This window comes from Rhodobacter sp. P2_H5, assembly GCF_056403335.1.
In genome coordinates this window covers 1-55,227 of record NZ_JBFUFS010000019.1, presented here as the reverse complement: position 1 = coordinate 55,227, position 55,227 = coordinate 1, and the positions used below count along the sequence as shown (strand labels likewise).

52 protein-coding genes and 2 tRNA genes (1 of these 54 only partly in view) are annotated in these 55,227 nt (G+C 65.7%); 30 read left to right on the top strand and 24 right to left on the bottom strand.

Annotation, left to right across the window (positions count from 1 at the left end; all coding sequences use genetic code 11):
• The 3 genes from lon to AC1DVR_RS19665 all read left to right on the top strand — a co-directional run.
• Positions 1-1,310 carry the 3' portion of an endopeptidase La gene (gene lon, locus AC1DVR_RS19675; protein ID WP_478002311.1) on the top strand. The gene continues 1,102 nt to the left of window position 1, outside the view, so only the last 1,310 of its 2,412 coding nucleotides appear in the window; the start codon falls outside the window, past its left edge; the stop codon is at positions 1,308-1,310.
• Between the two features lie 209 nt (positions 1,311-1,519).
• A complete protein-coding gene (locus AC1DVR_RS19670; protein WP_478002310.1) occupies positions 1,520-1,960 on the top strand; it encodes an HU family DNA-binding protein in 441 nt (146 codons plus the stop codon).
• Positions 1,961-1,972: 12 nt separating this feature from the next.
• Positions 1,973-2,047: transfer RNA gene (locus AC1DVR_RS19665), tRNA-Val, on the top strand.
• Positions 2,048-2,142: 95 nt separating this feature from the next.
• Here the strand turns inward: AC1DVR_RS19665 and AC1DVR_RS19660 are convergent.
• Together AC1DVR_RS19660 and AC1DVR_RS19655 are read right to left on the bottom strand one after the other, a co-directional pair.
• On the bottom strand, positions 2,143-3,438 hold the full coding sequence (locus tag AC1DVR_RS19660) for an alpha/beta fold hydrolase (protein ID WP_478002309.1): 1,296 nt from the start codon (positions 3,436-3,438) through the stop codon (positions 2,143-2,145).
• A 47-nt stretch (positions 3,439-3,485) separates the two neighbouring features.
• Entirely contained in the window at positions 3,486-4,298 is an 813-nt protein-coding gene (locus tag AC1DVR_RS19655) for a glutamate racemase (RefSeq protein ID WP_478002308.1), read from the bottom strand.
• Positions 4,299-4,499: 201 nt separating this feature from the next.
• Between AC1DVR_RS19655 and AC1DVR_RS19650 the strand changes: the two genes are divergently transcribed.
• Positions 4,500-5,405, top strand: coding sequence for a LysR family transcriptional regulator (locus AC1DVR_RS19650; protein WP_478002307.1), 906 nt, complete (start codon positions 4,500-4,502; stop codon positions 5,403-5,405).
• A gap of 271 nt (positions 5,406-5,676) precedes the next feature.
• Here the strand turns inward: AC1DVR_RS19650 and AC1DVR_RS19645 are convergent, their stop codons facing one another.
• Both AC1DVR_RS19645 and AC1DVR_RS19640 read right to left on the bottom strand, forming a co-directional pair.
• The gene (locus tag AC1DVR_RS19645; RefSeq protein WP_478002306.1) at positions 5,677-6,924 is read right to left on the bottom strand and encodes an RNA polymerase sigma factor; all 1,248 of its coding nucleotides are present in this window, start codon (positions 6,922-6,924) and stop codon (positions 5,677-5,679) included.
• 30 nt (positions 6,925-6,954) lie between these two features.
• Positions 6,955-7,302 (bottom strand): YciI family protein, encoded by a 348-nt coding sequence (locus AC1DVR_RS19640; RefSeq protein WP_478002305.1) that lies wholly within the window; start codon positions 7,300-7,302, stop codon positions 6,955-6,957.
• A gap of 207 nt (positions 7,303-7,509) precedes the next feature.
• Here AC1DVR_RS19640 and purL point away from each other — a divergent pair, with 207 nt between their 5' ends.
• The 6 genes from purL to grxD all read left to right on the top strand — a co-directional run bounded on the left by purL (position 7,510) and on the right by grxD (position 11,468).
• Positions 7,510-9,669, top strand: coding sequence for a phosphoribosylformylglycinamidine synthase subunit PurL (gene purL / locus AC1DVR_RS19635; RefSeq protein ID WP_478002304.1), 2,160 nt, complete (start codon positions 7,510-7,512; stop codon positions 9,667-9,669).
• Positions 9,669-10,127, top strand: a complete 459-nt coding sequence (locus tag AC1DVR_RS19630; RefSeq protein ID WP_478002303.1) for a cupin domain-containing protein — start codon at positions 9,669-9,671, stop codon at positions 10,125-10,127. Before purL ends, AC1DVR_RS19630 begins: the two co-directional genes overlap by 1 nt.
• Before the next feature lie 84 nt (positions 10,128-10,211).
• Positions 10,212-10,454, top strand: coding sequence for a BolA/IbaG family iron-sulfur metabolism protein (locus AC1DVR_RS19625; protein ID WP_478002302.1), 243 nt, complete (start codon positions 10,212-10,214; stop codon positions 10,452-10,454).
• Entirely contained in the window at positions 10,454-10,738 is a 285-nt protein-coding gene (locus AC1DVR_RS19620; protein ID WP_478002301.1) for a hypothetical protein, read from the top strand. Before AC1DVR_RS19625 ends, AC1DVR_RS19620 begins: the two co-directional genes overlap by 1 nt.
• Before the next feature lie 32 nt (positions 10,739-10,770).
• Positions 10,771-11,106, top strand: a complete 336-nt coding sequence (locus tag AC1DVR_RS19615) for a hypothetical protein (RefSeq protein WP_478002300.1) — start codon at positions 10,771-10,773, stop codon at positions 11,104-11,106.
• A complete protein-coding gene (gene grxD, locus AC1DVR_RS19610; RefSeq protein WP_478002299.1) occupies positions 11,103-11,468 on the top strand; it encodes a Grx4 family monothiol glutaredoxin in 366 nt (121 codons plus the stop codon). Before AC1DVR_RS19615 ends, grxD begins: the two co-directional genes overlap by 4 nt.
• Before the next feature lie 143 nt (positions 11,469-11,611).
• On the opposite strand, the gene AC1DVR_RS19605 is transcribed toward grxD, so the two are convergent.
• Genes AC1DVR_RS19605 through AC1DVR_RS19595 form a run of 3 tightly spaced genes read right to left on the bottom strand, consistent with a single transcriptional unit; the run spans position 11,612 to position 12,907 of the window.
• Positions 11,612-12,013 (bottom strand): hypothetical protein, encoded by a 402-nt coding sequence (locus tag AC1DVR_RS19605; RefSeq protein ID WP_478002298.1) that lies wholly within the window; start codon positions 12,011-12,013, stop codon positions 11,612-11,614.
• Positions 12,010-12,375: a cell division protein ZapA gene (locus AC1DVR_RS19600; protein WP_478002297.1), complete on the bottom strand. Its 366-nt coding sequence runs from the start codon at positions 12,373-12,375 to the stop codon at positions 12,010-12,012. The genes AC1DVR_RS19605 and AC1DVR_RS19600 overlap by 4 nt, the downstream gene beginning before the upstream one ends.
• Positions 12,362-12,907, bottom strand: a complete 546-nt coding sequence (locus tag AC1DVR_RS19595; RefSeq protein WP_478002296.1) for a hypothetical protein — start codon at positions 12,905-12,907, stop codon at positions 12,362-12,364. The genes AC1DVR_RS19600 and AC1DVR_RS19595 overlap by 14 nt, the downstream gene beginning before the upstream one ends.
• Before the next feature lie 155 nt (positions 12,908-13,062).
• On the opposite strand from AC1DVR_RS19595, the gene tkt reads away from it, so the two are divergent.
• Positions 13,063-15,078: a transketolase gene (gene tkt, locus AC1DVR_RS19590; protein ID WP_478002295.1), complete on the top strand. Its 2,016-nt coding sequence runs from the start codon at positions 13,063-13,065 to the stop codon at positions 15,076-15,078.
• A gap of 69 nt (positions 15,079-15,147) precedes the next feature.
• Here the strand turns inward: tkt and AC1DVR_RS19585 are convergent, their stop codons facing one another.
• Positions 15,148-16,119, bottom strand: a complete 972-nt coding sequence (locus tag AC1DVR_RS19585) for a DUF808 domain-containing protein (protein ID WP_478002294.1) — start codon at positions 16,117-16,119, stop codon at positions 15,148-15,150.
• Positions 16,120-16,237: 118 nt separating this feature from the next.
• On the opposite strand from AC1DVR_RS19585, the gene AC1DVR_RS19580 reads away from it, so the two are divergent.
• The 4 genes from AC1DVR_RS19580 to AC1DVR_RS19565 all read left to right on the top strand — a co-directional run bounded on the left by AC1DVR_RS19580 (position 16,238) and on the right by AC1DVR_RS19565 (position 18,376).
• Positions 16,238-16,381: a glyceraldehyde-3-phosphate dehydrogenase gene (locus tag AC1DVR_RS19580; RefSeq protein WP_478002293.1), complete on the top strand. Its 144-nt coding sequence runs from the start codon at positions 16,238-16,240 to the stop codon at positions 16,379-16,381.
• Positions 16,382-16,472: 91 nt separating this feature from the next.
• A complete protein-coding gene (gene gap, locus AC1DVR_RS19575; RefSeq protein ID WP_478002292.1) occupies positions 16,473-17,477 on the top strand; it encodes a type I glyceraldehyde-3-phosphate dehydrogenase in 1,005 nt (334 codons plus the stop codon).
• A 224-nt stretch (positions 17,478-17,701) separates the two neighbouring features.
• Positions 17,702-17,863: a YjiS-like domain-containing protein gene (locus AC1DVR_RS19570; RefSeq protein ID WP_478002291.1), complete on the top strand. Its 162-nt coding sequence runs from the start codon at positions 17,702-17,704 to the stop codon at positions 17,861-17,863.
• 351 nt (positions 17,864-18,214) lie between these two features.
• A complete protein-coding gene (locus tag AC1DVR_RS19565; RefSeq protein WP_478002290.1) occupies positions 18,215-18,376 on the top strand; it encodes a YjiS-like domain-containing protein in 162 nt (53 codons plus the stop codon).
• Positions 18,377-18,469: 93 nt separating this feature from the next.
• Here AC1DVR_RS19565 and AC1DVR_RS19560 read toward each other — a convergent pair whose 3' ends face one another.
• Genes AC1DVR_RS19560 through AC1DVR_RS19550 form a run of 3 tightly spaced genes read right to left on the bottom strand, consistent with a single transcriptional unit; the run spans position 18,470 to position 20,540 of the window.
• Positions 18,470-18,997, bottom strand: a complete 528-nt coding sequence (locus AC1DVR_RS19560) for a gamma carbonic anhydrase family protein (RefSeq protein ID WP_478002289.1) — start codon at positions 18,995-18,997, stop codon at positions 18,470-18,472.
• Positions 18,994-19,638, bottom strand: a complete 645-nt coding sequence (gmk, locus tag AC1DVR_RS19555; protein WP_478002288.1) for a guanylate kinase — start codon at positions 19,636-19,638, stop codon at positions 18,994-18,996. Before gmk ends, AC1DVR_RS19560 begins: the two co-directional genes overlap by 4 nt.
• Positions 19,639-19,640: 2 nt before the next feature.
• Positions 19,641-20,540, bottom strand: a complete 900-nt coding sequence (locus AC1DVR_RS19550) for a YicC/YloC family endoribonuclease (RefSeq protein WP_478002287.1) — start codon at positions 20,538-20,540, stop codon at positions 19,641-19,643.
• 218 nt (positions 20,541-20,758) lie between these two features.
• Here AC1DVR_RS19550 and AC1DVR_RS19545 point away from each other — a divergent pair, with 218 nt between their 5' ends.
• The gene (locus AC1DVR_RS19545; RefSeq protein WP_478002286.1) at positions 20,759-21,505 is read left to right on the top strand and encodes a PAS domain-containing protein; all 747 of its coding nucleotides are present in this window, start codon (positions 20,759-20,761) and stop codon (positions 21,503-21,505) included.
• 108 nt (positions 21,506-21,613) lie between these two features.
• On the opposite strand, the gene AC1DVR_RS19540 is transcribed toward AC1DVR_RS19545, so the two are convergent.
• Positions 21,614-22,984: a class II 3-deoxy-7-phosphoheptulonate synthase gene (locus tag AC1DVR_RS19540; protein WP_478002285.1), complete on the bottom strand. Its 1,371-nt coding sequence runs from the start codon at positions 22,982-22,984 to the stop codon at positions 21,614-21,616.
• Positions 22,985-23,215: 231 nt separating this feature from the next.
• Between AC1DVR_RS19540 and AC1DVR_RS19535 the strand changes: the two genes are divergently transcribed.
• A complete protein-coding gene (locus AC1DVR_RS19535) occupies positions 23,216-24,241 on the top strand; it encodes a GlxA family transcriptional regulator (protein ID WP_478002284.1) in 1,026 nt (341 codons plus the stop codon).
• A gap of 24 nt (positions 24,242-24,265) precedes the next feature.
• Here the strand turns inward: AC1DVR_RS19535 and AC1DVR_RS19530 are convergent, their stop codons facing one another.
• Positions 24,266-24,655 carry a DUF805 domain-containing protein gene (locus AC1DVR_RS19530; protein ID WP_478002283.1) on the bottom strand — a complete coding sequence of 130 codons (390 nt, stop codon included), beginning with the start codon at positions 24,653-24,655 and terminating at the stop codon, positions 24,266-24,268.
• A 147-nt stretch (positions 24,656-24,802) separates the two neighbouring features.
• A complete protein-coding gene (locus tag AC1DVR_RS19525) occupies positions 24,803-25,171 on the bottom strand; it encodes a DUF4189 domain-containing protein (protein WP_478002282.1) in 369 nt (122 codons plus the stop codon).
• A gap of 274 nt (positions 25,172-25,445) precedes the next feature.
• On the opposite strand from AC1DVR_RS19525, the gene AC1DVR_RS19520 reads away from it, so the two are divergent.
• From AC1DVR_RS19520 to AC1DVR_RS19500, 5 genes are all read left to right on the top strand, one after another.
• Entirely contained in the window at positions 25,446-26,642 is a 1,197-nt protein-coding gene (locus AC1DVR_RS19520) for an ABC transporter substrate-binding protein (RefSeq protein WP_478002281.1), read from the top strand.
• 110 nt (positions 26,643-26,752) lie between these two features.
• A complete protein-coding gene (locus AC1DVR_RS19515) occupies positions 26,753-27,535 on the top strand; it encodes an ABC transporter ATP-binding protein (protein WP_478002280.1) in 783 nt (260 codons plus the stop codon).
• 101 nt (positions 27,536-27,636) lie between these two features.
• Positions 27,637-28,347 (top strand): ABC transporter ATP-binding protein, encoded by a 711-nt coding sequence (locus AC1DVR_RS19510; RefSeq protein ID WP_478002279.1) that lies wholly within the window; start codon positions 27,637-27,639, stop codon positions 28,345-28,347.
• A 4-nt stretch (positions 28,348-28,351) separates the two neighbouring features.
• The gene (locus tag AC1DVR_RS19505; protein WP_478002278.1) at positions 28,352-29,359 is read left to right on the top strand and encodes a branched-chain amino acid ABC transporter permease; all 1,008 of its coding nucleotides are present in this window, start codon (positions 28,352-28,354) and stop codon (positions 29,357-29,359) included.
• A gap of 1 nt (position 29,360) precedes the next feature.
• Positions 29,361-30,662 carry a branched-chain amino acid ABC transporter permease gene (locus AC1DVR_RS19500; RefSeq protein ID WP_478002277.1) on the top strand — a complete coding sequence of 434 codons (1,302 nt, stop codon included), beginning with the start codon at positions 29,361-29,363 and terminating at the stop codon, positions 30,660-30,662.
• A 69-nt stretch (positions 30,663-30,731) separates the two neighbouring features.
• Here the strand turns inward: AC1DVR_RS19500 and AC1DVR_RS19495 are convergent, their stop codons facing one another.
• Entirely contained in the window at positions 30,732-31,982 is a 1,251-nt protein-coding gene (locus AC1DVR_RS19495; protein WP_478002276.1) for a calcium-binding protein, read from the bottom strand.
• A 296-nt stretch (positions 31,983-32,278) separates the two neighbouring features.
• On the opposite strand from AC1DVR_RS19495, the gene AC1DVR_RS19490 reads away from it, so the two are divergent.
• A complete protein-coding gene (locus AC1DVR_RS19490; protein WP_478002275.1) occupies positions 32,279-34,699 on the top strand; it encodes a GcvT family protein in 2,421 nt (806 codons plus the stop codon).
• Positions 34,700-34,782: 83 nt separating this feature from the next.
• Positions 34,783-35,385: a nucleotidyltransferase family protein gene (locus tag AC1DVR_RS19485; RefSeq protein ID WP_478002274.1), complete on the top strand. Its 603-nt coding sequence runs from the start codon at positions 34,783-34,785 to the stop codon at positions 35,383-35,385.
• Here AC1DVR_RS19485 and AC1DVR_RS19480 read toward each other — a convergent pair.
• The 8 genes from AC1DVR_RS19480 to ypfJ form a co-directional block, all read right to left on the bottom strand.
• A complete protein-coding gene (locus AC1DVR_RS19480) occupies positions 35,355-39,389 on the bottom strand; it encodes a Hint domain-containing protein (RefSeq protein ID WP_478002273.1) in 4,035 nt (1,344 codons plus the stop codon). The genes AC1DVR_RS19485 and AC1DVR_RS19480 overlap by 31 nt on opposite strands.
• 246 nt (positions 39,390-39,635) lie before the next feature.
• Positions 39,636-41,906 carry a Hint domain-containing protein gene (locus AC1DVR_RS19475; RefSeq protein WP_478002272.1) on the bottom strand — a complete coding sequence of 757 codons (2,271 nt, stop codon included), beginning with the start codon at positions 41,904-41,906 and terminating at the stop codon, positions 39,636-39,638.
• 1,171 nt (positions 41,907-43,077) lie between these two features.
• Positions 43,078-43,668: a TetR/AcrR family transcriptional regulator gene (locus AC1DVR_RS19470; protein WP_478002271.1), complete on the bottom strand. Its 591-nt coding sequence runs from the start codon at positions 43,666-43,668 to the stop codon at positions 43,078-43,080.
• Positions 43,669-43,788: 120 nt separating this feature from the next.
• The gene (locus AC1DVR_RS19465) at positions 43,789-44,778 is read right to left on the bottom strand and encodes an aldo/keto reductase (protein WP_478002270.1); all 990 of its coding nucleotides are present in this window, start codon (positions 44,776-44,778) and stop codon (positions 43,789-43,791) included.
• Positions 44,779-44,832: 54 nt separating this feature from the next.
• Complete coding sequence (locus tag AC1DVR_RS19460; RefSeq protein WP_478002269.1) at positions 44,833-46,224, bottom strand: MATE family efflux transporter; 1,392 nt, start codon at positions 46,222-46,224, stop codon at positions 44,833-44,835.
• Between the two features lie 192 nt (positions 46,225-46,416).
• On the bottom strand, positions 46,417-47,703 hold the full coding sequence (fabF, locus tag AC1DVR_RS19455) for a beta-ketoacyl-ACP synthase II (protein WP_478002268.1): 1,287 nt from the start codon (positions 47,701-47,703) through the stop codon (positions 46,417-46,419).
• Positions 47,704-47,996: 293 nt separating this feature from the next.
• Positions 47,997-48,080, bottom strand: a tRNA-Leu gene (locus tag AC1DVR_RS19450).
• Positions 48,081-48,159: 79 nt separating this feature from the next.
• Positions 48,160-49,011 (bottom strand): KPN_02809 family neutral zinc metallopeptidase, encoded by an 852-nt coding sequence (ypfJ, locus tag AC1DVR_RS19445; RefSeq protein ID WP_478002267.1) that lies wholly within the window; start codon positions 49,009-49,011, stop codon positions 48,160-48,162.
• Between the two features lie 134 nt (positions 49,012-49,145).
• Here ypfJ and AC1DVR_RS19440 point away from each other — a divergent pair, with 134 nt between their 5' ends.
• Both AC1DVR_RS19440 and AC1DVR_RS19435 read left to right on the top strand, forming a co-directional pair.
• Positions 49,146-49,730, top strand: coding sequence for a YqaA family protein (locus tag AC1DVR_RS19440; protein ID WP_478002266.1), 585 nt, complete (start codon positions 49,146-49,148; stop codon positions 49,728-49,730).
• Between the two features lie 7 nt (positions 49,731-49,737).
• Positions 49,738-50,208 (top strand): disulfide bond formation protein B, encoded by a 471-nt coding sequence (locus AC1DVR_RS19435; RefSeq protein ID WP_478002265.1) that lies wholly within the window; start codon positions 49,738-49,740, stop codon positions 50,206-50,208.
• 81 nt (positions 50,209-50,289) lie between these two features.
• On the opposite strand, the gene AC1DVR_RS19430 is transcribed toward AC1DVR_RS19435, so the two are convergent.
• Positions 50,290-51,477 carry a deoxyguanosinetriphosphate triphosphohydrolase gene (locus AC1DVR_RS19430; protein WP_478002264.1) on the bottom strand — a complete coding sequence of 396 codons (1,188 nt, stop codon included), beginning with the start codon at positions 51,475-51,477 and terminating at the stop codon, positions 50,290-50,292.
• 293 nt (positions 51,478-51,770) lie between these two features.
• On the opposite strand from AC1DVR_RS19430, the gene AC1DVR_RS19425 reads away from it, so the two are divergent.
• The 4 genes from AC1DVR_RS19425 (at position 51,771) to AC1DVR_RS19410 (ending at position 54,961) form a co-directional block, all read left to right on the top strand.
• Positions 51,771-52,097, top strand: a complete 327-nt coding sequence (locus AC1DVR_RS19425; protein ID WP_478002331.1) for a HesB/IscA family protein — start codon at positions 51,771-51,773, stop codon at positions 52,095-52,097.
• Positions 52,098-52,165: 68 nt separating this feature from the next.
• Positions 52,166-52,876, top strand: coding sequence for a hypothetical protein (locus AC1DVR_RS19420; protein ID WP_478002263.1), 711 nt, complete (start codon positions 52,166-52,168; stop codon positions 52,874-52,876).
• A 31-nt stretch (positions 52,877-52,907) separates the two neighbouring features.
• A complete protein-coding gene (gene xth / locus AC1DVR_RS19415; RefSeq protein ID WP_478002262.1) occupies positions 52,908-53,687 on the top strand; it encodes an exodeoxyribonuclease III in 780 nt (259 codons plus the stop codon).
• Positions 53,687-54,961: an NAD(P)/FAD-dependent oxidoreductase gene (locus AC1DVR_RS19410; RefSeq protein ID WP_478002261.1), complete on the top strand. Its 1,275-nt coding sequence runs from the start codon at positions 53,687-53,689 to the stop codon at positions 54,959-54,961. The genes xth and AC1DVR_RS19410 overlap by 1 nt, the downstream gene beginning before the upstream one ends.
• The last annotated feature ends 266 nt before the right edge of the window (positions 54,962-55,227 follow it).

Sequence of the window (55,227 nt, the reverse complement as noted above, 5' to 3'; positions counted from 1 at the left end):
CCAAGGCGACGGGGCGTGAGTTCATCCGGATCTCTCTGGGTGGCGTGCGCGACGAATCCGAAATCCGCGGCCACCGTCGGACCTATATCGGCTCGATGCCCGGCAAGATCATCCAGGCGCTGAAGAAGGCGAAGACGACCAACCCGCTGATCCTGCTCGACGAAATCGACAAGATGGGCCAGGATTTCCGTGGCGACCCCGCCTCGGCGATGCTGGAGGTGCTGGACCCGGAACAAAACGCCACCTTCACCGACCACTATCTGGAAGTGGAATACGATCTGTCCAACGTGATGTTCATCACCACGGCCAACTCGTACAACATGCCTGGACCTCTGCTGGACCGGATGGAGATCATCTCTCTGTCGGGCTACACCGAGGATGAAAAGCTGGAAATCGCGAAGGGCCACCTGTTGCCCAAGCAGATCAAGGCCAATGGTCTGAAGAAAACCGAGTTCGACGTCACCGACGCCGCCCTGACCCACGCGATCCGCTACTACACCCGGGAAGCCGGCGTGCGGAACCTGGAACGCGAAATCGCCAAGCTGAGCCGCAAGGCCCTGACCGACATCCTCAAGGGCAAGACCACCTCGGTCCATGTCGATGAGGCCAAGGTCGAGGAATACCTCGGCGTCCAACGCTTCCGTCACGGCCTGGCCGAGAAGGAAGATCAGGTCGGCGTGGTGACGGGTCTGGCCTGGACCTCGGTCGGCGGGGAAATCCTGCAGATCGAAGCGCTGAAACTGCCGGGCAAGGGCCGCATGAAGACGACCGGGAAACTGGGCGACGTCATGAAGGAATCGATCGAAGCGGCGTCGTCTTACGTCCGCTCGGTCAGCCCGCAGCTCGGGGTGAAGCCGCCCAAGTTCGAGACGATGGACATCCACGTCCACGTCCCGGAAGGGGCTACGCCGAAGGATGGTCCCTCGGCCGGTCTGGCCATGGTGACCTCGATCGTCTCGGTAATCACCGGCATCCCGGTCCGCAAGGACGTGGCGATGACGGGCGAGGTGACGCTGCGCGGCAACGCGCTGCCGATCGGCGGGTTGAAAGAGAAGCTGCTGGCGGCCCTCAGGGCTGGCATGACGACCGTGCTGATCCCGGAAGAAAACGCCAAGGATCTGGTGGATATTCCGGAGAATGTGAAGAAGGGGCTGACGATCATCCCCGTGACCCATGTGCGCGAAGTGCTGAAGATCGCCCTCGTGCGCGAGCCGGTTCCGGTGGAATGGGATGAAGCCGCTGAAGAGGCTGCCGCCGCCGCCCGCCAGGCGCTGCGCGATCAGGCGCCCCAGCCGACCACGGCCCACTGAGCAGCAAGGCTTGAAACCAGACGAAGGCGCCCCTCCGGGGGCGCCTTTTTCATGGGAACGCCCTGCACAGGGCAAAGGCCGGGCAAGGCGGCTGCAAACCGGCGCAAGACTGCCCCTCAACGCCGGTTTTCTTTGCATTGGGCAGTTTGCAAGTGCGGAGTTTAGGTCTAGCGTCGCGTCAAATTCACCAGCAGTACCGGACCCAGATCATGGCCACCAAAGCGACCCCTGCCAAGACCCCCAAGCCTGCCGCCAAGCCCGGCGCGAAAGCCGCCGCTGCGGCCAAGCCGAAGCCCGAGAGCGCGACGCAGGCACCCGCCGCGAAAGACCCCGCGAAGGTGACCGTCGGCCTGCGCCTGAAAGGTCTGGTCGACCGGGTGACCGAGGTTTCGGGTGCCAAGCGCAAGGACGTCAAACCGATCATCGACGCCGCCCTGGCCGAGATGGGCGCGGTCCTCGCGCGCGGCGAGCCGCTGAGCCTGCCGGGCCTCGGCCATCTGCGCGTGGCGCGCAAGGCGACCGAGGCGAGCCCGGTCATGACGCTGAAACTGCGCCAGGGCGAACCGGGCGGCAAGGCCAAGGCGGGCGCCGAAGATTCCGATGCGATGGATGAAAAAGACACTCTTGCAGAGGGTTCCGATCAAGGCTAAGTAGCCGCCATCGGGCGATTAGCTCAGCGGTAGAGCGCTTCGTTCACATCGAAGATGTCAGCGGTTCAAATCCGTTATCGCCCACCATTCTTTCCGCCAAAAGCCCGGCGACCTTGCAAGGTCGCCGGACTTTTTGGTTTTCCGGGCGCTGTGCAAGAGGGCGCCTTCCTGGGGCCCTCCCCTCAGGCGCAGTCGCGGGCGACCATGTCCATCAGGCGTTTCAGGACGGCGGCGTCCTTGCGCAGCCCGTCATGTTCATATTCGTTGGTCACCCAGGCGCGCAGGTTCCCGACCTTCTCGGCCGTCTGCAGCGACAGGGCGGCGTCGACGTACATGTCATCGAAATAGACCGCCGCTGCGACCGGAACCTGATTCTGCGCCAGGCGGTCGGGATCGTAGAGCGTGCCTTCAAATGCGCGCTGTGCCAGCGCCTCGGCCGCCTTGGCAAAGGGACGCAGAGCGCGGATGTCCGACAGCATCCAGGGGTACATCATCTCGCCGGTGAACATCAGCGGACGGTGCTCCGGGGCAAAGGCGGGAAACTCCGCCCGCACCCGCTCCGCCGCCCAGGCGGTGGCAGCGCCGTTCTGGCCGTAGATGCTTTCCTGCAGCACCATGAACAAGGGGTTGTCGTCATAGCTGGTGTTTGCCATCACGGCGGCCAGAAAGCCGTCGCTCAGCCGGTCGGGGCCGGCAGCAAAGGCCTCGTCCACCAGCCAGTGCAGGGTCTCGGCCCCGGTGGACATGCCCAGATCGAGCCCGAGGCTCTGGAACCGCTGCAGGGTCAGGCGGTCGCCATCGGGCAGGCGGATGTCCTGACCGGCCAGCAGATCGGCGATGCGGGCGACGACGGCCGCATCGTGGCCGAAGCGCGCGTAATAGGCGCGGGTCTTGGCGGCCACCCTGGGATAGGTGCGCCGGTAGACCTCCTCCGCCGTGGCGGTCAGCCCGGCAAGCCCGCCCGTGACATAGCAGGCCTTCAGACCCTCGGGCGCAAGGGACAGATAGGTCAGGGTCAGAAAACCGCCGTAGCTTTGGCCCAAAGTCTCCCAGGGCGCGGCGGCGTAGAGGGTTTTGCGCAGATGCTCGCAGTCGCGCACGATGCTGTCGGCGCGAAAATGGGCCAGGTAGTCGGCCCCCTCCGCCCCCGAGGCAAAGCGGGCCATCGCCGCCCCCTCGATCCGCGAGGAGCGTCCGGTGCCGCGCTGGTCGATCAGCACGACCCGATGGGTGGCCAGCGCCTGAGCAAGCCAGGCCGGCCCGCCGCCGCTGGGCCGGGGCGACTTGCCGCCCGGCCCGCCCTGCAGAAAGGCCAGAACCGGCAGATCCTCGGCCTTGCGGGCCGGGTCCACCACCTCACGCGCGAAGACCTGGATCACCTCGCCCTCGGGTCTGGACCAGTCGAGCGGCACCGGCAGGCTGTGCTCGCGGATGTGCAGACCGGGGATGGTGTATTCCGAAAGGGGAATTGTGGACATGGGGCCTCGGCGGGGTCTGGAGGGATGGGCCTGGCCTGAGGGCGGTGTCAGGCGGCCTCGAACGTGATCTTGCGGCGCAGGAACTGGGTGGCCTTGCTGGAGACGTTCTTCGGATCACCCGTGGTCAGGAATTTCGACACGCTGCCTGGACCCAGAAATTCAGGCCGGCGTTGCAGATAGTCGGTCAGGCTTTCGGCGACCAGATTGGCCTGGGAATAGACCTTGACCTCGGGCCCCAGCGCCTCCTGAAAGGCGGCCGCCATCAGGGGGTAATGCGTGCAGCCCAGCACGGCGGCCTCGGGCTGCGGCATCCGGCGTTTCAGCGCCTCGACATGGGAGCGGACCAAGGCCTCGGCCAGGATCTCGTCGCCCTGCTCGATCGCATCGACCACGCCGCCACAGGGTTGCGCCTCGACATCGACGCCGATGGCGCGGAAGGCCAGTTCGCGCTGGAAGGCGCGGCTGGCCACGGTGGCGGGGGTGGCGAACAGCGCCACATGCTTGACCGCCACTTCGCGCGGCGGCGAGTTGTCGCCCCATTGCCGTTCGGTCAGCGCCTCGATCAGGGGGACAAAGACCCCAAGCACCCGCTTGTCCGACGGCACCCAGGTCTCCTGCATCCGCTTCAGCGCCGCAGCCGAGGCGGTGTTGCAGGCGAGGATCACGAGGTCGCAGCCCTCGTCCCACAGCCGTTCGGTGGCGGCACAGGTCAGGTTGAAGATGTCGTCATGGGTGCGCACCCCGTAAGGCGCATGGGCGTTGTCGCCGAAGTAGACAAAGGGCACCTCGGGCAGCCTGCGGCTGACCGCATCCAGTACCGTCAACCCGCCCAGACCGGAATCGAATATGCCCACTGCCATCTCTTGCCCCTTTGCCCGGTTCTTGCGCCTTTGCGCCGCCGTTGCGCGAAAGAATAGCCCGTGCCGCGCCCGGAGGGAAGCAGGGGGCGCAAGCCGCACCCGGAAAGCACACATCTGTCGCCCAAAGCGGTTTACAGCCGGAACTTCTTGGGCCACAGAAGTGGCCATGCTAGCCTGCGATTTGAGGGAGAGACCATCGTGATGGATTGGGACAAGCTGCGCATATTTCACGCGGTGGCCGACAAGGGCTCCCTGACCCATGCGGGCGATGTCTTGCACCTCAGCCAATCCGCCGTCAGCCGCCAGATCCGCGCGCTGGAGGAATCGCTTTCCGTCACCCTGTTTCACCGCCATGCCCGCGGCCTGATCCTGACCGAGCAGGGCGAGCTGTTGTTTGACGCCACCAGCCAGATGGTCCGCCGCCTGGACGCCGCCGCCGCCCGGATCCGCGACAGCGAGGATGAGGTCTTCGGCGAGCTGCGCGTCACCACCACCACCGGCTTCGGCACGATGTGGCTGGCGCCGCGTCTGGCCAAGCTTTACGCGAAATACCCGGCGCTGAAGATCGACCTGATGCTGGAAGAGCGCGTGCTGGACCTGCCGATGCGCGAGGCCGATGTCGCGATCCGCATGAAGGAACCGACCCAAGCCGACCTGATCCGCAAGCGCCTGATGCAGATCCGGATGCGGCTCTACGCCTCGCCGGAGTACCTTGAAAAGCATGGCACCCCGACCTCGGTGGACGAGATGACCTCGCACCGCCTGATCAGCCAGCACGCCGGCACCGCACAGGTCGCCGCCGGTGCCCTGCTGGTTGCCGAGCTGATGAGCCATGACATCCCCTCGACCCTGACGGTGAACAATTACTTCGGCGTACTGCAGGGCGTCTTGAACCACCTCGGCATCGGGGTTCTGCCCGATTACATCACCGAGGAATTCCGCCATCTGGTCCGCGTCCTGCCCGATGTGGAAAGCGACGAAGTGCCGGTGTTCCTCGCCTACCCGGAAGAACTGCGCCATTCCAAGCGTGTGGCGGCCTTCCGCGACTTTGTGATCGAAGAGATCATGGCCTATCGACAGCGCCAGCAAGAAGCGCCAGAGGCCTGATCACCGGCGCCTGCGCAGCGCCCAGCCGTCTGTATCAGACGGCGGCCCTTGGCCTATGCTTCATGACAAGGACAGCCATGCAAAAAATGCATGGCGGCATTGCTGCATCAGCAGCATGTTTGACATTGCCGCCCGGCATGTCGCGACCTAAGTAAGTCCACGAGGCGGTAATCGAGTTCGCTCTTATCACCTCATACCTCCCTGTTGGACTTGGCCGAGCGAAAGCTCGGCCTTTTTTTTGCTTTATCGTGATTTTTCCGATATTTGCCCGTCAGAAAGGCAGCGCATCCCGGCGTTTGGCCAAATATGCGGCGTCCGAGGAAGAGGCCGAGAGCGCGATCGCACGGTCAAAAGCCCGGCGGGCGGCGGCGAATGATTCTGTGCGGGCGAGGTATTCCGCCAGCGCCGCATGGTAGGGTTGATAGTCCGGCAAGGCCGGGCCGAGGCTGAAAAGCATCTCCAGCCCCGCCGCAAGGTCGCCGGCTTCGGCCAGAGCCACGGCATGGTTGAGCCGGACCACAGGGGTCGGCTCATGCGCCTCCAGCGCGCCGTACAGGGCTGCGATCTGCGGCCAGTCGGGCGCAGCACCCAGATGGCAGGCGCTGATGGCGGCCTTGATCTGGTAGGGGCCGGGGCTTGCCCGCGCCATCGCCCGCGCCAGCAGCGCCAGCCCTTCGGCCTGGGCCGCCCTGTCCCACAGGTTGCGGTCCTGCGCGGCAAGGGGCACGGTGACGCCCCCTGCCCGGCGCGCCGGGCTGCGGGCGTGGGTCAAGAGCATGAGCGCGAGACAGCCCTCGGCTTCCGCGAGGTCGGGCGCCATGCCCGGCTGCATTTCGGTGATGAGCCGCGCGAGGAAGATCGCCTCCTCGCACAGATCGCGGGTTTCGGCTTCTGGGTCCTCCGCCGGCCCCGCCGTATAGCCCGCGTTGAAGATCAGATAGACCACGGCCAGGACCGAGTCCAACCGCGCCGGCCAATCCTCGGGCCCCGGCACGGCAAAGCGGATCCCGGCCTCGCGCAGCTTGGTCTTGGCCCGGGTCAGCCGCTGCGCCATCGTGGCTTCGCTGTCCAGAAAGGCGCGGGCGATTTCGGCGGTCGATAGCCCTGCAATGGTGCGCAGAGTCAGGGCGACGCGGGATTTCGGCGCCAGCGCCGGGTGGCAGCAGGTGAAGATCAGGCGCAGGCGGTCGTCGGACAGGCCCAGCACGGTGTCACCCTCCTCCTCCGCCTCGTCGCGCGCCAGAAGGGCGAGGGCCGCCGCCTGCTCCGCATCGCGTTTGGCGCGGCGCAGGCGGTCGATCGCCTTGCGGAAGGCGACCCTTATCAGCCAGGCCAGCGGCCTATCCGGCGGCCCGCTGCGCGCCCAATGGACCAGCGCGGCGGCCCCCGCCTCCTGCAGGGCCTCCTCGGCCAGCTGAAAATCGCCCACCCTTGCGATCAGGGCGGCGATAATCCGCCCCCGGTCCAGCCGCAGGGTCTGCGCCAGAAGCGCCGCTATGGCGGGGTCAGGGGCGGTCATCGGTCCGACATTCTGGCTGGGGCCCGCCGGTCAACGTTCGATCAGCGGGCGCACTTCGATGGTGCCGAAGGCCGCGCTCGGGATCTGGGCTGCATAGGCCAGCGCGAGGTCGAGATCGGGCACCTCGATCAGATAATAGCCGCCGAGATGCTCCTTGGTCTCGGCAAAGGGGCCGTCCATGGTCTCGACCTTGCCGCCGCGCAGGCGGACCGAGGTCGCCGTCTCGACCGGTTTCAGCCCGTCGCCGGCGATGAAGACGCCTTCGGCCTTCATCTTGACGGTCAGGGCGGTGTAGTCGGCCAGCATCCGGGCGAACTCGGGCGAGCCATATTGCGGGGACTTGGCGGGGTCGGCGTAGATCAGGGCGAGGTATTTCATCGTCATGTCCTTTGATGAGGGTTTGGGCAGGTGCGGTCCGGCGCAACAGGCCGTTGTCCGGTTCGCCCCTCAAGGACGCTGATCCTGCCCCGGATTCGACATGTCTCGGCAAAAAATCTTTGCCCGTGTCCGGCCTGTCGTCCACCCCCCCTTTTCCTGCCCCCCCGCTTGTTCTAAGAGGCCCCAACCCCGCTTCAGGAGACCGCCATGGCCGAGCCGATGATCACACCGGAACTGATTGCCAGCCACGGGTTGAAGCCCGACGAGTATGAGCGCCTGCTGGGCATCATCGGCCGGGTGCCGAGCTTCACCGAACTTGGGATCTTCTCGGCGATGTGGAACGAGCATTGCTCGTACAAGTCGTCGAAGAAATGGCTGCGCACCCTGCCGGTCACCGGGCCTCAGGTCATCTGCGGCCCGGGCGAGAACGCCGGCGTGGTCGACATCGGCGACGGGCAGGCCGTGATCTTCAAGATGGAAAGTCACAACCACCCTTCCTACATCGAGCCCTATCAGGGCGCTGCCACCGGCGTCGGCGGCATCCTGCGCGATGTGTTCACCATGGGCGCGCGGCCGATTGCGGCGATGAACTCGCTGTCTTTCGGCGTACCCTCGCATCCCAAGACCTCCCACCTCGTCAAGGGCGTGGTTGAAGGCGTCGGCGGCTATGGCAACGCTTTCGGCGTGCCGACGGTCGGCGGTGAAGTGCGCTTCCACAAGTCCTACAACGGCAACTGCCTGGTCAACGCCTTTGCGGCGGGTCTGGCCGATGCCGACAAGATCTTCTACTCGGTCGCTTCGGGTGTGGGGATGCCGGTGGTCTACCTTGGGGCCAAGACCGGACGCGACGGCGTCGGCGGCGCTACCATGGCCTCGGCCGAATTCGACGAGACGATCGAGGAGAAACGCCCGACCGTTCAGGTCGGCGACCCCTTCACCGAAAAGCGCCTGCTGGAAGCCTGCCTTGAGCTGATGGCCTCGGGCGCCGTGATCTCGATCCAGGACATGGGGGCCGCGGGCCTGACCTGTTCGGCCGTGGAGATGGGCGACAAGGGCGGCCTTGGCATCAAGCTGCAACTCGATGACGTGCCGCAGCGCGAAACCAACATGAGTGCCTACGAGATGATGCTCTCGGAATCCCAGGAGCGGATGCTGATGGTCCTCAAGCCCGAGCTTGAGGCCGTGGCGCGGGCGATCTTCGTGAAATGGGACCTAGACTTCGCCATCGTCGGCGAGACGATTGCCGAGGACCGCTTCCTGATCCTGCATGGCAATGAGGTGAAAGCCGACCTGCCCCTGTCGAAACTCTCCTCCTCGGCCCCGGAATATGACCGTCCTTGGGTGGAAACCCCGGCTGCCGGTGCCACCCCCGCCCATCCCGCCATCGGGGCGATTGACGGGCTGAAGGCGCTGATCGGCTCGCCCTCCTATGCCCACAAGGCCTGGGTCTGGGAGCAGTACGACAGCCAGGTTCTGGCCGACACGATCCGCCGCCCCGGCATGGGCGCCGGCGTGGTTCGCGTGCATGGCACCAAGAAGGCCCTCGCCTTCACCTCGGACGTGACCCCGCGCTATGTGAAGGCCAACCCGAAGGAGGGCGGCAAGCAGGCGGTGGCCGAGGCCTACCGCAACCTCTCCGCCGTGGGCGCCCTGCCCTTGGCCACCACCGACAACCTGAACTTCGGCAACCCCGAAAAGCCCGAGATCATGGGCCAGCTGGTCGGCGCGTTGAAGGGGATCGGCGAGGCCTGCATCGCGCTCGACATGCCGATCGTCTCGGGCAACGTGTCGCTTTACAATGAAACCGACGGCAAGGGCATCCTGCCGACGCCGACCATTGGCGCCGTGGGCATCCTGCAGGATGCAGCCGCGCTGATCGGCGGTCTGGCGGAAGAGGGCGACGTCGCCGTGCTGATCGGCACGACGGCGGGGCATCTCGGCCAATCGGCCCTGCTGGCCGAGGCCTTCGGGCTGGAGGAAGGCGATGCGCCGCCGGTGGATCTGACCGCCGAAAAAGCGCATGGCAGCTTCATCCGCGCCAATGGCCGCGCCTTCCACGCCTGCACCGACCTGTCGGACGGCGGTCTGGCCCTGGCCGCCTTCGAGATGGCCGATGCGGCCGGTCTGGGCGTCAGCCTGCAGGCCTGCGACACCGCGACCCTCTTTGGCGAGGATCAGGCGCGCTATCTGGTCGCCCTGCCCGGCGGCAAGGCCTCCAAGCTTCTGGCCCGCGCCGCCGAGGCGGGAATTCCGGCGGCCAAGGTCGGCAGCTTTGGCGGCAGCCTGGTGAAATTCGGCAGCGAAAGCGCGCCCCTCGCCGAGCTCTCCAGCCTCTACCGGGGAGCCTTCGCCAAAGCGGTGGCCTGATGCCCCTGTTCCGCGCCATCCCGCCCGTCGAAGACGGCAACCGGGCCGCCGGCCCGAGCCAGGCGATCTGGCTGTCCGGCGCGGGCGGGCTGACGCAATTCGGCTGCTTCATCCATATCCTGCCGCCCGGTTCGGCCACCTCGCTCAAGCACTGGCATGCCGAGGAGGACGAGCTGGTCTACCTCCTCTCCGGCAGCGTGACGCTGATCGAGGGCGATACCGCGACCACGATGCAGCCCGGCGATTGCGCGACCTTCAAGGCCGGCGTGGCGGTGGGCCACTGCCTGCGCAACGACTCCGCCGCAGAGGCGCGGCTGATGATCGTGGGCACCCGCAAGGGGGCTGACCGCATCACCTATCCCGACCACGACGTGATCCTGACCTATGACGATGCCACGGGGGTCGAGGAGTTCCGCGATTTTTCAGGCAATCCGACGATCTCGGCCTATCGGAAGTAGGGCAAGGGCCGCGCGCCGTCGCCTGTGCTCTTGCACCGCTGGCGTCCGCGCCTTACATCTTCGGTGAACGACAGGAGACCACAGATGCCGATGCAGGCCGAGGATATCGAAGCCCTGATCCGCGCCACCTTCCCGGCGGCGAAGATCACGATCACCGACCTTGCGGGCGACGGCAACCACTGGGCCGCCGAGGTGATTGACGACAGCTTCAAGGGCATGAACCGCGTCCAGCAACAGCGCGCGGTCTATGCCAGCCTGAAGGGCAAGATGGACGGCGCGAGCGGTGAGCTCCACGCGCTGGCCCTGACGACGAAGGCGCCCGAGTGATGGAATGGATGCTGCACGGAACCTTTGCCCTGTTCGGCATCATGGGCCTGTGCTTCGTCGTGGTTCTGCTGACGAACTGGCTGAACCGGGATGTGAACAACATTCGTGATGGCAAAGGCTTGATTGATCGCAACGGCAAACCCTTGTTGGGAACCGAGGCCATCAATTCCCAGAATTTCGCCGCCCGAACAGCTGGCTTGGGTTACCATCGGGGAATTGCGGGCTGGGTCAGCAGGTCGTTGGAACGTGAGAACAAGGCACCTGATCAATCAGGCCAAGAATAGGCAAAGGCGCGCGGCGAAAGGAAGACGGCGTTATGAAAAGCCCGGCCAGGATTGGTGCCTTGGATCTGGCAGTTGCAGGGACGGGGATTGCCTTGTCATTAGCGATTAGAATTGATCTCTCCGGGATGTACGATCTGGCTGGCCTTGCCTCTGGATCACCCCAAGCAGACGTGGCGCACAAAGCCGAAGTGGCGCGCCTTGCAAGGGAAAGTGAGTTGAAACGGGTCGCGCTGGATCGCTATATGGAAAGCCGTGATGCGACAGATGCGGAGACTTCGAAGGAATGGGTCCAGAAAACGGACCCTTTGTCACAAGACCCTGTCGCCCGCGCGCTGTGGGCAAGGTCGCAAGATGGAGACGTAATATGACCGCACTCGACACAATCAAAGACACCGTGGAAAAGAACGACGTCGTTCTGTTCATGAAGGGCACCAAGATGATGCCGCAATGCGGGTTTTCCTCCCGCGTGGCGGGCGTCCTGAACTACATGGGCGTTGAATTCGCCGATGTGAACGTTCTGGCCGATGCCGAGATCCGTCAGGGCATCAAGGACTTTTCCGACTGGCCGACCATCCCGCAGCTTTACGTCAAGGGCGAATTCGTCGGCGGCTGCGACATCGTCACCGAGATGACCCTCTCGGGCGAGCTGGACCAGCTGTTCGAAGCGAACGGCGTGGCCTTCAACAAGGAAGCCGCCGCCAAGATCCGCGAAGCCAACCAGGAAGCCTGATCGAAGGGCGCAGCGCCGGTCCCATTGCCCCCCCGCGCCCCCCTTCATCCAGACGAAAATATCCTCGGTGCGAAGCAGTTTGCTGCAAAGCAGCGAAGAAACTGCGCAGCGGCGGGGGGGCGAGCCCCCCCGCCCTTTCTGTTTCAGGCCTTGGCCTTGCAGCCCGATTTGACCACGGATTCAGCCCCGCCCTTGGTGCCGTCCTTCAAGAGCAGCGTGCCGGTTCCGGCGGCGTCCAGCACCCAGACATGGTGCGTGCCGTCCGAGGGCCAGGAATAGCGCTGACCCGCAGCGCCCTCTTCCAGAAGCAGGTTTTCCGGCCCGGGCAGCATGGCCGTGCCATTGCCATAAGTGACGGTCAGCTTGCCACCCGTGGTGCAGCTGTATTCGACCACCCGGCCGGGCATGTCGGCCGGCGCGGTTGGCGGGGCGGGCGGCGGGGTCACGCAGCCCGCGATCAGGCTCAGCGCGACAAATGCCGCCGCGGTGGCAGTCCAGCGCGCGGCCCGGGGACCGGTCCGGGTGAGATCCAGATGTTGTGTCATGTCATACGTTCCTCGATCGAAGCGGCCAGGCTTTCGGCCCGGGCGGCCAGATTGGCCATGGCATCGGCAATGGCGGGCGGCACCGCCGCCGCCGCCTCGGGGTCAACACGCGGCTGGCGTTCAAGTTCCGCGATCTTCAGCCGGGCCTGACGCAATTCGTCCTCCACGCTGGCGGTGCGGTCGGCCAGCATCAGCCCGGCCATCAGCAGCATCCGCGCCTCGGGCAGGCGGCCCATCTGGGCCTGCAGGGGTGTCGCCTCTTCATCCAGCATCCGGGCGGCGGTGGTCAGGAAATGCTCCTCCCCGGCGCGGCAGGTGACGAAGAACTTGCGCTCGCCGATGGTGATTTCAATGTCCGGCATGGGCCTGCGCCTCCTCTGCGTCGATCAAGGGGCCAAGGGCGGCCAGGATATCGGCCATCTCGGTGGTTTCCGAGGCGCGCACGGCGCGCAGCGCCTCAAGCTCAGCCTGCAGGGCGCGGTTGATCAGCGGCGCGTCGGCGGCGCCGTCCTCGGCGGCCTCGCGCAGACGGCGCAATTCTTCGCGCAGCTGGGCGACCGAGGAGCGCAGGCGTTGGGTGTCCAGCCCCTGCGCATCCAGCTGGCGGGTCAGGCGCGCCACTTCGGCACCCGGGCCTGCGGCGGTCAATGCCGCAGCCTCGGCCTCCGCCCGCGCCGCATCGGCGACCAGCCGCGCCGCGCGTTCGGCATCGAGGGCGGCTTGCAGATGGGCGATCTCCTCGCTTTGGGCGGCGCTTGGCGTATTGCCCGCCCCGGCCGCGGCCTTGGCCAGCCCCTCCACCCCCGTCCCGATCCGCGCCAAGGCGTCCAGGATGCGTTGTTCCAGTTCGGCGAATTCGACCATCTTGCCCCTGGCTTCCCTGTTTGACTGCATTGTCCTAGCTTTCGGAGCCGGACGCCCTGCCGTCAAGGCCGTTCTTGGCGCAATTGCCCGCCACCCGGACGAACCGAATGCTTGAACTTGCCATCTTACCTGATATTGACGGCCCATTCCCCGGCCTGCCCCTTTCACAGTTACAGGACACTCAAGTGGATATCGAAACCCTGCGCGCCCGCCACCCCGAGCATTGGATGCGCGCTGCCGCCATCCGGACCCTGACGCTGGATGCGGTGGCTGCCGCGAACTCCGGCCACTCCGGCATGCCGATGGGCATGGCCGACGTGGCGACCGTGCTGTTTGAAAAGCACCTGAAATTCGACCCCAAGGCACCGCGCTGGCCGGACCGAGACCGGTTCATCCTGTCGGCGGGCCATGGCTCGATGCTGCTTTATGCGCTGATGTACCTGACCGGCTATGAAGACATCACGATCGAGCAGATCAAGGGCTTCCGCCAGTGGGGCATGCGCACCGCAGGCCACCCGGAATATGGCCATGCCGCCGGGATCGAGACGACCACGGGCCCCTTGGGTCAGGGCATCGCCAATTCGGTCGGCTTCGCCATCGCCGAGGCCAACCTGCGCGCCCGTCTGGGCGCCCGTGTCATGAACCACCGCACCTGGGTGATCGCCGGCGACGGCTGCCTGATGGAGGGGGTCTCTCAGGAAGCCCTGGCGCTGGCCGGCAAGCAGAAGCTGGAAAACCTGATCGTTCTCTGGGACAACAACGGCATCACCATCGACGGCAAGGTGTCCATCGCCGATGTGACCGACCAGAAGGCGCGCTTTGCCGCCTCGGGCTGGAATGTCTTCGAATGCGACGGCCATGACCCGGTCGACATCGACCGCGCCATGACGGCGGCCAAGACCTCGGGCGGGCCGTCCTTCATCGCCTGCAAGACCCATATCGCGCTCGGCTCTTCGGCGCAGGACACCTCCAAGGGTCACGGCGCGCTGACCGATCCGAAGCTGATGGCCGACACCAAGGCCGCCTATGGCTGGACCGCCGCCCCCTTCGTCATCCCTGCCGACATCAAGGCGCAGTGGGAGGCCTTCGGCACCCGTGGCGCCGAGGCCCATGCCGCCTGGCAGGGTGTCGTGGCCGGCCTGCCGCAGGGCCGCCGCGACCTTCTGGAGCGGATCTTCGCGCTTGAGGCCCCGAAGGGCCTGCGCAAGGCGATCAACGAGGTGAAGAAGGCCGCCGTCGAGGCCAAGCCGAAGCTCGCCACCCGCGCCGCCAGCGAAAAGGTGCTGACCGCGGTCAATCCGGTGATGTTCGAAACCATCGGCGGCTCGGCCGACCTGACCGGTTCCAACAACACCAAGACCCCGGACCTCGGCACCTTCTCGCCCGAGGATCGCAAGGGCCGCTATATCTACTACGGCATCCGGGAACATGGCATGGCGGCCGCGATGAACGGTCTGGTGCTGCATGGCGGCGTGCGGCCCTATGGCGGCACCTTCATGTGCTTCACCGACTATGCCCGCCCGGCGATGCGCCTCTCGGCGCTGATGGGCGTGCCGGTGGTCTATGTGATGACGCATGACTCGATTGGCCTCGGCGAAGACGGCCCGACCCACCAACCGGTCGAGCATCTGGCGATCTCGCGCGCCACGCCCAACACCCATGTCTTCCGCCCCGCCGATCTGGTGGAAACCGCAGAAGCCTGGGAACTGGCGCTGACCGCGAAAACCACGCCTTCGGTGCTGGCGCTGAGCCGGCAGAACCTGCCGACCGTGCGGATGACCCATACCAACGCCAACCTGACCGCCAAGGGCGCCTATGTGCTGGCCGAGGCCACGGGCAAGCGTCAGGTCATCCTGATGGCCACCGGCTCCGAGGTCGAGATCGCCCTGAAGGCGCGCGACGCGCTGGAGGCCGAGGGCATCGGCACCCGTGTCGTCTCGATGCCCTGCATGGAGCTGTTCGCGGCCCAGGACGAGGCCTACCGCAAGCGCGTGCTGCCGCCGGGCACCGTGCGCGTCGCGATCGAGGCGGGCGTCCGGCAAGGCTGGGACCGCTGGCTTCTGGGCGAGCGCGGCCGCGAGGCCAAGTCGGGCTTCATCGGCATGAAGAGCTTCGGCGCCTCGGCCCCGATCGACCGGCTCTACAAGGAGTTCGGCATCACGGCGGAAGATACCGTGGCCCTGGCGAAAAGCCTGCTCTGATGAAAGCGGGGGGCTAGCCCCCCGCACCCCCCAGGATATTTGTGTCTGAATGAAGAGGAACGCCGGGGCTCAGGCCGCGGCGTTTTGCTTTTTGGTGAAGCGGGCGGCGAGCGGTTCGATGACCCGTGTCGCCAGCGGAATCAGCGCCAGACCGAGGGCGAGGCCCACGATGCCGTCCAGCACCGCCTTGACCGCCCAGCCGACGAAGCCCTGCGCCATGGGGGCCGCATGGGCGGCAACCTCGGACCAATGCTCGAAGGCATGGGCGGGGGCGGCAAAGCCGAAGACCTCGGCGCCATGCACCACCATCGAACCGCCGACCCAAAGCATCGCCGCGGTGCCGAGGCTGGCGAGGAAAGTCAGGAAGGGCGGCATGCCCGCCACCAGCCCGCGCCCCAAGGCCCGGGTCGGGGCAAAGCGGCCATTGCGCGCCATGTAAAGGCCGATGTCGTCCATCTTCACGATCAGCCCGACCGAGCCATAGACCAGCGCCGTGATGCCGATGCCGACGATGGCAAGGGTCGCGGCCTCCATCCAGAAGTTGCTTTCCGGGATGGCGCCGAGGGCGATGGTCATGATCTCGGCCGAGAGGATGAAATCGGTCTTCACCGCACCGGCGACCTTGACCTCCTCCAGATGGCTGGGGTCGGGATCGGCGAAATCCTCGTCAACCTTTTCATCGGCATGAGGCATCAGATGGTGAAACACCTTCTCGGCGCCCTCAAAGCACAGATACGCGCCGCCCAGCGTCAAAAGCGGCACCACAGCACCTGGCAGGAAGGCCGAGAGCAGCAGCGCCACCGGCAAGAGGATGATCAGCTTGTTCTTCAACGAGCCCTTGGCGATGCGCCAGATGATCGGCAGCTCACGCTCGGCGGCGAAACCTGTCGCATAGGTCGGCGTGACAGCCGTGTCGTCGATCACCACCCCCGCCGCCTTGGCCCCGGCCTTGGCCGCCGCCCCCGCGATATCATCCACCGAAGCCGCCGCCACCTTGGCAATCGCCGCCACGTCGTCCAACAATGCCAGAAGTCCGCTCATTCACCCTGCCCTTCATGTCCCTGCAGCCTATCTAGGGGCGGAAACCCGGCTTGCAAAGCTCCCGGCTTGACTTGGAGGCGCATTCGCGTAGGCCTTGCCCGCAAAACAGGAGGGCGCGGTGAAAGACCATGGCTATCTGATCACGGCAGGGCTGATCGTGCTTGCGATCCTGGCCGATGTGACCCTGAACCAGTCGCGCGCCACACTGTTTTTGATAGAAGAGATCATCCGCCTGCAAGAATACCTCCAGTTCTGGCGCTAACGTCAAAATCAGCGGTTGAATCCGGATCGTTTCTGGCGAATTTACCGCTGAGGCCCATCTTTCGCTTTCATCCTCTGCTCAGGAGTTCTTCATGACCGTCAAAGTCGCCATCAATGGTTTCGGCCGCATCGGGCGCAATGTCCTGCGTGCCATCCTGGAATCGGGCCGCACCGATATTGAAGTCGTCGCCATCAACGATCTTGGCCCGGTGGAAACCAATGCCCACCTGCTGCGGTTCGATTCGGTCCATGGCCGCTTTCCCCATGTCGTGACCACCACCGCCGACTCGATCGACGTGGGCCGTGGCCCGATGAAGGTCACCGCGATCCGCAACCCGGCCGAACTGCCCTGGGGCGATGTCGACATCATCATGGAATGCACCGGCATCTTCACCGCGAAGGACAAGGTCCAGGCCCATCTGTCGACCGGCGCCAAGCGCGTGCTGATCTCGGCCCCCGGCGAAGGTGCCGACAAGACCATCGTCTTCGGTGTGAACCACGGGACGCTGACCAAGGACGACCTCGTCGTCTCCAACGCCTCCTGCACCACCAACTGCCTGTCGCCGGTCGCCAAGGTGCTGAACGATTCCATCGGCATCGTGAAGGGCTTCATGACCACGATCCACTCCTACACCGGCGACCAGCCGACGCTGGACACGATGCACAAGGACCTCTACCGCGCCCGTGCGGCAGCCCTGAGCATGATCCCGACCTCGACCGGCGCTGCCAAGGCCGTGGGTCTGGTGCTGCCGGAACTGAAGGGCAAGCTGGACGGCGTGGCGATCCGCGTGCCGACCCCGAACGTCTCGGTCGTCGATTTCGTCTTCGAGGCCAAGAAGTCCACCACCGTGGCCGAGGTCAACGAGGCGATCCGCGCTGCCGCCACCACCGGCCCGCTGAAAGGCATCCTTGGCTTCACCGAGCAGCCGAACGTCTCGGTCGACTTCAACCATGACCCGCATTCCTCGATCTTCCACATGGACCAGACCAAGGTTCTGGATGGCACGATGGTGCGGATCCTCAGCTGGTACGACAACGAGTGGGGCTTCTCCAACCGGATGTCGGATACCGCCGTGGCGATGGGCAAGCTGATTTAAGCCTTTCCTGACAAGGACTTACAGGTTGAACAAGGGGCGCTTTCGGCGCCCCTTATTTCATTCAAATTGATTTAGTTATGCTTAATTCGCCCTAGCTATGCGGCAGGCGCAATGCCGCACCGCAGCAATGGCCGTTGTTTGCGCAATCATTTGGTCCATATTGGGGGAGAAGCGGCAGGGGAAAGCCAACCGGGCCCACCACCGCAAGACAAGGAATGACCAAGATGAAAAAGCTTCTCGCCAACTACCGCGCCTATGCCGAACAACATGCCCGCTACCGCCAGACCCGCGATGAAATCGCCGGCCTCTCGAAAGCGGAATCGATCGACCTGGGGATTTTCCCCTGCGACGCCGAAAAGATCGCCCGCAAGGCCGTCTGGGGCTGATATCTGAGGGCTGAGGCGGAAAGCCTCGGCCAGGACGACTGGATGCCCTTGCGCCCCGTTGCAGGGCCTGGCCCTTGGAGGGCCAGCGCAACACGGGGCCAGGGGAGATGGGGCAAAGCCGTGCAATGCACGCGCCACCCATGCACCAGGCGCAATGCCGCATCGCAGCAGATGCAGTTGTTTGCGCTAACGCGGACCCCATATCGGTTCCATGCGAAGGGAAGGCCAAGAGGGTCTTTCAGAGCAAGTGAGCGAGGCGCGCGACCGGATCGGTCGCCCTCCCCCACGATGATGACACCGGGGCCGAATGCCCCAGCGGTCGGGATCGTCCCGACCATCAGGAGAATGAAGATGAAAAAGCTCTACGCCAACTATCGTGCTTATGCCGCCCAACATGCGCTGTACCGCCGGACCCGCGACGAGATCGCCCGTCTGTCGCCCTCCGAGGCGCTGGATCTGGGCATCTATCCCGGCGACGCCGCCCGCATCGCGCGTGAGGCCGTCTGGGGCTGACCCCCGGGTGGTTTCGACCACCGCAACAGATTCAAGGATCAAAGGGGCCAGCCGGCCCCTTTTTCATGTCCGAAGCCCAAAGCCGTCCGGCCCTTATCCTTTCCGGATCGACTTCAGGCCCTTGCGGAAGCGCATGGCGTTCTCGCGGTAACGCGCGGCAGAGGCCAGGAGCCTTTCCTGCGCCTCGGCGTCCAGCGTGCGGACCACCTTGCCCGGCGACCCCATGACCAGCGAGCCATCCGGGATCTCTTTCCCCTCGGTGATCAGGGCGCAGGCGCCGATCAGGCAGCCCTTGCCGATCTTGGCGCCGTTCAGGATCGTCGCGCCCATGCCGATCAGCGTGCCCTCGCCGATCGTGCAGCCATGCAGCATCGCCTTGTGGCCGATGGTGCAATTGGCGCCGATCAGCAGGGGATAGCCCATGTCGGTGTGCAGCACCGCGTTTTCCTGGATGTTGGAGCCCTGGCCGACCCAGATCACCTCGTTGTCGCCGCGCAACACCGCGCCGAACCAGATGCTTGCGTCATCCTCCAGAACGACCTTGCCGATCACATCCGCCGAGGGCGCGATCCAGGCGTTCTTGCCGACCTCGGGGGCCACACCGTCCAATACATATTTCATCGCGCCGAAAACTCCCGGTTGAGGTCGCGCACAAAATCGGCGAGCTGCGGTTGCCGATCCCGTCTCAGACGTTCTGCCTGAAGAATGGTTACCAAGTCATTGAAAGCTTGGTCCAGATCTGAATTTACGATGACATAATCGTATTCCATCCAGTGGCTGATCTCGGACTGGCTTTTCGCCATGCGGGCGGTGATCACCTCCTCGCTGTCCTGTCCGCGGCCGCGCAGCCGCGCCTCCAGCTCGGCAATCGAGGGCGGCAGGATGAAGACCGAGACGACATCATCGCGCATCGCCTGCTTGATCTGCTGGCCGCCCTGCCAGTCGATGTCAAAAAGCGTATCGCGGCCTTCCGCCATCGCCTGTTCGACCGGGCCGCGCGGGCTGCCATAGAAATTGCCGAAGACCTCGGCATGTTCCAGCATCTGGCCCTCGCGGACCATGGCCTCGAAGGCCTCGCGGCTCTTGAAGTAATACTCGCGGCCATCCACCTCGCCCGGGCGCGGGCTGCGCGTGGTGGCGGAGACCGAAAAGCGCAGCGTCTCGTCCCAGGCCATCAGACGCCGCGACAGGGTCGATTTCCCGGCCCCCGAAGGCGACGACAGGATCAGCAAAAGCCCCCGGCGGAGAAAGGTTCTGGCCATGATCATTCCACGTTTTGCACCTGCTCGCGCATCTGGTCTATCACGGTCTTGAGGTCAAGCCCGATGCGGGTCAGGACGATGGACTGCGCCTTGGAACACAGCGTGTTGGCCTCGCGCAGGAATTCCTGCACCAGAAAGTCGAACTTGCGGCCGATCGGGCCGGCATCGTCCATCAGGGCGCGGGCGGCTGCGGTATGGGCGGTCAGGCGGTCGATCTCCTCGGTGATGTCGTTCTTCATGGCGAGGATGGCCATTTCCTGCGCCAGACGGCCCGGGTCCACAGCATCGGTCTGGGCCAAGATGCGGGCCACGCCCTCGGCAAGTGCGGCAGAAGCCTCACCTTGGCGGGCGGCGGCCGCGGTCTTCGCCTCGGCCACCAGGGCTTCGATCAGGTCGATCTGGGCGCTGATCACGCCGTTCAGGGCGGCACCCTCGGCGGCGCGCATCGCGTTGAAATCGGCGATCAGGGCCGGCAGGTCGGCCAGGATCGCACCGCGCAGCGCCGTGGTGTCCGCCTCGACCGCGTTGGCATCCAGCACACCGCGCAGCGTCAGCACGTCCGAGGCGGTGGCCTGTCCCAGCGTGACGCCGATCTTCATCGCCTGATCCTCGACCTCGCGCAGCGCGGCCAAGGCCGCCTGCAGCGCCACGGGGTTCAGCCGCAGCCCCTCGGCCCCTTCCCCCGCGCCATCGCGCTGCACCTTCAGCGCCAGCGCCACATTGCCGCGCCCCAAAGCCTTGGCCAGTTCACCGCGCAGCGCCTGCTCCAGCCCCTCGATCCAGTCTGGCACCCGCAGCCGCAGATCCAGCCCCTTGCCGTTGACCGAGCGCAGATCCCAGGACCAGCCAAAGCCCACCCCCTGCCCCTTGCGCGCCGCAAAGCCTGTCATCGAGATGGTCATTCAGCTCTCCCGTTTTCCCGCACTGAGACTCGCAACCCAGACGTGCAGATGTTTACCATTTGTCGAGATTATCCGCCAAATCCCAAACGAACGGTGTATGTTAAGACATCAGTAACCCAAGTTGCTGCAAGATTAACCCACCTTCGGTCAAGAGGCGCAAGCCCGGGTCCGCGGGGCAACAGACAGGGCGCCGGACGGGCAACCGCGGCGGGGATCAGATGGCATTGTCATTTCTGGGACGGGGTGGGAAATCCGGAGCGTCCAACGGCGGTTCGGGCCACACGCCTTTCGCGATGCTGGCCGAGGTGCGCGCCTATTGGGAGGGCTTGCGTGACGGCGGCGCCCTGCCCGAGCGCGACCGGATCGACCCGCGCGGCATCGCTGGCGCCCTGGAGAACACCTTCCTTCTGGAGCGCGTCGCCCCCGGCATCGGGCGCTTTCGCATCGCCGGGATGCAGCTGCATGACCTGATGGGGATGGATGTGCGCGGCATGCCGATGTCGGCGCTGTTCGAGCCCACCGCCCGCAACCGGCTCGCCGATGGGCTGGAAGGCGTCTTCGCCGGCCCCGCGGTGCTGGAGCTTTGGCTTGAGGCCGAGCGTGGCATCGGCCGCCCCTCGCTGGAGGGCCGGATGATCGTGCTACCCCTGACCGGCCTGCGCGGCGAGACCGATCTGGCGCTTGGCTGCCTTGCGATGGACGGCGCCCTCGGCCGCGCCCCGCGCCGCTTTGCCATCGCCGGCCTGATGAGCGAGGTGATCGAGCGTCTCATCGCCCCGCAGCGCCGCGCGGCCACCCGCCCCGATCTCGACCGCCGCCTGCCCGACCTGCCGCCCTTGCGCGAAATTCCCAAGGCCGTCGCCGAGGCCGAGCGCCGCACCGGCTTTGCCGAACCGCCCACCGACTTCACCCCGCGCCCGCCGCGCGGCAAGCCCAACCTGCGGCTGGTCTATTCGCGTGACTGAACCCCGTGACTGAACCCCGTGGCTGACCCGATTGGCCCCCAGAACGGGTGGCTCAAAGCAAAAGGCCCCGCAAAATGCGGGGCCTTTTCAATTGGATCGGAGCCAGACTTAAAGCGCGATGCGGCGCTGCACGTCGCGGCGCGAGGACAGTTCCTCAGACACGAGGAAGGCCAGTTCCAGCGCCTGGCTCGCGTTCAGACGCGGGTCGCAGGCGGTGTGGTAGCGGCTCGACAGATCCTCGTCCGACACGGCGCGCAGACCGCCGGTGCATTCGGTCACGTCCTGGCCGGTCATCTCGAAATGCACGCCGCCGGGGACGGTGCCCTCGGCATTGTGGATGTCGAAGAACTCGCGCACTTCGCGCAGCACCGATTCGAACGGCCGGGTCTTGTAGCCCGAGGCCGCCTTGATCGTGTTGCCGTGCATCGGGTCACAGGACCACAGCACCTTGGCGCCCTCCTGCTGCACCGCCTTGATCAGGCGCGGCAGGTGATCGCCAACCTTGCCGGCGCCAAAGCGCGCGATCAGGGTCAGACGGCCCGGCTCGTTCGCCGGGTTCAGCTTGGCCATCAGGATCTTCAGATCCTCGGCGGTGGTCGAGGGGCCGCACTTCAGCCCGATCGGGTTCAGCACGCCACGGCAGAATTCGACATGCGCGCCGTCGGGCTGACGGGTACGGTCGCCGATCCAGATCATGTGGCCCGACCCCGCCACCGGCTGCCCGGTGATCGAATCGATCCGGCACAAAGCCTCTTCATATTCCAACAGCAGCGCCTCGTGGCTGGTGTAGAAATCCACCGTCGCGAGCGACGGCGCGCTGTCGGAGTCGATCCCGGCGGCGTTCATGAAGTCCAGCGCGTCCGAGATGTGGTTCGACAGGGTCCGGTAACGCTCAGCCTTGTCATGCTCGGCAAAGCCGAGCGTCCAGGCGTGCACACGGTGGATGTCGGCGAAACCGCCGGTCGAGAAGGCGCGGAGCAGGTTCAGCGTCGCCGCCGACTGGGTATAGGCCTGCAGCATCCGGTTGGCATCGGGCACGCGGCTGGCGGCGTCGAAGTCAAACCCGTTGATGATGTCACCGCGGTAGGACGGCAGTTCCACCCCATTCACGGTTTCCATGCCCGCCGAGCGCGGCTTGGCGAACTGGCCGGCCATCCGGCCCACCTTCACCACCGGCACCTTGGCGCCATAGGTCAGAACCACAGCCATCTGCAGCATCACGCGGAACGTGTCGCGAATGTTGTCCGCCGCGAATTCCGAGAAGCTCTCGGCGCAGTCGCCGCCCTGCAAAAGGAAGGCCTTGCCCTCTGCCGCCAGCGCCAGCTGCTTCTTCAGCTTGCGGGCCTCGCCGGCAAAGACCAGGGGCGGATACTTGGCCAGCTGCGCCTCGACGCTCTTCAAGCCCGCCTGATCGGGATAGTCAGGCATCTGCACCCGCGGCTTCGCGCGCCAGTCCGATTTTGTCCAGCCTTTGGTCATGGCTTGTTCCTCCGTCACAATGCCCCCGCGATATAAGGAAATCAGCGCGGAAAGCAAAGGGCGAATGGCGTCTTTCCGGGACCGGTCCCATAGGCGGCAAACATGGCAGAAGAGCGGTCGGGAAACCGGGCGGGATTTGCCGCCGGAATTGGGCGAATTTCCCAGATCCCCCCTTGCGGAGGGAAGACTTTCCTGTTTCCTTGCGCCAATAACGACACATCAGGTCGCAACATGTCCACGCCGCCGCGCAAAGCCACGCAAACCTCGAAATCCGAGGCGCCGCGCCGCTTTGTGTTTCTCCTCCTCGACAAATTCACCATGCTCGCCTTCGCTTCGGCGATCGAGCCTTTGCGGATTGCCAACCGCGTGGTGGGGGAAAGGGTCTACACTTGGGCCTTGGCCGGTGAGGGTGGCGATATCGCGACCTGTTCCAACGGCACCGCCTTCAAGCTCGACATGGGGCTGGAGGATATCGACCGCGAAGACCTCCTTCTGGTCTGCGGCGGCATCGATGTGCAAAAAGGCACGACCAAGGCCGTGCTGAATTGGCTGCGCCGCGAGGCGCGGCGCGGCGCCACGATCGGCGGGCTTTGCACCGGGGCCTATGCCCTGGCCAAGGCGGGCCTGCTCGACGGCAAGAAAGCGACGATCCACTGGGAAAACCAAGACGGCTTCCTTGAGGAATTCGAGGATGTGAACCTGACGAAATCGGTTTTCGTGATGGACGGCAACCGCTGGAGCACGGCGGGCGGCACCTCCTCGCTGGATCTGATGCTGAAGGTGATCGCGGGCGATCATGGCGAGGATGTCGCCAATACCGTCGCCGACCAGCTGATCTATTCGACCCCGCGCACCGACCAGGACACCCAGCGCCTGTCGATCCCGACCCGGATCGGGGTGCGGCATCCGAAACTGTCTCAGGTCATCCAGATGATGGAAGGCAATATCGAAGACCCGATGTCGCCCGCCGATCTGGCCGAGGAAGTCGGCATGTCGACCCGCCAGCTGGAACGCCTGTTCCGCCGCTACCTGAACCGCAGCCCGAAGCGGTATTACATGGAGCTGCGCCTGCAAAAGGCCCGCAACCTGTTGATGCAGACCGATATGTCGGTGATCAACGTGGCGCTTGCCTGCGGCTTTGCCAGCCCCTCGCACTTCTCCAAGTGCTACCGCAGCCACTACAACACCACGCCCTACCGCGAGCGCGGCACGCAAGGCACCCCGGCCCTGCCGATGGCCGGACGGCTGTCTATTTGAGGCCGCCGCTCTGAAGCCGCCGCTCTAGGCCGGTTGCTCCGGCCCGAAGCGGTTGGCGCCCGGGGTCCCCTTGGTCGCGTACCAGACGATCAGGATGATCCAGCCGACCAGCGGGATCAGGAAGATCAGCATCCACCAGCCCGATTTGTCCACGTCATGCAGACGGCGCACCGCCACGGCCAGCGCCGGCAGGAAGTTGGCCAGCCCCCAGAGGTTGGCCACCAGACCGCCCTCGTAGCGCATGCCCATGGCGCCATCGCCCATGACCATATGGCCGCCCCCGAAGATGAGGCCGATCACAAGGTTCATCAGGAACTGGAACAGCACCCAGAACCAGAACTCCGACCGCGTGGCGCGGCCGGTGAAGGTGACGTAGTTCTGATAGGCGGATTTGACGGCATCGACGAAAGTCATGGGCGTCCCCTTGCATGGCGATTGCACGAGGAAAGACTAGCGCGGCGCAGCGGCCCCTGTCCAACGCCGCAGGTTCAGGAGCGCAACCTGTCCGGTAGGATGGGCAATATTGCCCATCTTCCGGGACATGTCCCGCCGGGCTGCGGCTTACGAGCCTTCGTTGCAGAAGGACTGCACGATATTGCAGTTGGACGTATAGCCCGAGCAATTGGCCAGGGCTGTCTCTTCCGCCTTGGCCACCGACTTGTCGGCCGAAAAGCCCATACCATAACCGTCGCCCACGGCCACGGCGCCGCAGTTCGGGAAGACCACGACGGCCTCGCAGTCGCCCGCACCGCATTGGGTGACGGCCTCGCCCGAGGCCTCGCCCTTGCTCGCGAAATTCCAGCCGCCGCCGACCTTGCCGGTCGAGGGCGAAAAGGCGATGGCGCCGAACAGGCTTCCGGCTGCGGCGGAAGTGGCCATCGCAGGCAAAGCCAAAGCGGTGATCAGCGCGACAGCGTGGCGGTAAGACATGTCAGTCCTCTCGAAACCCCCGGGTCATTGGACACGGGTTCTTGATATGGAAGGTGGCGGTGCCACCCCCCAGCGTCAAGGCCTGCCCGGAAAAACGCCGCGCCAGGTGACGCCGCTTTGCAACGCACCCTGCCCTGAGGCGGGCAAAGCGGCCCCGACCACCGCCGAAAAGCGGCGCATTTTCGCGCCTTAGCACCTGTCCCAAGGAGCTTTTCTTTTCAATCGGGCCACACTAGGCTCCGCTCAGGATCAAAATCCAACCAGGGAGTCAAAAATGAAAAAACTGTTGCTCGCTTCGGCCGCCGTTGCCCTTTGCACCGGTGCCGCCTCGGCGGAAGACGTGAAACTCGGCATCCTCTTCGGCTTCACCGGCCCGATTGAATCGCTGACCGGCCATATGAAGAACGCAGCCGAGACGGCGATCAAAGAGGTCAACGATTCGGGCAAATCGAAATTCACCTTCTCGGACGTGACCGGCGATACGACCTGCACGGGGTCCGACGTCGCCGTGGCGGCGGCCGAGAAGATGGTGACCTCGGATGGCGTCAAGGGCATCATCGGCGGCGACTGCTCGGGTGTGACCGGTGCCATCCTGCAAAAGGTCGCACGGCCGAACGGCATCGTGATGATCTCCCCCTCGGCCACCTCGCCCGCCCTGTCGACGGCGGAAGACGACGGCCTGTTCTTCCGCACCGCACCTTCGGACGCGCGCGAAGGCGAAGTGGCGGCGGATATCCTGAACGAACATGGCGTGAAGTCGATCGCCCTGACCTATTCCAACAGCGACTATGGCAAGGGCCTGGCCGAAGCCATCGCCGGTTCCTTCGAAAAGCTCGGCGGCAAGGTCACCATCAACATTCCGCATGACGACGCGAAATCCGACTTCTCGGCCGAAGTCGCCTCGCTGGCGGCGGCGGGCGGCGATATCCTCGTCGTGGCGGGCTATGTCGACCAGGGCGGCAAGGGCATCATCCGCGCCTCGCTCGACACCGGCGCCTTCTCGAAGTTCGAACTGCCGGGCGGCATGGTCTCCGATTCGCTGACCCAGAACTTCGGCAAGTCGATCGACGGCTCCTATGGCCAGGTCGCCTCTTCGGATTCGCCCGGCGCGCCGATCCTGCTGGAGATGGGCAAGAAGAACACCCCGGCGTTCGACGCCTCCTCGCCCTACGCCAGCGAATCCTATGACGCAGCGGCGCTGATCATGCTGGCGATGAACGCCACCGGGTCCTCGGACCCGAAGGTCTACAAGGAAAAGATCATGGAGATCGCCAACGGCCCCGCCGATGGCTCGGGCACCAAGATCCTTCCCGGCGAACTCGGCAAGGCGCTGGAGCTGATCGCCGCCGGCAAGCCGGTCGATTACGACGGCGCCTCGGGCGTGACCCTGATCGGACCGGGCGAAAGCGCCGGCCGCTACAAGGAGTTCGAGATCAAGGACGGCAAGTTCGAAACCATCAAGTTCCGTTGATCGCCTTCTGAACCAGACGTTGCGCGGCCCGGGGCCTTTCCCCCGGGCCGTTGCCAATGTATCGCACGACCCGCAGAGCCCCTAAGGGCCGCTTGGGAACAGGGGAAAACATGATCGTCGTCGAGGATCTCCACAGGCACTTCGGGGCCTTTCGCGCCGTTGATGGCGCCTCGCTTGAAATTGCCACCGGGTCGATCACCGGCCTGATCGGGCCGAATGGCGCGGGCAAGACCACGCTGTTCAATGTCATCGCCGGTCGTCTGCCGCCCACTTCGGGCCGGGTGATCATGGATGGCGAGGATATCACCGGGCTGGCGCCGCATGAATTGTTCGCCAAGGGCCTCTTGCGGACCTTCCAGATCGCGCATGAGTTTTCCTCGATGACGGTGCGGGAAAACCTGATGATGGTGCCCGCCAATCAGGCGGGCGAGAAGCTGTGGAACACCTGGTTCCGCCGCGGCCTGATTGCGCAAGAAGAGGCGGTGCTGCGCAGGAAAGCCGATGAAGTGCTTGATTTCCTGACCATCAGCCATATCGCGGACGAGAAGGCCGGCAATATCTCGGGCGGTCAGAAGAAGCTGGTGGAACTTGGCCGCACCATGATGGTCGATGCCAAGGTGGTGTTTCTGGACGAGGTCGGCGCGGGCGTGAACCGCACGCTTCTGAACACGATCGGCGATGCGATCGTGCGGCTGAACAAGGAGCGCGGCTATACGTTCTGTGTCATCGAACATGACATGGATTTCATCGCCCGGCTTTGTGACCCGGTGATCGTGATGGCCGAGGGCAAGGTTCTGGCCAAGGGCAGTGTCGACGAGGTCAAGAACGACGAACGCGTGATCGAGGCCTATCTGGGCACCGGATTGAAGAACAAGGTGGTGGCCCATGGCTGACGGAACCGCACGGATTTTCTGCGAAAATCCCGGAAGAAACCAATTTTCTGCGAAAATTGGGAAGACGAATTTTCGCAGAAAATTCGTGGGAGTGGTCGCCCATGGCTGAACCCTTCCTGATCGGCGAGGCGATGACCGGCGGCTATGGCGCCACCGACATCCTGCACGCCTGCACCATCGCCGTCGAAAAAGGCCAGATCGCGGTGATCGTCGGCCCCAATGGCGCGGGCAAATCCACCGCGATGAAGGCGGTTTTCGGCATGCTGCGCTTGCGCGGCGGCCAGGTGCGGCTAAATGGCGAGGATATCACCAAACTTACACCGCAGGACCGCGTGGCCAAGGGCATGGCCTTTGTGCCGCAGACCCACAACATCTTCACCTCGATGACGGTGGAGGAGAACCTGGAAATGGGCGCTTTCCTGCGCCGCGATGACATCAAGGGCACGCTGGAGCAGGTCTATCACCTGTTCCCGATCCTGAAGACCAAGCGCCTGCAACCGGCCGGAGAACTCTCCGGCGGTCAGCGCCAGCAGGTCGCCGTCGGGCGCGCGCTGATGACGCAGCCGCAGGTGCTGATGCTGGACGAACCCACCGCCGGCGTCTCTCCCATCGTGATGGACGAGCTTTTCGACCGGATCATCGAGGTTGCCCGCACCGGAATCTCGATCCTGATGGTCGAACAGAACGCCCGCCAGGCGCTGAACATTGCCGACAAGGGCTATGTCCTCGTCCAGGGCACCAACCGCTACACCGACACCGGCGAGGCCCTTCTGGCCGATCCGGACGTCCGCCGCACGTTCCTGGGGGGCTGAAGCCATGGATTACCTCAACGCGCTGGTGGTCTTTCTGAACTATGTCATCCTGCCCGCCGCCGCTTACGGGGCGCAGTTGGCTGTGGGCGCCCTGGGCGTCACCCTCATCTTCGGCATCCTCAGGTTTTCGAACTTCGCCTGGGGCGACACCATGGCCTTTGGCACCATGGTGGTGATCCTGTTCACCTGGCTGTTCCAGAGCATGGGGATCTCGATAGCACCCCTGCCCACCGCCCTTCTGGCGATGCCCTTCGGGATCCTTGCCACCGCGGCCTTCCTTCTGGGCACCGACCGCGTGGTCTACCGCTTCTACCGCCGGCAAAGGGCCAAGCCGATCATCCTGGTCATCGTCTCGGCGGGCGTGATGTTCGTGATGAATGGCCTCGTCCGCATGATCATCGGGACCGAGGAGCAGAACTTTGCCGATGGCGGGCGTTTTCTGGTCACCGCCCAGCAGTTCAAGGACTGGACCGGCCTGGCCGAGGGTCTGTCGATCAAGGGCACCACGGTGATCACGCTGGTCACGGCCTTTGTCACCATGGCCGCCCTCTTCTGGTTCCTGCAAAAGACCCGCACCGGCAAGTCGATGCGGGCCTTTTCGGACAACGAGGATCTGGCGCTTCTGTCGGGCATCAACCCCGACCGGGTGGTGCAGGTGACCTGGGTGATTGCCGCCGCCCTCGCGGTGATTGCGGGCACGCTTTACGGGCTCGACAAGAGCTTCCGGCCCTTCATCTACTTCCAGCTGCTGCTGCCGATCTTTGCCGCCGCAGTGGTGGGCGGGCTTGGCTCGCCGATGGGCGCTGTCGCGGGCGGCTTTGTCGTGGCCTTTTCCGAGATCGTGACCACCTATGCCTGGAAGAAGGTGCTGACCTATGTCCTGCCGGCGAACCTTGCGCCTGACAGTCTGATGCAGCTTCTGTCCACCGACTACAAATTCGCGGTCAGCTTCTCGATCCTGATCATCGTGCTTTTGTTCATGCCCAACGGGCTGTTCAACAAGGGGAAATGACATGAACAACCGTGCGGCGCTTCTTTTTGCCGGGGTGGCGGGGCTTTATGTCCTGACCGGGCTTTTCATGTCGTGGAACGTCAGCCTGAACATCCTGATCCTGGGGCTTCTGTCGGCGATCATGGCGCTCGGCGTGAACATGCAATGGGGCTATGCCGGGCTGTTTTCCACCGGCATCGTCGGCTCGGTCGCCCTGGGCGGGCTGGCGGTGGTCTTCGTCTCGGGCGCGCCGGTGCCGGCGGCCTTTGCGGCGGGGGGCTGGCGGCTGATCTTCGGGCTGGCGGTCGGCGTGGCGGTGATTGCCGCCGCCGTGGCGGTCTGGAAGCTGATGGCCAAGGGGCGCCTGCGCGGCCTTGCGGTTGCGGCGGTGCTGATCGGCGGCTTCTTTCTGTACCGCGCGGTCTTTGACCCCGCCGTCGCCGCGATCGAGGCCTATGACCCGGCGACCTATGGCAATATCGGCGGCTTCGGTCTGAACTCGCTCTGGGCCTGGCCGGTGGGCGCCGTCTTTGCCGCCGTGGCCGCCTGGGCCATCGGCAAGATCGCCCTTGGCCTGCGCGAGGATTACCTCGCCATCGCCACCCTCGGCATCGCCGAGATCATCATCACCGCGATCAAGTCCGAGGACTGGATGGCGCGCGGCGTGAAGAACTTCACCGGCCTGCCGCGGCCCTGGCCGGTGCCCTACGAGGTCAACATGCAGGCCGACCCCGGCTTTCTGGCCTTCTGCGCCAAATGGGGTCTGAACCCGATGACCACCTCCTCCATCGCGGTCAAGGGCATCTATATCATCATGTTCGCCCTGGTCCTCGCGGTGCTGATGTGGCTCTTGCAGCGCGCGCTGAACTCGCCCTGGGGGCGGATGATCCGCGCGATCCGCGACAACGAGGTCGCCGCCGCCGCCATGGGCAAGGATGTCAAACGCCAGCATCTGATGATCTTCATCCTCGGCTCGGCGGTCGTGGGCCTGTCGGGGGCGATGTATGTCTCGCTGCAGGGCCAGCTGGTGCCGGGCGAGTACAGCCCGCTGCGCTTTACCTTCCTGGTCTGGATCATGGTGATCCTCGGGGGCTCGGGCAACAACTGGGGCTCGGTTCTGGGCGGGTTGCTGGTCGGCTGGCTCTGGCTGATCGTCGACAGTGCCGGGCCGCTGATCATGGCGCTGATCACCTCGGGCATGGCGGAGGGGGCGGTGAAGAGCCATCTCCTCGACCTCGCCTCGCAGCTGCGCCTCTTGACGCTGGGGGTGGCGCTGCTTCTGGTGCTGCGCTTCAGCCCGCGCGGCCTGCTGCCGGAGCGGTAGCGCCCCCGTGGCAGGGGCCGGTGGGGAGGCACCCCCCGGCCCTGCGCCCGCAACTTCCGGGTGCCAGTGCTAGAACACGAAGTCAGAGCCGTGCATGTCGGCCACCGTATGGCCAAGGATGGTGATGCTGTTGGTCCCGTAGCTTACCAGAACTGCCTGGCCGTCATCGGTCGAGATGTTCACCAGGCTGATCTGGAGCATGTTGCTGGCAAGGCTGATGCGGATCTTGTCGCCTTCCGCGGCATCGAAATCGTCGATCGTGTCATCGCTGAAATTGCCGTCGAAGATGAAGGTATCGGCGCCATTGCCGCCATGGCCGGTGTCATTGCCATAGCCCAGATGCAGCGTGTCATTGCCCGCACCGGCGTCAAAGAAATTGTCGGCGGAATTGTCGAAGAAGACGTCGCGCACCGCCGTGCCGACGATGCTTTCGACGTTGAACAGCTTGTCGGTCATGCCGAACCCGTCGCGCACATTGCCGGTGGCGAGGTTGACCCGGATGCCATCGGTGCCACCCCATTCGGCATCGCGCGCATAGGACACCGTATCGCGCCCGCCCCTTCCGTCGATCGTGTCGTTCCCCGCGCCGCCCTCGAACTGGTTGGCGCCGGAGTGGCCCTTCATCGTGTCGCTCATGAAGGTGCCGGTGATATCCTCGAAGCCCGCAATCGTGTCGGTCAGCCCGTCCGGTCCGCGCACCGTGCCGCGCAGCTGGTCCACCGAGATGCCCGAAGTGACCGCCCAGGGTTTGAAATTCCACGCATCATAGGCCAGCGTGTCAAAGCCACTGCCGCCCGCATAGCTGTCGGCGCCGCCGCGATCCTTGACGAAATCGTCGCCGCCCAGGGCCGTGACCGTGTCATTGCCCATGGTCGTGTCGATCACATCGCCATTGCCCGGATGGCCCGGCCCCGCCGCCGAGCTGGACCCGGTGATCGTGGCGCCGCTTTGCACGATCATCTGCCAGGCCCCGAAGGAATCGCCGCGCGCCAGCGTCGCCAGAAAGATCGGCAGCCGCACCGAAAGGTTGCTGATGTCCAGCAAGGTATCGCCCGTCGCATCGGTGTAAAGAATCCCGGTCAGCGCGCCGCCGGTCACCCGGGTCTGGCCGGCATCCGGCCCGTCCTCGACCACATAGCTGGTATAGCCGCTGTAGCTTAGCGTGATATGGGCGGCCGAGCGCGTCGGGTCCAGCGCGCCAAGCGCCGTGTTCCAGTCCAGCACCATCGAGGTGGCGCTACGCGAGGTCACCGTGTAGCTGGCCAATTGGTCATAGCCATAAAATCCGAGATTTCCGTCAAAAAACTTGAAGGTCGACATGGGTGCCCCGTTCTGCTGCGCCGCTTGGTTAATGATCCATGAAGGCAAGACCTATTTCACAATGGTAAACCGAAGCTTAACATATGCTTAATGCCCGCCCGCCCCTTCGCAGGCCCTGTCGATCCTCTCGCCGCACCTCTGGCCTTGCCTTGGGTCCGCGAGGGCAAGGCGCCGCCCCTGCCCCGCGAGTTCAGCCCACTTCCCAGCCCGTCTGCGACGCGAAATGTCGCCTTCTGACGTGACGCCATGCCGTTTGAGGTGTTTTCTGGCGCCAACCTCGGCTCAAAGGACAGATCATGAAATCCCATACCCGCGTGGTGGTCATCGGCGGTGGCGTCGTCGGCTGCTCGGTCCTCTACCACCTGACCAAGCTCGGCTGGTCCGATGTCACCCTGATCGAGCGGTCGGATCTGACCTCCGGCTCGACCTGGCATGCGGCGGGCGGCTTTCACACCATCAACGGCGACACCAATATGGCCGCCCTGCAGGGCTATACGATCCGGCTTTACAAAGAGCTGGAGGCGATCACCGGCATGTCCTGCGGCCTCCACCATGTCGGCGGCGTGACGCTGGCCGACAATGTGGCCCGCTTTGAACAGCTGAAGGCCGAACGCGCCAAGCACCGCTACATGGGTCTGGATACCGAGATCCTGACCCCTGAGGAGATCCACAAGCTGACCGATGGTCTGGTCAACACCAAGGGCATCCTCGGCGGGCTTTACGATCCGCTGGATGGCCACCTCGACCCTTCCGGCACCACCCATGCCTATGCCAAGGCGGCGCGGATGGGCGGGGCCGAGATCATCCTGCACAACCGCGTGCTGGAAACCAACCCGACCAAGGACGGCTGGGAAGTGGTCACCGAAAAGGGCACCATCACCTGCGAGCATCTGGTCAACGCCGGCGGCCTCTGGGCCCGCGAGGTCGGCGCCATGGCCGGCGTCTACCTGCCGCTGCTGCCGATGGCCCACCAGTATATCGTGACCGACGATATCCCCGAGATCATGGATATCCTGAAAACCGGCCGCGAATTCCCCCATGTCATGGACCCGGGCGGCGAATTCTACCTGCGCCAGGAAGGCCGCGGCATGTGCATCGGCTTCTATGAAAAGCCCTGCGAGCCGTGGTCGGTGGACGGCACGCCCTGGAACTTCGGCCACGAACTTCTGAACGAGCAATTCGACAAGATCGAGGATTCCGTCAACTTCGCCTACCGCCGCGTCCCCGTCCTGGAACGCTCCGGCGTCAAGCGCGTCATCCACGGCCCCTTCACCTTCGCCCCCGACGGCAACCCGCTGATCGGCCCGGTGCCGGGCCTGCGCAACTACTGGTCCGCCTGCGCCGTCATGGCCGGCTTCTCGCAGGGTGGCGGCATGGGTCTGGCCCTTGCGCAGTGGATGATCGAGGGCGAGGTCGAACGCGACCCGCGCGGCTTTGACGTCGCCCGCTTCGGCAACTGGACCTCGCCGGGCTATACCGTGCCGAAGGTCATCGAAAACTACCAGATGCGCTTCTCGGTCGGCTACCCGAACGAGGAACGCCCGGCCGCCCGCCCCTTCCGCACCACGCCGATGTATCAGGTCTTCGACGAGATGAACGCCGTCTGGGGCCAGCAATACGGGCTGGAAGTGCCGAACTACTACGCGCTCCCCGGCGAACCGCGCTATGAAGAACCGACCTTCAAACGCTCCAACGCCTGGGAGGCCACCCGGCAAGAGGTCTTTGCCGTGCGCGAAGGCGTCGGCATCAACGAGTTGCAGAACTTCGGCAAATATTCCGTCACCGGCCCCAATGCCCGCGCCTGGCTCGACAAGATCATGGCCGGCCGCATCCCGAAGCCGGGCCGCCTGAGCCTGACCCCGATGCTCGCCCATTCCGGCAAGATCATCGGCGATTTCACGGTATCCTGCCTCTCCGAAACCGAATTCCAGGTCACCGCCAGCTACGGCGCGCAAGGCTGGCACTCGCGCTGGTTCGACCAGAACGCGATGGAGGGGGTGCGGGTCGACAACATCTCCGACAGCCGTTCGGGCTTTACCATCGCCGGCCCGAAAGCCCGCGAGCTTCTCTCCCGCGTCACCCGCTCGGACGTCTCGGCCGAGGCGTTCAAGTTCATGGACGTGCGGAAAATGACCGTCGGCATGGCCAATTGCATCGTCCAGCGCGTCAGCTACACCGCCGACCTCGGCTACGAGATCTTCTGCGACCACATGTCGGTCCGCCAACTCTGGGATACGCTGATGGCCGCCGGTGCCGACCTCGGCATTCGCGCCTTCGGCATGCGCGCCATGATGTCGCTGCGTCTGGACAAATGGTTCGGCTCCTGGGGCCGCGAATTCTCCCCCGACTATACCCCCGCCGAAACCGGCCTCGACCGCTTCATCGCCTGGAACAAGCCGGTGGAGTGGATCGGCAAGGCCGCCACCCTCGCCGAAAAGGCGAAAGGCCCCTCGCGCAAACTGGTCTCCATCGTGGTTGATGTCTCCGATGCCGATGTCGTGGCCTGGGAGCCGATCTGGCTCGACGGCGCCGTGGTCGGCTGGTGCACAAGCGGCGGCTACAGCCACTGGACCGGCAAGAGCGTCGCCCAGGGCTTCATCCCCGCGGACCGCGTGGAGGACGGCCTCGCCCTTGAAGTCGAAATCCTCGGCGAACGCCGCCCCGCCCGCGTCCACCTTGCCCCCCTCTGGGACGATGGCGGCCGCATGCGCGCCTGATTTCTTCATTGGTCCATAAGTATCCCACGGGGGTGCAGGGGGTGTGAAACCCCCTGCTCTTCCGCCAGCCGGAGGGCGCTGCCTTGTCAGACCTGACGATCCTGATCCCGGCGGCTGGCGCCTCATCCCGCATGCGGGGGCAAGACAAGCTCCTGCTGACCATCGAGGGTGAGCCTCTCCTGCGCCGCACCGCGCGGATGGCGCTCGCAGCACATCCCGATGTTCTCATCACCCTGCGGCCCGAGGATACCGCCCGGCGCGAGGCGATCGCGGATCTGTCCGTTGCCGTTCTGGAGGTTGCCAACGCCAGCACCGGCCTCTCCGCCTCACTGGTCGCCGGCGCTGCGGCGGCCAAGGGCGCGCTGATGGTCCTGCCCGCCGACATGCCGGACCTGACGTCACAAGACCTGCGCCGTATGATCGACGCCGCCTCACAAGCCCCAGAAGCCATCCTGCGCGCCACAACTGCCCAGGGCACGCCCGGCCATCCGGTGATCTTCCCGCCCGACCTTCTGCCCGCCTTCGCGGCCCTCACCGGCGACGAGGGCGCGCGGTCGATCCTGCAGGCGCACCGCGACAGGGTCCGCTTCCTCCCCCTGCCCTTCGATCATGCCCTGACCGACCTTGATACGCCCGAGGCCTGGGCGGCCTGGGCTCAATCGGCCAAAAGCACCCGCACTTCGTGAGCCTTCAGGGTCGGACGGGCCGCCGCAAAGCGGACCGCACTGTCTGACACTTCGGGGAACAGCGCCTCGACCTCGGCGCGAAGTTCAGCATCCATGTTCTCCAGCATGCGGTCGGCGGGCTGGAAGCTTTCGGTCCAGGTGCCATCGGCCTGCACGAGTTCATGGGCATCAAACAGCAGGTGGATATAGGTCACGCCATAGGGGAAGACGGTCTCCACGCCCGCCAGCGCGGTCAGGTGGGTGGCCGCGACCAGCACCTGCGCCTCGCCGAACAGCATCTCGGCCCGTCCGCCCTCGACCAGCATCCGGTGCTGCGGCGAAACCATCATGTCCCGCTGCGGCAGGCCCGCGCCCAGCGCCCCGGCGGCGATCCGCACCGGGCGCAGCCGCGGCTGCACGATCAGATCGGCGAGCGACAGCACCCGGCTGCCGACCCAGCGCAGGGGCTGCATCCCGTGGTCCAGCGTCACCACCAGATCGCCGGGCTGCAAAGCCTCGACCGCCACCTCGCCGCGATCGGTCAGGATCAGCGTGCCGGGGGTAAAGCAGGGCAAGACCTTCTCGATGTTGGAGAAACTCATCGTCCCGGTGACATGACCCTGCGCGTCGAGGAACTCCACCGTGCCGTTCTGATGGTTCAGGGGGTCATAGATGATATTGGTCCGCGCCCAGCCATATTCGCTGAGGTCGAGCATGTCATTGAAGCCCGCACCGCCATCCACCGTGTCGCCGATGCCACCCTGGAAGGTGTCATTGCCGTCGCCGCCAAACACGGCATCCTTGCCTGCCTCGGCCCCGAAGCTCTCGTCGGCGCTGCTGCCGTACAGCGTGTCATCCCCTGCGCCGCCAAACAGCGCATCGGTGCCCGAGGCGCCATAAAGCACGTCATTGCCATCGCCACCGTAAAGCGCGTCATTGCCGTCGCCGCCGATCAGCGTGTCATCGCCGGCGCCGCCTTGCAGGGTGTCGGCCTCGGACCCGCCATCCAACAGATCGTTGCCGTCGCCGCCGTCCAGACTGTCGCTGCCCTGCCCACCAAAAAGCTGGTCGTTGCCCGCGTCACCCGACAGCGTATCCGCCTCGGTCCCGCCGTAAAGCTGGTCATTCCCCAAGCCGCCAAAGAGCGAATCCGCCCCGGCGTCGCCGGTCAGGCTGTCATTTCCGGCATCGCCATAAAGCGTGTCACTGGCATCGCCGCCCGAAAGCTGGTCGTTGCCATCGCCGCCATAAAGCAGATCGTTGCCCGCATCGCCCGACAGCGTATCCGCCTCGGTCCCGCCGTAGAGCGAGTCATTCCCCAAGCCGCCAAAGAGCGAGTCCGCCCCGGCGTCCCCGGTCAGGGAATCGTCGCCCGCATCGCCATACAGCGTGTCATTGGCATCACCGCCCGAAAGCTGGTCGTTGCCATCGCCGCCATAGAGCAGGTCGTTGCCCGCATCGCCCGACAGCGTATCCGCCTCGGTCCCGCCGTAGAGCGAGTCATTCCCCAAGCCGCCGAAGAGCGAATCCGCCCCGGCGTCTCCGGTCAGGCTGTCGTTTCCGGCGTCGCCATATACCGTGTCGGCGCCGTCGCCGCCCGCCACGCTGTCATTGCCATCGCCGCCATAGAGGAGGTCATTCCCCGCATCGCCCGACGCGGTATCATCGCCCGCATCGCCATACAGCGTGTCATTGTCCGCCCCGCCCGAAAGCTGGTCATTGGCATCGCCGCCATAGAGCAGATCGTTCCCGGCGTCGCCCGACAACGTATCCGCCTCAGTGCCGCCATAGAGCGAGTCGTTCCCGGTGCCGCCAAACAGCAAATCCGCCCCGGCGTCTCCGGTCAGGCTGTCGTTTCCGGCATCGCCGTAAAGCGTGTCGTTGTCTGCCCCGCCCGAGAGGCTGTCATTGCCGTCGCCGCCATAGAGCAGGTCGTTGCCGGCATCGCCCGACAGCGTATCCGCCTCGGTCCCGCCATAGAGCGAATCGTTCCCCGTGCCGCCAAAGAGCGAATCCGCGCCGGCGTCGCCGGTCAGGCTGTCGTTGCCGGCGTCGCCATACACCGTGTCGGCGCCGTCGCCGCCTGCCACACTGTCATTGCCATCGCCGCCGTAGAGGAGGTCATTGCCGGCATCGCCCGACAGGGTGTCGTCGCCGGCATCGCCATAGAGCGTGTCATTGTCCGCCCCACCCGACAGGCTGTCGTTGCCATCGCCGCCGTAAAGCAGATCGTTGCCGGCATCGCCCGACAGGGTGTCGTTCTCGGTCCCGCCGTACAGCGAATCATTGCCGGTGCCGCCGTAAAGCAGGTCATTCCCGGCGTCACCGGTCAGCGTATCGTCGCCCGCATCGCCATAGAGCGTGTCATTGTCCGCCCCGCCCGACAGGCTATCGTTGCCGTCGCCGCCATAGAGCAGGTCATTGCCGGCCTCGCCATAAAGCGTGTCGTTCTCGGTCCCGCCATAGAGGGAATCGTTGCCGGTGCCGCCGTACAAAAGGTCATTGCCGGCGTCGCCGCTCAGGCTGTCGAGGCCCGCGCCGCCATAAAGCGTGTCATTGCCATCGCCGCCCGACAGCGTATCCGCCCCGGCATCGGCCACGGCCGAGGTCGCGGTGATCTGCACGTCATCCAGAAGCGCGCCGAGGCTGTCGTTGTTGCCAAGCTCGGTGAAGCGCAGGGTATAGGTGCCCGCACCCGGAAATGCGATGTTGAGGGAATAGTTCGACCAGCTGGTGTTGGAGGGCGGAAAGACATTCATCGTCGAGACGACGTTGCCGCTCGAATCCAGCACATCGACCCGGAAGCCATCGGTGCCCACCGTCCCCGCCGTCCGCACCGTGCCGCGGAAGGTCAGCTGGGCGGTCTGCGCCCCCGCGACCGCGAAGCTTTGTTGCAGGACGGTGGTCTGGCCGGCGTTGCCGTCGATCTCGCTGACCGAATTGCTCGACGAGCCGCCGCCGAAATAGGAGCTTTCCGGGTTGAACTCGGTATCGGTGCCGGTCCAGCCGGTCGAGCCGGCGCTGAAATTGCCGTTCTGGATGAAGGTCGCGCCGATGGAAGAGGCCTCGCCGCCGTAGATGACGTCGTGGCCAGCGTTGCCCGCCAGCGAATCCGCCCCGGTGCCGCCATCCAGCGTGTCATTGGTGTTGCCGCCGCTCAGCGTGTCAGTGCCGGCGCCGCCGTACAGCGCGTCGCCGTTGCTGGCCAGCGTGTCATTGCCCGCGGTGATGACGTCGTTGCCGTCGCCGCCATAGGCCGAGTCCATTCCGCCGGCGGTGGTGATCGTGTCATTGCCAGCACCGCCATAGATCAGGTCGTTGTCGGTGCTGCCCGACCCGGTGCCGATATAGGTGTCATCGCCGGCGCCGAGGTCAATCGTATCCGCGCCGCTGCCCGAACCGGCCGTGGCGCCCTCGTCATAGACCAGATCATTGCCCGCGCCGGAGGCGATGCTGTCCGCCCCCGCGCCGCCCATCAGCGTATCGGCCCCCGACCCGCCGGTCAGCACGTCATTGCCCGCCCCGCCATCGACATTGGCGCCGAGGCTGGCATTGCTGGCGTTGAACGTGTCGCCCTGCCCGGTCAGGACAAAATCCTCGATCTGGCTGAAGCTGCTGGTCGAGGTGCCATCGGTGACGGTCCCCGCTTCCGAGCCGGTCAGGTTGACCGTGACGCCCACCGTGATGGCGCTGGCGTCCAGCACGTCGCCGGTGGTCTCTCCGGCCTCGCCGCCGGTCATCGTGTCACTGCCGAAGGTGCCGGCCAGAACAAACCGGTCGTCCCCGTCGCCGCCGGTCAGCGTGTCATTGCCGGTGCCACCATCCAGCGTGTCATTGCCGGTGCCGCCGTCCATCGAGTCGTTGCCGCTGCCGCCATAAAGCTGGTCGTTGTCGGCGCCACCAAACACGCTGTCGTTGCCGCCAGCCCCGTAAAGACTGTCATTGCCCGCGCCGCCGCTGATGTTGTCGGAACCGCTGCCTCCGGTCGTGGAGTCATTGCCTGTTGTTCCGCCATAAGTCGCCATCGCTGCACCGCTTCTGAATCTGTCCCGCCCGCATAACCGGAAAATTCTCCTAAATTATGTTTCAAACTGGCGGACATCGCGGGAAATCTGGCAAAAACAAGGCCATTTCGCGGCGAATTGCGAGCGATTGCCTTAATTTCCGGGACAAGGCGCGGCACCCGGGCCGGTAGCGCAATATGAAAAAGGGGGGCGTGAGCCCCCCTTTTCCGATGGCCGGGGCATGCCCCGACCTGCTGCATAACTTGTTCAGCGAACCAGAAGCGACGCCTCGTGCCGCTTCAGCGTCTTGCGGGCGGAGGTGTAGTTCTCCAGGCCGACTTCGGTTTTCAGCTCGGGGAAAAGCTCAAAGATTTCCGAGCGTTGCGCATTGCCCATCCCCTTCAGCGTCAGATCGCCGGGCTGGAAGGTCTCGGTCCAGGCGCCGTTCGACAGGACGACCTCGTGGCGGTCGCACATGAAGTGGATGTAGGAGACGCCCGCCGCATCCACCGAATGCACCCCTTGCGAGGACAGCAGGTGCTTGGCCGCGACCAGCACTTCATGCTCGTCGAAGTAGAGCGCGGTGCGGTCGTTGGCGACTAGCAGGCGGTGGTTCGGCGACACCATCATGTCGCGCTCCGGCAACCCGTTGCCGAGCGAGCCCTGGCGGACCAGAACCGGCTTCAGATGCGGTGCGGCGGCGAGATCGCCCCAGGCCAGATCGCGGCGGCCCATCCAGCGGATTTCCTGCATGCCGTTGTCGCGGGTGATGATCCGGTCGCCGATCCGCAGGTTCTCCACCGGCACTTCGCCGCGCGGCGTCGCGATCAGCGTGCCGGGGGTGAAGCAGGGGATGACATTCTCGATGTTCTTGAAGGTCATCGAGCCGGTGATGTGATGGTCGGTCGGGTCAAGGAAGTTGACCGTGCCGTTTTCCGGGTTGGTCGGGTCGTAGACGATGTGGAACGGGCCCGCGCCGGTCAGATCCAGCGTGTCATGGTCGTCGCCGCCCTCGCCGCCATCGACCGAATCCCCGGCATTGCCGCCAAAGAAGCTGTCGCGGTCGTCGCCGCCGTAGAGGCTGTCGTTGCCGGCATCGGCATAAAGGCTGTCGTTGCCCTGATCGCCCGACACCTGGTCATTGCCGGCGCCGCCATAAAGCTTGTCGTCGTCGATGCCGCCATAGAGCACGTCGTTGCCGGCGTCGCCGTAGATGGTGTCCTTGTCGTCCATCCCGAAGATCGTGTCGGAACCGTCGCCGCCATGGATCAGGTCCAGACCGTTGGTCGGCGCCAGGTCACTCGCATCGGGGATATTGACCGCATCCGGCACGCCGGGGCCATAGCCGCCATAGATCACGTCATTGCCGGCGCCGCCGTCGATCTGATCAGAGCCTTCGCCGCCGACGATCGTGTCGTTGCCCGCGTCACCAAAGATCGTGTCGTTGTCGACGCCGCCGTCGATCGAGTCATTGCCATCGTCGCCATGGATGCTATCGGCGTCGTCGCCGGTCCGGATCGTGTCATCGCCAGCGCCGCCAAAGACGGTGTCCTTGTCGTTGTTCACATCGCCATCGGCGCTGTAAAGCCCGGGATAGGCGATGTCCGGCCGCTCGTTCGCCAGACCCGAGGAGGTGTCGATCACGTCGTTGCCGTCGCCGCCAAACACCGAGTCGCGCCCGTCACCGCCGTTGATCGTGTCGTTGCCGGCATCGCCGTAAAGCGTGTCGTTGCCGGTGCCGCCATCCACCACATCGTCGCCGGTGCCGCCATAGATCAGGTCCTGATCGGCGCCGCCATAAAGCTGGTCGTTGCCGCCCATGCCCGAGATCGTGTCATTGCCGCCCGCGCCGTAGAACTGGTTGGTGTAGATGTCGCCCGCCGCGGTGCCCTGCTGGTCAAAGCCGGTCAGGCTGTCACCATAGGCCGAGCCGATGACGCCATCGACATCGCCGCCGACATGGTCATTGGCCGCATCGCCGCCCGACAGAACGCCGGTGGTCAGGTTGACCGTCACGCCAGAGGCGGAATTGCTGTAGTCGACATTGTCCTGATCGGTGCCGCCGAAGAACGAATCCGCGCCCGCGCCGCCAACAAAGCGGTCATCGCCCGCCCCGCCGTAAGAGAAGTTGGTGCCCGCCGCCCCGGTCAGCGTGTCATTGCCCGCATCGCCATAAAGCGTGTCGTTGCCATTGCCGCCGTTCAGGCTGTCATTGCCGGTGCCGCCATAGACCTTGTCATTGCCCTCGCCGGCCAGAACCGTATCGTTCCCGCCATAGGCATAGACCAGGTCGTCATTCTTCGCAGCACCCGACAGGATCTGATCGTTGTGGTCGATCTTGTCGCCTTCGGGGTCGCCCGTGTAGTTGTAATCGATCAGGTCATTGCCGGCCGTGCCCTCGACGATGCCGTCCTTGGACGGATAGCACTGGTGACCATCGTTGTCATACCAGCAGCCGTCGCTGTGCAGCGTCACGCAGTCGGCTTGGACCGTGCAGGTCTGGCCCCAGAAGTTCGTGTAAAAATAGGAAAGCGTCATGATTGGTCCCCTCAAAACCGCGTTGCGTGGATGGACGGGACGTGTGCCGGGATGCTGGCCACAACGACCTCGCGCAGCGGGGAGGCGCAGGGTGCCACCTTGGTGCAAAGTTGATTGTGCTCAAACATCTTTCTCTCCGTCGCCAACCTGAGGGGCCATCCCCTCGTTCCGATGTTCCGGATTGGCGCGTCACAACGACGCGCCAGCCCATCGATCCTGGCTGAACCGGGCTTGCCATGCGGCATACCAGGCTCAACGGCCCCAAAAGGGCCGAGCCAGACGCCGGACTGTCGTGATGGTCGCCATGCGAGACGTGCGGCAACACCGAGCAGAAGCGGTAAATCCGCCTTTGCACTCCGGAGGGCAGAACCCCTGTGGACGTGTCACTTTAACCCTAATCCCGCACAACTTCGTGCAACACCACTTACAGACCGCCCCCACGGCCTTTGTCCTTCAAACTCGGACTATTCCTGAATACCCGCCGTTAGGGCTTACGAAAAGTGAAAAGATGGCAAGATCTAGCCCTTGCGCCCTGTTTGCACCCCAATTCTGGCGAAGAGACAGGGGGAACCATCGCGTTTCGGTTGCGGTCCGTCAGCGCTTTGGAAACATCCGCCCGGCTGGAGCCTTGGATTTTCCGAGATTCAGGCCATTTTTCCGCCACTTTTGCGTCAAATCCCGCGGTCACACGGCCAACCGTTTCTAATCTGGAAACAAAACACAATCTTAACCATACCCGGAATTTTGTGCCGCATTTCTGCCCATATTTCTCCACCGCCAGCTAGGGCGCCCCGGCGGTGTTGCCAAACGGGCATCAATTTCACCAAATGTGACGTATTTTTGAAGGTTAACGCCTTGGCCTGGCTCGCTTTAGCCGAATCACTCCGCCGAAGGGCGTAGGTCCCGGCACCTCAGATCACAGTTCCGCCGCAATCGACCTGAGGCCAATCCGCTGCCCGGGGCTGCGGCATATGGCCCCGCCAGACACACCGATCCGCAGCGCAAGCGCCCTCAGAGGATAGGGCCAATTGCCCGGCGGGCCCGGATCGGCTGGCCATAGGCGCCGATGTCGGGGCAACCGCGGGATCAGCCGCGCGCCCTCGATCGCGGCATGGCGGCCCGGGCGCCAGCCCACCCGCTCCGGGCTTGCCAGCTGGGCGGCGGAAGGCGCCTAGTCCTGCGGGGCGGGGGCGCCGTCCGCGCCCAGGATCGCCGCGCCTGCGGCGGCGAGGATCTCTTCGGCAAAAGCCTCGTCGTCGCTTGCGCGCGCCATGGCCAGGGCGCCGATCATCGTGGCCACGGCGGCGAGCCCGGCCTGACGCCGGCGTGCCTCCGACCGGCCGGGCATCAGCCCGGCCACATGGGCCACGAAGGTTTTCAGCCCTGTGGCGAAGGCCGCCCGCACCGGCCCCTCGCGTCGCCCGGCGTCGTTGGCCAGGGCGGCGAAGACGCAGCCGTCCTTGCGCTCGTCGCGATGGGCGCGCGACAGATAGCGGCTTACCAGATCGCCCAGGGGCAGCGCCGGCGACGCCCCGCCTCCGACCCAGCGCGCCAGCGAGCGCGCGCCTGCCGCAGCGCAGGCCTCGGCGATCAGATCATCCTTGGAGCTGAAGCTCTTGTAGAAACCGCCATGCGTCAGGCCGGCTTCCGCCATCACGGCGTCAATCCCGACCCCGTCAAAACCATGGGCGCGAAACAGCTGCCCCGCGACCTCGACGACCCGCTCCCGGTTCCGGGCCGCCTGCTCTCTGGAAACTCTCACAGGCCCCTCCCGCGTTCAGAATTGACCGAATTTCTTATATGTGAGGGGCGCCCGCAAGATCCAAGTGCAGGGCGCCCCCAGCAGCAGAAGGTCCCTGCCCCCCCTGCCCTCAGGCCCCTGTCAGGCGACGCTGCCAGGGGACACGCCCAGGTTCTCGCCCTCCGCCGGGGTGAGCCGGCTGACGGCGTTCAGGCGGGCCAGATGCGCCTCCGTCAGCCCAGCGGACAGCGCCGCGATGTTGCTTTTGGCCTGGGCCAGGGTCCGCGGCCCGATGATCGGGATCGCGATCCGGCTGCAGGCCCAGGCGATGGCGACCTGATCGGGGGTGGCGCCGATCTCCGCCGCGATGTCGAGCACCGCATCCAGAACCGCGCTGCGCTGCGCGGAGTTCTCGGCCTGAAAGACCTTGCCGCCCAAAGCCTCGGCGCGGCCCTGCTCGCCCCGGCGGTACTTGCCGGTCAGCATGCCCCCGCCCAGCGGCGACCAGGTGACCACGCCCAGCCCCAAAGCCTCGGCGGCGGGAAACAGGTCGGCCTCGGGGTCGCGGTGCACCAGGCTGTGCTCGAACTGGGCGGCGGCGATCGGCACGCTGCGCGACATCTCGGCCAGCGTCACCGCCCGGGCCAGACGCCAGGCCGGGAAGTTGGACAGGCCCGCGTAAAGGATCTTGCCGGCGCGGGCCAGATCCTCGAACCCGCGCACGATCTCTTCCGAGGGGGTCAACCCATCGGGATGGTGCACCCAGTACAGGTCGATCCGGTCGGTCTTGAGCCGCTTCAGGCTGGCCTCCAGCGAGGCGACCATCGCCTTGCGGCTGTTGCCGGTGACCAGGGGGCCGGCACCGGGGGCCGCCCCATTGGTGAACTTGCTCGACAGGATGAAATCCTCGCGCCGGCCCTGCAGCAGGGCGCCGACATGTTCCTCGGACTGGCCGAACTGGTAGATGTCGGCGGTGTCGATGAAATTGCCGCCCGCCTCGGCATAGGCGTTGAAGATGGCCTCGCTTTCGCCGCCATCGGCGCCATGGCCCCAACCGGTGCCGAAGTTCGCCGTGCCCAGCGCCAATTGCGAGATGCGCAGGCCGGTGCGGCCGAATGTCCTGGTGATCATGTTCGCTCCTTTCAGGGTGTCAAAGCCAGCCCGGCATCGCCAAAGGCCGGGCGATCATCTGCGAAACCACGCGCCCGCGCGCACCGCGACGAAGACCGTGCTGCCCGCGACGACCAGCCCCAGTGCCAGGGCGGCAAACAGCGCCGTCAGCGATCCGGTCAGCCGCAAGGCCAGCCATCCGCCGCCCAGCGCAATCAGAAGCCGGATCAATCCCGCCGTCAAAGGCCAGAACAGCCGTCCGGCGCCTTGCGAGCCGAAATAGAGCGCGATGCTGAGGCCGAAGAAGCCGTAGAACGGGCCCACGACCTGCAGATAGGCGCTGCCCGCCGCGATGATCGCGGGGTCGGGGCTGAACAACCCGAGCCAGGCCGCGGGCCAGATCGCGGCGGACAGGCCGACGATCTCGGTCGCGCAAAAGGCCATCGCGGCCCCGGTCAGCGCGATGCGCAGCGCGCGGTCGCGCTGCCCCGCGCCGATGTTGGTGCCGACCAGCGCCACCAGCGGCGCGCCGATCCCGAAGACCAGCGGGACCAGCAGATACTCCAGCCGCGCGCCAGTGCCAAAGCCCGCGACCGCCTCGATGCCGGCGGCCGAGGCGACCAGCGCCGTGGCCCCCGCGATGGTCGCATTGGTCTGGATCGCGTTCAGCGAGGACATGCCGCCCACCCGCAGGATGCCCCGGATCAGCCGCCCGTCCAGCCGCGCAAGGCGGAAGCGGACCGGGTTGCGCCCAGCGAGGATATGCCAGCCCATGACCAGGGTCGACGCGGCGTAATAGGCGACCACCGCCACCCCGCCCCCCGCCACGCCAAGCGCCGGCACCGGCCCGAAGCCGAAGATCAGCGCCGGCGACACCGGGATCAGGAACACGACGCCCGCGCAGGTGACGAGGGCCGGAAACAGCATGTTGCCCGTGCCGCGGATGACGCTCGCCAGCCCGTTGGACAGCCAGATGAAGATCGCACCGGCAAAGACCACGTTGGAATAAAGGAGGGCCGCGTGCAGCTCCGCCCCCTCGCCGCCCAATGCGCGGTAGATCGGCGCGCCGAAGATCAGGAAGACGGCGGAAAAGCCGAGGCCCAGCAACAGGTTGATCGCCACCGCGTTCAGCACGATGGCATCCGCCTCCTGCCTGCGCCCGCCGCCCAGCGCCCGCGCCACCGCCGAGGAGATCCCCCCGCCGATCGCCCCGGCCGAGATCATCGTCATCAGCATGACGGCGGGAAAGACCAGCGCCATGCCTGCCAGAGCATCGGTCCCGAGCTTGGCAACCCACCAGGTCTCGATCAACCCGGTCGAGGCCTGAGCCAGCATGATCAGCACATTGGGCCAGGCCATGCGGAGCAGCAGCGGAAACACCGGCTCCTCCAGCATCCGCCGGGTGCGCAGGTCAAGCGAGTCGCGCGCAGGGCCAAGGTCGGCTGCGGTGGCTGTGAGATCGGTCATGGTCGCTGTGCCCTCGTGCGTGCCGTTTTCTCGAATTTCGGCGGTGTCCGGGTAGCCCCGGGCTTCTCCGCCCGGGCGATGTCCCGCCCTGCGGGGCGAGGCCCCCACGCCAACACCCGGTTGCGCGGATCGGGCCGGTCGGCCGCACCCAAGGCGCAGCGGAGCGTGCCGGGTCTGGCGACGGTTAGCCGCTCACCCATGACGGCCCCCACCCTCCGTCCAGCGCCGGAACAGGACGCTGGCATTGACCCCGCCAAAGCCGAAGCCGTTCGAGATGGCATAGTCCATTGCCATCGGTCGCGCCGCACCGGCGACAAAGTCGATGCCCTCGCCCGCCGGGTCCGGCGTTTCCAGGTTCAGCGTCGGCGGCGCGATCTGGTCGCGCAGGGCCAGCAGCGTGAAGATCGCCTCCAGCCCGCCCGCCGCCCCCAGAAGATGCCCGGTGGCGGATTTCGTCGCACTGACCGCAATGCCGCCCCCGGTGCCGAACAGCGCCTTGATCGCGGCAATCTCGCCCCGGTCACCCACCGGGGTGGAGGTGGCATGGGCGTTCAGATGCTGGATGTCAGCCGCAGAAATCCCCGCCTGCGCAATGGCAATTTCCATCGCCCGCCGCGCCCCGCCACCATCCTCGCGCCCCGAGGTGATGTGATAGGCATCCGCCGTCGTCCCATAGCCGACCAATTCGGCCAGGGGCACCGCCCCGCGCGCCAGGGCATGGTCCAGCGCCTCGATCACGACCAGCCCCGCCCCCTCGCCCATCACAAACCCGTCGCGCCCGGCATCAAAGGGGCGCGAGGCGCGGGTGGGCTCGTCGTTAAAGCCCGTCGACAGCGCCCGCGCCGCGGCAAAGCCACCAAGGCTCACCGTGTCGATGCAAGCCTCGACCCCGCCGCAAATCGCAATGTCGGCCTCGTCGGCGCGGATCAGGCGCGCCGCATCCCCGATGGCCTGCACCCCCGCCGCACAGGCCGTCACCGGCGCCCCGATCGGGCCCTCAAAGCCATGGCGGATCGAGATCTGCCCGGCGGCGAGGTTCACCAGGAACGAAGGCACCGTGAAGGGCGACAGCCGCCGCACCCCCTTCTGATCGACCGTGCGCACCGCCTGGGCAATGGCCGGAAAGCCGCCGATGCCCGAGGCCACGATCGTCGCCGTGCGCTGACGCGCGCGCGGGGTGGCGGGCGCCCATCCGGCCTGTGCCAGCGCCTCAGCCGCCGCCACAAGGCCCAGGAGGATGAAGCGGTCCATCTTGCGCTGCTCGTTCGGCGGCACCAGCGCATCCGGGTCGAACCCACCGAGCGGGTCATCCACCCGCGACGGAACAACGCCGCCGACCTTGCAGGGCAGATCGGCCACGATCGCCTCCGGCAGGCGCCGCAGGCCGGAGGCCCCGGCGAGCAACCGCGCCCAGCTGGCCTCGACCCCCGCCGCCAGCGGGCTGACCGCCCCCATCCCCGTGATCACAATGCGCCGCATCCTGGCTCCTTCCGCCGCGCCGCCACCGGCTCTTGGCCACTGGCAGCGCTTTTAGATGTTGTTAGTCATCTATATGAAGAAAGCCCGCCCCAGGCAATGGCCTTTTCGGGCAATGGAGCGGCCAAGGCGGCAAGCCCCCCGCTCACGCCCCACGATTCGGCGCAAAAGGAAACCCCGCGCGGTCGCATCCCGGCGCGGGGTCTTCGGTGGGAAAGGATCTTGGAAAGCGGTCAGACGACCTGAGGACACGGGCCATCACCCGGTCGGTTGTCGTCCAGAGGCTGGAAGGAAACTGGTGCGGGCGGTCGGACTCGAACCGACACACCTTGCAGTAACAGAGTTTGAGTCTGTCGCGTCTACCATTCCGCCACGCCCGCACAGTCAGGGGGTTTAAATCCCCCGCCCTGCCGCGTCAACGCCCCGGCTGGGGGGAAGGCCGCGGAATTTCAGGGCTTCTCAGGGGTTCTGCGGCGAAAACGTATCGCAGTCGGCGATCTGGCCGGATTTCAGCCCGATCTGGAACCATTTCGACCGCTGGGCCGAGGTGCCATGCGTGAAGCTGTCAGGCATCGGCGCCTGTCCGGCGTTGCGCTGCAGCGTGTCATCGCCGATCTGGCGCGCGGCATTGACCGCCTCCTGGAAATCGCCCGGCTCGATGGTGCCGAACTGCGCCTCGGCGTCGCGGCCCCAGATCCCGGCCAGGCAATCGGCCTGCAGCTCGATGCGGACCGAGATCGCGTTGCTCTGCGCCTCGGACACCTGGGCGCGCAGCTTGTTGGCCTTGGACAGGATGCCAAGCTCGTCCTGCACATGGTGGCCGACCTCATGCGCCACGACATAAGCCATGGCGAAATCGCCTTTGGCCCCAAGGTCTTGCGACAGGGTGGTGAAGAAATCGGTGTCGAGGTAGACCTTCTTGTCGCCCGGGCAATAGAAGGGCCCGGTCGAGCCCGAGGCATCGCCGCAGGGCGATTGCGTGATGCCGGAATAAAGGACCAGCGTCGCCGGCTGATAGGCCCGGCCGACCTGCTCCTTGAAGACCTTGGCCCAGACCTCCTCGGTATCGGCGAGGGTCACGCCGACGAACTCGCCCGCGCCCGGGTCCGGCGGGGCCGAGGTAGAACTGGTCACCCCGGTGGTGCCGTTCAGCAAGGGGGTGAGGTCGATGCCGAAGAACCAGCCGACGACGACGATCGCCAGAAGACCAACCCCGCCGCCGAGGCCCACGCCGCCGCGCCGCATGCCGCCGCCGCCCTCAGCGCGGCGATCCTCGATATTACCGCTTTGCCGCCGACCGCGCCATTCCATGCCAACCTCCATAATCTTGCGGAGACTCTAGCGTGCCCGGCCCAAGTCTCAACCCCTCACGTCACGGGCGGGGCCACCGAAGCCTTGACCTCATGGCGCAAACCCGCCAAAGCCCGGGGAAAGCGGAGAAGCCGATGTTCGAACGTCTGACCCAACGCCTGCTGGCCGAGGCCCGCTCGCCCCGCGCCGAGGCGGTGCTGGCCGCGGTGGCCTTTGTGGAAAGCTCGGTCTTTCCGGTGCCGGCCGAGGTGATCTTCCTGCCGATGTGCCTGGCAAGGCCCGAACGTGCGATGCGCTATGCGCTGGTCGCGGCGGTGGGCTCGGTTCTCGGCGGGGTCTTCGGCTGGATGATCGGCCATTTCCTCTTCGACATGATCGCGGCGCCGATCCTGAACTTCTGGCACTCGATGCCCGCCTTCGAGGCGCTGAAGGCGCAGACCGGCACCGGCACCATCATGGTCTTGCTGATCACTTCGGGGGCGGCCCATCTGCCGCCGATGAAGGTGGTGACGATCCTGGCCGGGGCGATCGGCTTCAACCTCTGGCTTTTCATCCTCGCGGCAGTGGTGGCGCGCGGGCTGAAGTTCCTCCTGCTGGGCTGGGCGCTCGCGCATTACGGCGCGGCTATCGCAGACGTGATCCGCCGACGGCTTGCCTTGGGCGCGCTGATCGTGATCGTGGCAGGGCTGGCGTTTTATCTGGCGAAAACCCTTTTGTGAGGCCCCGATGTCGCGCAACCTTCTGATCCTTCTCGCGGCCGGCGGCTCGGTCGCGGCCCTGGCCGGAGCCTTCGCCTTCCAATATATCGGCGGCCTGGCGCCCTGCCATCTCTGCCTGCAGCAGCGCTATCCGCATGGTGTGGCCATCGTGATCGGCGTGCTGGCGCTCCTGATCCCGCGCACGATCCTCGCCCGCCTGCTGCCCTTGGCCGGCGCCGCCGCAGCCCTGACCACCGCCGCGATCGGCGCCTATCACACCGGCGTCGAACGCCATTGGTGGGAGGGCCCCACGACCTGCACCTCGGGCTCGATCACCGGCATCTCCGCCAAGGACCTCCTCGCACAAATCCAGGCCTCCCCCGTGGTTAAATGCGATCAGGTGGCGTGGGAGATGTTCGGCCTCTCGATGGCATCATGGAACATGCTCCTGTCGCTCGCCCTCGTCGCCCTCTGGCTGACGGCCTTTCGCAAATCCTGACCCGCGTTTTCATTGGTCCATAAATATCCCGGGGCCCGGGGCAGCGCCCCGGACGCCAGCCAAGGCCCCCAACGCCAACCGTTAAAGCGGGCTCCCGAAAAACCCGCCGCCCAGCAGCCGCGCGCCTTCCTGCAGGGCAAAGCGGTCCGTCATCCCCGCCACATAATCGCAGACGATGCGGGCGAGTTCGACCTCTCCCTGCGCCGCCAGAATATCCGGCTGCCACTCGTCGGGCAGAAGCTGCGGCTCGGCGAGGAACAGGGGGAAGAGCCCGTCCACCACCTTGGTGACCCGCGCGCGTTCCTTCATCACTGTCGGCGCCCGGTACATCCGGTGGAACAGGAAAGAGCGGATCACCTTCAGTTCCTGGTACAGCGGTTTTGAGAAGCGGATCACCGTGGTGCCCATCGCCCGGATCTCTTCGACCGACTGGGGCTGCGCAGCCGCGAGGCGGTTCTGCGCCACCGCGATCACATCCTCGACCATGCGGCCAAAGACCCGGCGCAAGGCCTCGTGCCGCCGCCGCATTTTTTCAAGGCCGGGATACAGCCGGTCGACCTCCTCAAACGCCGGCCCGGTGACCGGCAGTTCCATCAGGTCCTCTTCCGAAAAGAGGCCCGAGCGCAGCCCGTCGTGCAGATCATGGTGCGAATAGGCCACGTCATCGGCGATGGCAGCCACCTGCGCCTCGGCGCTGGCATGGGTGTCCAGCTCCAGATCCCAGGCGGCATTCACCTCGGCCAGGGCATAGGGCAAAGGCCCCGCGTGCTTTTCATCGGCGTTGGAGCCAGTGACCGGGCCATTGTGCTTGGCAATGCCCTCCAGCGTCTCCCAGGTCAGGTTCAGCCCGTCGAAATCGGCGTAATGCCGCTCCAGCCTTGTGACGATGCGCAGGGCCTGGGCATTGTGGTCAAAGCCGCCATAGGGCGCCATCAACCGCTCCATCGCGTCCTCGCCGGTATGGCCAAAGGGCGTGTGGCCCAGGTCATGCGCCAGCGCCACCGCCTCGGCGAGGTCAGTGTTGAGGCCAAGGACGCCCGAGATGGTGCGCGCCACCTGCGCCACCTCGATCGTATGGGTCAGCCGGGTGCGGTAATAATCGCCCTCGTGTTCGACGAAAACCTGGGTCTTGTGTTTCAGCCGCCGGAAGGCGCTGGAATGGATGATCCGGTCCCGGTCGCGTTGAAAGGGCGAGCGGAAGGAGGACAGGCTTTCCTCATGCAGCCGCCCACGGGAGCGGTCTGGGTGGCAGGCGAATGGCGCGAGCATCTGTCCTCATCGGGTTTTCTCCTATCATACGAAGGACCTGCGCCAGAGGCCAGCCCGAAGCGCAGTCCCGGCCAGGTGCCCTTCGCCCGCCTGCGGAAGCGGGGGTTTCACACCCCCGCACCCGTGGACAGAAGCGGGGGTTTCACACCCCCGCACCCCCGTGGGATATTTATGGACCAATGAAAGGGGGCCGGGGGAGGGTGTGGGGGGATCTCACCGTCGCCCAAGGTTCAGAGCTTGAACGCTGGCGGCATCGGCCCTATCTTCAAGGTTCAAGGAGACCCGCCATGACCCTGACCCTGCCCCCCCATGTCACCGACCGTGCCTTTGCCCGCCTGGCCGAAATCGCCAGCCTGACCGGTGAGGCCAAGGCCCTGCGCGTGGCGGTCGAAGGCGGCGGCTGTTCGGGGTTTCAGTATGACATCAAGCTGGACGAACCGGCCGCCGACGATCTGGTTCTGGAAAAGGACGGCCAGCGCGTGCTGGTCGACAGCGTCTCGCTGCCCTATCTGTCGAACGCCACCATCGACTTCACCGCCGAACTGATCGGCGCGCGCTTCGTGATCGAGAACCCCAACGCGGTGTCCTCCTGCGGCTGCGGCACGTCGTTCTCCCTCTGATCTGTCGCATCTCTGCTCTGGTCTTTCGCGCCAGCCGGGCTAGGTTGCGCCGATAGACCGGAGGTTCCATGTCGATCATCCTGATGCTGGGCTCGGCGCCCAATGCCACCTTGGCGCGCGACTGGCCGCGTCCGCCCTTCGACCGGATTGTGGCGATCAACAACGCTTGGCGCCTGCGCGAGGACTGGGATGATCTGGTCTGCCCCTGGGACTTTCCCGAAGACCGCCGCCCGCTGCCCGGCCCGCACCAGCGCCTGATCCTGCAGGAGGATTTCGTCCCCGCCCAGAACGCGTTCGGCGGCTTCGTCTATGCCGGCGGCACCATGGCCTTCACCACCGCCTACTGGATCCTCGCCGTCCTGAAACCCCGGGTCATCGCCGTCCTCGGCTGCGACATGCACTACCCCGCCACAGGCCCGACCCATTTCTACGGCACCGGCACGCCAGACCCCCTGCGCGCCGACATCACCCTGCGCAGCCTGGAGGCGAAATCCGCCCGCCTGATGATCCTCGCGGCCCGGGCCGGCTGTGCCATGGTCAACCTCTCCACCGGCCCCTCGCGCCTGGTCTTTCCGCGCGCCACGCCGCAGACCCTGCCCGCCGCTCCCGCCCCCCATGATACAGACCTCGCCGAAGCAGCCCTCGCCCGCGAGGCGGCGCTGGACTACCACGTCCCCTCGGGCCGCTATTGGGAGGAGGCCGCCCGCTTCGATGTGGCCGAGATCGACGCGCTCGATGCGCTCTGGCTCGCCGCCGCCCGGGTGACAAGCCCGGCCTGACCCGCTACCAAGGGGTCAACCGGAGAGTCCCATGAAAATCGCCACCTTCAACATCAACGGCATCAAGGCCCGCACCCAGGCCCTTCTGGACTGGCTGAGCGAGGCCAATCCCGATGTCGTCTGCCTGCAAGAGATCAAGTCCGTCGACGAGGCCTTCCCGCGCGAGGCCTTCGAACGCCTCGGCTATGCGGTCGAAACCCACGGCATGAAGGCCTTCAACGGCGTTGCGATCCTGTCGAAACTGCCCCTGGAGGATGTCACCCGCCGCCTGCCCGGCGACGAGGCCGATGAACACGCCCGCTGGATCGAGGCCACCGTGATGGGCCGCCGCCCGGTAAGGGTCTGCGGGCTTTACCTGCCCAATGGCAACCCGGCGCCGGGGCCGAAATACGATTACAAGCTGGCCTGGCTGGACAGGATGCGGACCCGCACTCAGGAACTCCTGAAGCTGGAGGAGCCGCTGGTCCTCTGCGGCGATTACAACGTGATCCCCCAGGCCGAGGATGCCGCCAATCCGAAGGACTGGCTGGAAGATGCGCTCTACCTGCCGCAGACCCGTGCGGCCTATCAGCGGCTCCTGAACCTCGGCCTGACCGATGCGATCCGCGCCCGCAACCCGAACCCCGGCACCTATACCTTCTGGGATTTCCAGCGCGGCGCCTGGGAGCGCAACAACGGCATCAGGATCGACCACCTCCTCCTGTCGCCGCAAGCTGCCGATCTCCTCATGGACGCCGGCATCGACAAGGCGGTGCGCGGGCGCGACAAGCCCTCGGACCATGTCCCGGCCTGGATCGAGCTCGACGCCTGATGTATCCGCAAACCTGGTACGCCCGAACGCGAGAGGACCGGAGCGAACGCCCGGGGCTCGACGGCCCGCACGCGACCGACACCGTGATCGTCGGCGGCGGCCTCGCCGGCCTGACCACGGCGCTGGAACTGGCGCGCGCCGGGGTCAAGGTCGCGGTGCTGGAAAGCGAATCGATCGGCTTCGGCGCCTCGGGGCGCAACGGCGGCATCGTCTCGCCCGCCTTCGCCTGCGGCGATGACGCGATCGCGGCAAGGGTCGGCCCGGACAAGGCCCGCGCCCTGCACCGCCTGTCGATCGAAGGGGTGGAGCGGCTGCGCCACAACATCCAGAGCCTTGGCATCAAGGGCGCCGACCCGGTCCCCGGCCTCCTCTACATGCGCCGCTTTGACGAAGCCGCCGACCTCAAGGCCCATGCCGCGACCTTCGCCCGCGATTACGACTACCCGCTCACTTATCTCGACCGCCACGCCCTGCAGGACAGGCTCGCCACCACACGCTACCTGCACGGGCTGGAAGACAAACGCGCCTTCCACATCCATCCCTTGAACTACCTGCGCGCGCTCGCGCGCGAGATCGAACGCCTTGGCGGCAAGATCTTCGAACGCAGCCCGGCGATGAGCGTCAGCCTCGGCCCGGACCAGTTCATCCGCACCCCGGCAGGCTCCGTCACCGCCCGCCGCGCCGTCTTTGCGACCGGCGGCTATACCGGCAACCTCATCCCCCGCCTCAAACGCGCCATGCTGCCGATTTCCACCTACATGATGCTGACCGAGGCCGCGCCCGACCTCCTCGCCGCCACGATCAAGACCCGCGCGGCGCTGCTCGACGACCGCCGCGCCTCCGACTATTACCGCCTCGTCGACGGCGGCCGCAGGCTCCTCTGGGGCGGAAGGATCACCACAAGCCCGGCGTCGGAAGAGGGCGTCGCCCGCGAATTGCGCGCCGCGATGCTCGAGGTCTACCCCCAGCTGGCGCCGCTGAAAACCGAACTCGCCTGGTCCGGCCTGATGGCCTATGCCCGACATCTCATGCCGCAGATCGGCGAGATGCAGCCCAATGTCTGGCACATCACCGCCTTCGGCGGCCACGGCCTCAACACTACCGCCATGGCCGGCAAGGTCCTGGCCGAGGCGATCCTGGATGAGACCGACCGCATCAGGCTCTTCACACCCTGGGGCCTCGACTGGGCCGGCGGCAAGATCGGCCTCGCCGTGGCGCAACTGACCTATTGGTCGCTGCAAGCCCAGGACAAATGGCGCGAGCGCCGATCCTGACCGCTGCGCCCGCCCCGAAGATGGGCAAATTGCCCATCCTTGTCTCTTGGCGATCTGCGACAATGGAGGTTGCAGACGAGACCCCGGTCCATCCTTGGGTGCCTGAGCCCGTCCGGTAGCTTGGGGCTCGTCTGCGTTTTCGCGTTCAAACCTGAACAGTTGCCTGGGGCGCTGCGCCAACAGACGACCCCGCAGATCAAGGACAGGCCGCCATGACTTTGCCACGGGATTTCATCGGTGTCGACGTTTCGAAGGATTGGCTCGAC

Excerpts from the sequence above, each read along its gene's own strand:
- AC1DVR_RS19670 (WP_478002310.1), top strand. The coding sequence starts at position 1,520 with ATGGCCACCAAAGCGACCCCTGCCAAGACCCCCAAGCCTGCCGCCAAG.
- AC1DVR_RS19660 (WP_478002309.1), bottom strand. The coding sequence starts at position 3,438 with ATGTCCACAATTCCCCTTTCGGAATACACCATCCCCGGTCTGCACATC.
- AC1DVR_RS19655 (WP_478002308.1), bottom strand. The coding sequence starts at position 4,298 with ATGGCAGTGGGCATATTCGATTCCGGTCTGGGCGGGTTGACGGTACTG.
- AC1DVR_RS19650 (WP_478002307.1), top strand. The coding sequence starts at position 4,500 with ATGGATTGGGACAAGCTGCGCATATTTCACGCGGTGGCCGACAAGGGC.
- AC1DVR_RS19645 (WP_478002306.1), bottom strand. The coding sequence starts at position 6,924 with ATGACCGCCCCTGACCCCGCCATAGCGGCGCTTCTGGCGCAGACCCTG.
- AC1DVR_RS19640 (WP_478002305.1), bottom strand. The coding sequence starts at position 7,302 with ATGAAATACCTCGCCCTGATCTACGCCGACCCCGCCAAGTCCCCGCAA.
- purL (WP_478002304.1), top strand. The coding sequence starts at position 7,510 with ATGGCCGAGCCGATGATCACACCGGAACTGATTGCCAGCCACGGGTTG.
- AC1DVR_RS19630 (WP_478002303.1), top strand. The coding sequence starts at position 9,669 with ATGCCCCTGTTCCGCGCCATCCCGCCCGTCGAAGACGGCAACCGGGCC.
- AC1DVR_RS19625 (WP_478002302.1), top strand. The coding sequence starts at position 10,212 with ATGCCGATGCAGGCCGAGGATATCGAAGCCCTGATCCGCGCCACCTTC.
- AC1DVR_RS19620 (WP_478002301.1), top strand. The coding sequence starts at position 10,454 with ATGGAATGGATGCTGCACGGAACCTTTGCCCTGTTCGGCATCATGGGC.
- AC1DVR_RS19615 (WP_478002300.1), top strand. The coding sequence starts at position 10,771 with ATGAAAAGCCCGGCCAGGATTGGTGCCTTGGATCTGGCAGTTGCAGGG.
- grxD (WP_478002299.1), top strand. The coding sequence starts at position 11,103 with ATGACCGCACTCGACACAATCAAAGACACCGTGGAAAAGAACGACGTC.
- AC1DVR_RS19605 (WP_478002298.1), bottom strand. The coding sequence starts at position 12,013 with ATGACACAACATCTGGATCTCACCCGGACCGGTCCCCGGGCCGCGCGC.
- AC1DVR_RS19600 (WP_478002297.1), bottom strand. The coding sequence starts at position 12,375 with ATGCCGGACATTGAAATCACCATCGGCGAGCGCAAGTTCTTCGTCACC.
- AC1DVR_RS19595 (WP_478002296.1), bottom strand. The coding sequence starts at position 12,907 with ATGCAGTCAAACAGGGAAGCCAGGGGCAAGATGGTCGAATTCGCCGAA.
- AC1DVR_RS19585 (WP_478002294.1), bottom strand. The coding sequence starts at position 16,119 with ATGAGCGGACTTCTGGCATTGTTGGACGACGTGGCGGCGATTGCCAAG.
- gap (WP_478002292.1), top strand. The coding sequence starts at position 16,473 with ATGACCGTCAAAGTCGCCATCAATGGTTTCGGCCGCATCGGGCGCAAT.
- AC1DVR_RS19570 (WP_478002291.1), top strand. The coding sequence starts at position 17,702 with ATGAAAAAGCTTCTCGCCAACTACCGCGCCTATGCCGAACAACATGCC.
- AC1DVR_RS19565 (WP_478002290.1), top strand. The coding sequence starts at position 18,215 with ATGAAAAAGCTCTACGCCAACTATCGTGCTTATGCCGCCCAACATGCG.
- AC1DVR_RS19560 (WP_478002289.1), bottom strand. The coding sequence starts at position 18,997 with ATGAAATATGTATTGGACGGTGTGGCCCCCGAGGTCGGCAAGAACGCC.
- gmk (WP_478002288.1), bottom strand. The coding sequence starts at position 19,638 with ATGGCCAGAACCTTTCTCCGCCGGGGGCTTTTGCTGATCCTGTCGTCG.
- AC1DVR_RS19550 (WP_478002287.1), bottom strand. The coding sequence starts at position 20,540 with ATGACCATCTCGATGACAGGCTTTGCGGCGCGCAAGGGGCAGGGGGTG.
- AC1DVR_RS19545 (WP_478002286.1), top strand. The coding sequence starts at position 20,759 with ATGGCATTGTCATTTCTGGGACGGGGTGGGAAATCCGGAGCGTCCAAC.
- AC1DVR_RS19540 (WP_478002285.1), bottom strand. The coding sequence starts at position 22,984 with ATGACCAAAGGCTGGACAAAATCGGACTGGCGCGCGAAGCCGCGGGTG.
- AC1DVR_RS19535 (WP_478002284.1), top strand. The coding sequence starts at position 23,216 with ATGTCCACGCCGCCGCGCAAAGCCACGCAAACCTCGAAATCCGAGGCG.
- AC1DVR_RS19530 (WP_478002283.1), bottom strand. The coding sequence starts at position 24,655 with ATGACTTTCGTCGATGCCGTCAAATCCGCCTATCAGAACTACGTCACC.
- AC1DVR_RS19525 (WP_478002282.1), bottom strand. The coding sequence starts at position 25,171 with ATGTCTTACCGCCACGCTGTCGCGCTGATCACCGCTTTGGCTTTGCCT.
- AC1DVR_RS19520 (WP_478002281.1), top strand. The coding sequence starts at position 25,446 with ATGAAAAAACTGTTGCTCGCTTCGGCCGCCGTTGCCCTTTGCACCGGT.
- AC1DVR_RS19515 (WP_478002280.1), top strand. The coding sequence starts at position 26,753 with ATGATCGTCGTCGAGGATCTCCACAGGCACTTCGGGGCCTTTCGCGCC.
- AC1DVR_RS19510 (WP_478002279.1), top strand. The coding sequence starts at position 27,637 with ATGGCTGAACCCTTCCTGATCGGCGAGGCGATGACCGGCGGCTATGGC.
- AC1DVR_RS19505 (WP_478002278.1), top strand. The coding sequence starts at position 28,352 with ATGGATTACCTCAACGCGCTGGTGGTCTTTCTGAACTATGTCATCCTG.
- AC1DVR_RS19500 (WP_478002277.1), top strand. The coding sequence starts at position 29,361 with ATGAACAACCGTGCGGCGCTTCTTTTTGCCGGGGTGGCGGGGCTTTAT.
- AC1DVR_RS19495 (WP_478002276.1), bottom strand. The coding sequence starts at position 31,982 with ATGTCGACCTTCAAGTTTTTTGACGGAAATCTCGGATTTTATGGCTAT.
- AC1DVR_RS19490 (WP_478002275.1), top strand. The coding sequence starts at position 32,279 with ATGAAATCCCATACCCGCGTGGTGGTCATCGGCGGTGGCGTCGTCGGC.
- AC1DVR_RS19480 (WP_478002273.1), bottom strand. The coding sequence starts at position 39,389 with ATGGCGACTTATGGCGGAACAACAGGCAATGACTCCACGACCGGAGGC.
- AC1DVR_RS19475 (WP_478002272.1), bottom strand. The coding sequence starts at position 41,906 with ATGACGCTTTCCTATTTTTACACGAACTTCTGGGGCCAGACCTGCACG.
- AC1DVR_RS19465 (WP_478002270.1), bottom strand. The coding sequence starts at position 44,778 with ATGATCACCAGGACATTCGGCCGCACCGGCCTGCGCATCTCGCAATTG.
- AC1DVR_RS19460 (WP_478002269.1), bottom strand. The coding sequence starts at position 46,224 with ATGACCGATCTCACAGCCACCGCAGCCGACCTTGGCCCTGCGCGCGAC.
- fabF (WP_478002268.1), bottom strand. The coding sequence starts at position 47,703 with ATGCGGCGCATTGTGATCACGGGGATGGGGGCGGTCAGCCCGCTGGCG.
- ypfJ (WP_478002267.1), bottom strand. The coding sequence starts at position 49,011 with ATGGAATGGCGCGGTCGGCGGCAAAGCGGTAATATCGAGGATCGCCGC.
- AC1DVR_RS19440 (WP_478002266.1), top strand. The coding sequence starts at position 49,146 with ATGTTCGAACGTCTGACCCAACGCCTGCTGGCCGAGGCCCGCTCGCCC.
- AC1DVR_RS19435 (WP_478002265.1), top strand. The coding sequence starts at position 49,738 with ATGTCGCGCAACCTTCTGATCCTTCTCGCGGCCGGCGGCTCGGTCGCG.
- AC1DVR_RS19430 (WP_478002264.1), bottom strand. The coding sequence starts at position 51,477 with ATGCTCGCGCCATTCGCCTGCCACCCAGACCGCTCCCGTGGGCGGCTG.
- AC1DVR_RS19420 (WP_478002263.1), top strand. The coding sequence starts at position 52,166 with ATGTCGATCATCCTGATGCTGGGCTCGGCGCCCAATGCCACCTTGGCG.
- xth (WP_478002262.1), top strand. The coding sequence starts at position 52,908 with ATGAAAATCGCCACCTTCAACATCAACGGCATCAAGGCCCGCACCCAG.
- AC1DVR_RS19410 (WP_478002261.1), top strand. The coding sequence starts at position 53,687 with ATGTATCCGCAAACCTGGTACGCCCGAACGCGAGAGGACCGGAGCGAA.